At 56.7% G+C, this 44,705-nt stretch carries 49 protein-coding genes and 3 tRNA genes (1 of these 52 cut by a window edge); 23 read left to right on the top strand and 29 right to left on the bottom strand.

The features are described 5' to 3' along the window. Nucleotides 1–184: 184 nt before the first annotated feature. Complete coding sequence (locus QQF33_RS08575; protein ID WP_285150414.1) at nucleotides 185–1,084, bottom strand: LysR family transcriptional regulator; 900 nt, start codon at nucleotides 1,082–1,084, stop codon at nucleotides 185–187. A gap of 106 nt (nucleotides 1,085–1,190) precedes the next feature. On the opposite strand from QQF33_RS08575, the gene QQF33_RS08570 reads away from it, so the two are divergent. Next, on the top strand, nucleotides 1,191–2,192 hold the full coding sequence (locus QQF33_RS08570) for a zinc-binding alcohol dehydrogenase family protein (protein ID WP_285157682.1): 1,002 nt from the start codon (nucleotides 1,191–1,193) through the stop codon (nucleotides 2,190–2,192). A gap of 61 nt (nucleotides 2,193–2,253) precedes the next feature. Here the strand turns inward: QQF33_RS08570 and nadR are convergent, their stop codons facing one another. From nadR to serB, 3 genes are read right to left on the bottom strand one after another with little or no spacing between them, the layout of a single operon-like run. After that, complete coding sequence (nadR, locus tag QQF33_RS08565) at nucleotides 2,254–3,486, bottom strand: multifunctional transcriptional regulator/nicotinamide-nucleotide adenylyltransferase/ribosylnicotinamide kinase NadR (RefSeq protein WP_285157681.1); 1,233 nt, start codon at nucleotides 3,484–3,486, stop codon at nucleotides 2,254–2,256. A gap of 35 nt (nucleotides 3,487–3,521) precedes the next feature. Further along, nucleotides 3,522–4,904 (bottom strand): DNA repair protein RadA, encoded by a 1,383-nt coding sequence (gene radA / locus QQF33_RS08560; protein ID WP_282493471.1) that lies wholly within the window; start codon nucleotides 4,902–4,904, stop codon nucleotides 3,522–3,524. Nucleotides 4,905–4,917: 13 nt separating this feature from the next. Continuing rightward, nucleotides 4,918–5,886 carry a phosphoserine phosphatase gene (gene serB / locus QQF33_RS08555; protein ID WP_282493470.1) on the bottom strand — a complete coding sequence of 323 codons (969 nt, stop codon included), beginning with the start codon at nucleotides 5,884–5,886 and terminating at the stop codon, nucleotides 4,918–4,920. 117 nt (nucleotides 5,887–6,003) lie between these two features. Here serB and QQF33_RS08550 point away from each other — a divergent pair, with 117 nt between their 5' ends. Then, nucleotides 6,004–6,648, top strand: a complete 645-nt coding sequence (locus tag QQF33_RS08550; RefSeq protein ID WP_103947144.1) for a YtjB family periplasmic protein — start codon at nucleotides 6,004–6,006, stop codon at nucleotides 6,646–6,648. Nucleotides 6,649–6,687: 39 nt separating this feature from the next. Beyond that, the gene (lplA, locus tag QQF33_RS08545) at nucleotides 6,688–7,704 is read left to right on the top strand and encodes a lipoate--protein ligase LplA (protein WP_285157680.1); all 1,017 of its coding nucleotides are present in this window, start codon (nucleotides 6,688–6,690) and stop codon (nucleotides 7,702–7,704) included. 148 nt (nucleotides 7,705–7,852) lie between these two features. Here the strand turns inward: lplA and deoD are convergent, their stop codons facing one another. The 4 genes from deoD to deoC all read right to left on the bottom strand — a co-directional run bounded on the left by deoD (nucleotide 7,853) and on the right by deoC (nucleotide 12,199). Then, nucleotides 7,853–8,575, bottom strand: a complete 723-nt coding sequence (gene deoD / locus QQF33_RS08540) for a purine-nucleoside phosphorylase (protein WP_095280675.1) — start codon at nucleotides 8,573–8,575, stop codon at nucleotides 7,853–7,855. 103 nt (nucleotides 8,576–8,678) lie between these two features. Beyond that, nucleotides 8,679–9,902, bottom strand: coding sequence for a phosphopentomutase (gene deoB / locus QQF33_RS08535; RefSeq protein ID WP_282493467.1), 1,224 nt, complete (start codon nucleotides 9,900–9,902; stop codon nucleotides 8,679–8,681). A gap of 60 nt (nucleotides 9,903–9,962) precedes the next feature. Further along, complete coding sequence (gene deoA, locus QQF33_RS08530; RefSeq protein ID WP_285157679.1) at nucleotides 9,963–11,285, bottom strand: thymidine phosphorylase; 1,323 nt, start codon at nucleotides 11,283–11,285, stop codon at nucleotides 9,963–9,965. Between the two features lie 134 nt (nucleotides 11,286–11,419). Then, nucleotides 11,420–12,199, bottom strand: a complete 780-nt coding sequence (gene deoC, locus QQF33_RS08525) for a deoxyribose-phosphate aldolase (protein ID WP_285153718.1) — start codon at nucleotides 12,197–12,199, stop codon at nucleotides 11,420–11,422. Nucleotides 12,200–12,460: 261 nt separating this feature from the next. On the opposite strand from deoC, the gene QQF33_RS08520 reads away from it, so the two are divergent. Together QQF33_RS08520 and QQF33_RS08515 are read left to right on the top strand one after the other, a co-directional pair. Next, nucleotides 12,461–14,008, top strand: coding sequence for a YjjI family glycine radical enzyme (locus tag QQF33_RS08520; protein ID WP_285150409.1), 1,548 nt, complete (start codon nucleotides 12,461–12,463; stop codon nucleotides 14,006–14,008). Next, nucleotides 13,983–14,843 (top strand): YjjW family glycine radical enzyme activase, encoded by an 861-nt coding sequence (locus QQF33_RS08515; protein ID WP_285157678.1) that lies wholly within the window; start codon nucleotides 13,983–13,985, stop codon nucleotides 14,841–14,843. Before QQF33_RS08520 ends, QQF33_RS08515 begins: the two co-directional genes overlap by 26 nt. On the opposite strand, the gene QQF33_RS08510 is transcribed toward QQF33_RS08515, so the two are convergent. The 8 genes from QQF33_RS08510 to QQF33_RS08475 form a co-directional block, all read right to left on the bottom strand. Further along, nucleotides 14,838–15,620: a TatD family hydrolase gene (locus tag QQF33_RS08510; protein ID WP_285157677.1), complete on the bottom strand. Its 783-nt coding sequence runs from the start codon at nucleotides 15,618–15,620 to the stop codon at nucleotides 14,838–14,840. The genes QQF33_RS08515 and QQF33_RS08510 overlap by 6 nt on opposite strands. Continuing rightward, nucleotides 15,617–16,669, bottom strand: a complete 1,053-nt coding sequence (locus QQF33_RS08505; RefSeq protein WP_282493461.1) for a patatin-like phospholipase family protein — start codon at nucleotides 16,667–16,669, stop codon at nucleotides 15,617–15,619. Before QQF33_RS08505 ends, QQF33_RS08510 begins: the two co-directional genes overlap by 4 nt. A 143-nt stretch (nucleotides 16,670–16,812) precedes the next feature. After that, nucleotides 16,813–16,974, bottom strand: a complete 162-nt coding sequence (locus tag QQF33_RS08500; RefSeq protein WP_002887716.1) for a DUF1328 domain-containing protein — start codon at nucleotides 16,972–16,974, stop codon at nucleotides 16,813–16,815. Between the two features lie 83 nt (nucleotides 16,975–17,057). Then, nucleotides 17,058–17,663, bottom strand: coding sequence for a molecular chaperone OsmY (osmY, locus tag QQF33_RS08495; protein WP_282493460.1), 606 nt, complete (start codon nucleotides 17,661–17,663; stop codon nucleotides 17,058–17,060). Between the two features lie 304 nt (nucleotides 17,664–17,967). Beyond that, nucleotides 17,968–19,557, bottom strand: a complete 1,590-nt coding sequence (gene prfC, locus QQF33_RS08490) for a peptide chain release factor 3 (protein ID WP_285157676.1) — start codon at nucleotides 19,555–19,557, stop codon at nucleotides 17,968–17,970. A 91-nt stretch (nucleotides 19,558–19,648) separates the two neighbouring features. Then, nucleotides 19,649–20,326, bottom strand: coding sequence for a pyrimidine 5'-nucleotidase (gene yjjG / locus QQF33_RS08485; protein ID WP_282493458.1), 678 nt, complete (start codon nucleotides 20,324–20,326; stop codon nucleotides 19,649–19,651). Nucleotides 20,327–20,343: 17 nt separating this feature from the next. Next, complete coding sequence (rimI, locus tag QQF33_RS08480) at nucleotides 20,344–20,787, bottom strand: ribosomal protein S18-alanine N-acetyltransferase (protein ID WP_282493457.1); 444 nt, start codon at nucleotides 20,785–20,787, stop codon at nucleotides 20,344–20,346. Beyond that, nucleotides 20,756–21,169 carry a DNA polymerase III subunit psi gene (locus QQF33_RS08475; protein ID WP_282493456.1) on the bottom strand — a complete coding sequence of 138 codons (414 nt, stop codon included), beginning with the start codon at nucleotides 21,167–21,169 and terminating at the stop codon, nucleotides 20,756–20,758. Before QQF33_RS08475 ends, rimI begins: the two co-directional genes overlap by 32 nt. A 102-nt stretch (nucleotides 21,170–21,271) precedes the next feature. Here QQF33_RS08475 and rsmC point away from each other — a divergent pair, with 102 nt between their 5' ends. The 4 genes from rsmC (at nucleotide 21,272) to QQF33_RS08455 (ending at nucleotide 22,779) form a co-directional block, all read left to right on the top strand. Then, nucleotides 21,272–22,300: a 16S rRNA (guanine(1207)-N(2))-methyltransferase RsmC gene (gene rsmC, locus QQF33_RS08470; RefSeq protein ID WP_282493455.1), complete on the top strand. Its 1,029-nt coding sequence runs from the start codon at nucleotides 21,272–21,274 to the stop codon at nucleotides 22,298–22,300. A gap of 156 nt (nucleotides 22,301–22,456) precedes the next feature. Continuing rightward, nucleotides 22,457–22,543: transfer RNA gene (locus tag QQF33_RS08465), tRNA-Leu, on the top strand. Nucleotides 22,544–22,572: 29 nt separating this feature from the next. Beyond that, nucleotides 22,573–22,659, top strand: a tRNA-Leu gene (locus QQF33_RS08460). A gap of 33 nt (nucleotides 22,660–22,692) precedes the next feature. Beyond that, nucleotides 22,693–22,779, top strand: a tRNA-Leu gene (locus tag QQF33_RS08455). Nucleotides 22,780–22,820: 41 nt separating this feature from the next. Here QQF33_RS08455 and QQF33_RS08450 read toward each other — a convergent pair. Further along, nucleotides 22,821–23,090 (bottom strand): DUF1435 domain-containing protein, encoded by a 270-nt coding sequence (locus tag QQF33_RS08450; protein ID WP_285157675.1) that lies wholly within the window; start codon nucleotides 23,088–23,090, stop codon nucleotides 22,821–22,823. Between the two features lie 216 nt (nucleotides 23,091–23,306). Between QQF33_RS08450 and QQF33_RS08445 the strand changes: the two genes are divergently transcribed. Together QQF33_RS08445 and fhuF are read left to right on the top strand one after the other, a co-directional pair. Next, nucleotides 23,307–24,371 (top strand): GGDEF domain-containing protein, encoded by a 1,065-nt coding sequence (locus tag QQF33_RS08445; RefSeq protein ID WP_282493454.1) that lies wholly within the window; start codon nucleotides 23,307–23,309, stop codon nucleotides 24,369–24,371. 98 nt (nucleotides 24,372–24,469) lie between these two features. Then, nucleotides 24,470–25,258 (top strand): siderophore-iron reductase FhuF, encoded by a 789-nt coding sequence (gene fhuF / locus QQF33_RS08440; RefSeq protein WP_285157674.1) that lies wholly within the window; start codon nucleotides 24,470–24,472, stop codon nucleotides 25,256–25,258. Between the two features lie 76 nt (nucleotides 25,259–25,334). On the opposite strand, the gene QQF33_RS08435 is transcribed toward fhuF, so the two are convergent. Beyond that, nucleotides 25,335–26,678, bottom strand: a complete 1,344-nt coding sequence (locus QQF33_RS08435; protein ID WP_100777747.1) for a PTS sugar transporter subunit IIC — start codon at nucleotides 26,676–26,678, stop codon at nucleotides 25,335–25,337. Between the two features lie 328 nt (nucleotides 26,679–27,006). On the opposite strand from QQF33_RS08435, the gene QQF33_RS08430 reads away from it, so the two are divergent. Next, a complete protein-coding gene (locus QQF33_RS08430; protein ID WP_282493452.1) occupies nucleotides 27,007–27,465 on the top strand; it encodes a YbaK/EbsC family protein in 459 nt (152 codons plus the stop codon). A gap of 34 nt (nucleotides 27,466–27,499) precedes the next feature. Here QQF33_RS08430 and bglJ read toward each other — a convergent pair whose 3' ends face one another. Next, on the bottom strand, nucleotides 27,500–28,120 hold the full coding sequence (bglJ, locus tag QQF33_RS08425; protein WP_285145179.1) for a DNA-binding transcriptional activator BglJ: 621 nt from the start codon (nucleotides 28,118–28,120) through the stop codon (nucleotides 27,500–27,502). A gap of 11 nt (nucleotides 28,121–28,131) precedes the next feature. After that, entirely contained in the window at nucleotides 28,132–28,854 is a 723-nt protein-coding gene (locus tag QQF33_RS08420) for a helix-turn-helix transcriptional regulator (RefSeq protein WP_282493451.1), read from the bottom strand. Nucleotides 28,855–29,247: 393 nt separating this feature from the next. Here QQF33_RS08420 and QQF33_RS08415 point away from each other — a divergent pair, with 393 nt between their 5' ends. The 5 genes from QQF33_RS08415 to QQF33_RS08395 all read left to right on the top strand — a co-directional run bounded on the left by QQF33_RS08415 (nucleotide 29,248) and on the right by QQF33_RS08395 (nucleotide 32,202). Continuing rightward, nucleotides 29,248–30,024 (top strand): threonine/serine exporter family protein, encoded by a 777-nt coding sequence (locus QQF33_RS08415; protein WP_282493450.1) that lies wholly within the window; start codon nucleotides 29,248–29,250, stop codon nucleotides 30,022–30,024. Next, entirely contained in the window at nucleotides 30,015–30,488 is a 474-nt protein-coding gene (locus QQF33_RS08410) for a threonine/serine exporter (RefSeq protein WP_282493449.1), read from the top strand. The genes QQF33_RS08415 and QQF33_RS08410 overlap by 10 nt, the downstream gene beginning before the upstream one ends. Before the next feature lie 65 nt (nucleotides 30,489–30,553). After that, nucleotides 30,554–31,195: a TetR family transcriptional regulator gene (locus tag QQF33_RS08405; RefSeq protein ID WP_285157673.1), complete on the top strand. Its 642-nt coding sequence runs from the start codon at nucleotides 30,554–30,556 to the stop codon at nucleotides 31,193–31,195. Between the two features lie 41 nt (nucleotides 31,196–31,236). Beyond that, a complete protein-coding gene (locus tag QQF33_RS08400; protein WP_103949857.1) occupies nucleotides 31,237–31,689 on the top strand; it encodes a MarR family winged helix-turn-helix transcriptional regulator in 453 nt (150 codons plus the stop codon). Nucleotides 31,690–31,773: 84 nt separating this feature from the next. Continuing rightward, nucleotides 31,774–32,202, top strand: coding sequence for an organic hydroperoxide resistance protein (locus tag QQF33_RS08395; protein WP_100777755.1), 429 nt, complete (start codon nucleotides 31,774–31,776; stop codon nucleotides 32,200–32,202). 80 nt (nucleotides 32,203–32,282) lie between these two features. Here the strand turns inward: QQF33_RS08395 and QQF33_RS08390 are convergent, their stop codons facing one another. The 3 genes from QQF33_RS08390 to QQF33_RS08380 form a co-directional block, all read right to left on the bottom strand. Beyond that, nucleotides 32,283–32,978 (bottom strand): ArsR/SmtB family transcription factor, encoded by a 696-nt coding sequence (locus QQF33_RS08390; protein ID WP_285150401.1) that lies wholly within the window; start codon nucleotides 32,976–32,978, stop codon nucleotides 32,283–32,285. A 35-nt stretch (nucleotides 32,979–33,013) separates the two neighbouring features. Next, nucleotides 33,014–33,340: an antibiotic biosynthesis monooxygenase family protein gene (locus QQF33_RS08385; protein WP_285150400.1), complete on the bottom strand. Its 327-nt coding sequence runs from the start codon at nucleotides 33,338–33,340 to the stop codon at nucleotides 33,014–33,016. A gap of 206 nt (nucleotides 33,341–33,546) precedes the next feature. After that, nucleotides 33,547–34,026, bottom strand: coding sequence for a carboxymuconolactone decarboxylase family protein (locus QQF33_RS08380; protein WP_285150399.1), 480 nt, complete (start codon nucleotides 34,024–34,026; stop codon nucleotides 33,547–33,549). A 101-nt stretch (nucleotides 34,027–34,127) separates the two neighbouring features. Between QQF33_RS08380 and pdxR the strand changes: the two genes are divergently transcribed. Together pdxR and QQF33_RS08370 are read left to right on the top strand one after the other, a co-directional pair. Beyond that, nucleotides 34,128–35,519, top strand: coding sequence for a MocR-like pyridoxine biosynthesis transcription factor PdxR (gene pdxR, locus QQF33_RS08375; protein ID WP_285150398.1), 1,392 nt, complete (start codon nucleotides 34,128–34,130; stop codon nucleotides 35,517–35,519). 106 nt (nucleotides 35,520–35,625) lie between these two features. Continuing rightward, entirely contained in the window at nucleotides 35,626–35,880 is a 255-nt protein-coding gene (locus tag QQF33_RS08370) for a DUF4282 domain-containing protein (RefSeq protein WP_282493417.1), read from the top strand. 44 nt (nucleotides 35,881–35,924) lie between these two features. On the opposite strand, the gene QQF33_RS08365 is transcribed toward QQF33_RS08370, so the two are convergent. After that, nucleotides 35,925–36,095, bottom strand: a complete 171-nt coding sequence (locus tag QQF33_RS08365; RefSeq protein WP_282493416.1) for a DUF1127 domain-containing protein — start codon at nucleotides 36,093–36,095, stop codon at nucleotides 35,925–35,927. Between the two features lie 176 nt (nucleotides 36,096–36,271). Here QQF33_RS08365 and QQF33_RS08360 point away from each other — a divergent pair, with 176 nt between their 5' ends. Then, complete coding sequence (locus tag QQF33_RS08360; protein WP_285150397.1) at nucleotides 36,272–37,687, top strand: aminotransferase-like domain-containing protein; 1,416 nt, start codon at nucleotides 36,272–36,274, stop codon at nucleotides 37,685–37,687. Between the two features lie 107 nt (nucleotides 37,688–37,794). Here QQF33_RS08360 and foxA read toward each other — a convergent pair whose 3' ends face one another. The 3 genes from foxA to QQF33_RS08345 form a co-directional block, all read right to left on the bottom strand. Beyond that, nucleotides 37,795–39,903, bottom strand: a complete 2,109-nt coding sequence (gene foxA, locus QQF33_RS08355) for a ferrioxamine B receptor FoxA (RefSeq protein ID WP_285150417.1) — start codon at nucleotides 39,901–39,903, stop codon at nucleotides 37,795–37,797. Between the two features lie 121 nt (nucleotides 39,904–40,024). Continuing rightward, a complete protein-coding gene (locus tag QQF33_RS08350) occupies nucleotides 40,025–40,999 on the bottom strand; it encodes a helix-turn-helix domain-containing protein (RefSeq protein ID WP_285150416.1) in 975 nt (324 codons plus the stop codon). Nucleotides 41,000–41,085: 86 nt separating this feature from the next. Beyond that, entirely contained in the window at nucleotides 41,086–42,207 is a 1,122-nt protein-coding gene (locus QQF33_RS08345) for a ribosomal protein uL16 3-hydroxylase (RefSeq protein WP_285150396.1), read from the bottom strand. A 201-nt stretch (nucleotides 42,208–42,408) separates the two neighbouring features. Here QQF33_RS08345 and QQF33_RS08340 point away from each other — a divergent pair, with 201 nt between their 5' ends. Next, nucleotides 42,409–42,705: an SH3 domain-containing protein gene (locus QQF33_RS08340; RefSeq protein WP_285150395.1), complete on the top strand. Its 297-nt coding sequence runs from the start codon at nucleotides 42,409–42,411 to the stop codon at nucleotides 42,703–42,705. Nucleotides 42,706–42,733: 28 nt separating this feature from the next. Here QQF33_RS08340 and QQF33_RS08335 read toward each other — a convergent pair whose 3' ends face one another. Continuing rightward, nucleotides 42,734–43,339 (bottom strand): ATP-dependent Clp protease proteolytic subunit, encoded by a 606-nt coding sequence (locus QQF33_RS08335; RefSeq protein ID WP_285157672.1) that lies wholly within the window; start codon nucleotides 43,337–43,339, stop codon nucleotides 42,734–42,736. A 64-nt stretch (nucleotides 43,340–43,403) separates the two neighbouring features. After that, nucleotides 43,404–44,174 (bottom strand): DeoR/GlpR family DNA-binding transcription regulator, encoded by a 771-nt coding sequence (locus tag QQF33_RS08330; RefSeq protein WP_285157671.1) that lies wholly within the window; start codon nucleotides 44,172–44,174, stop codon nucleotides 43,404–43,406. 96 nt (nucleotides 44,175–44,270) lie between these two features. On the opposite strand from QQF33_RS08330, the gene QQF33_RS08325 reads away from it, so the two are divergent. Both QQF33_RS08325 and QQF33_RS08320 read left to right on the top strand, forming a co-directional pair. After that, nucleotides 44,271–44,447: a hypothetical protein gene (locus QQF33_RS08325; protein ID WP_282493408.1), complete on the top strand. Its 177-nt coding sequence runs from the start codon at nucleotides 44,271–44,273 to the stop codon at nucleotides 44,445–44,447. Further along, nucleotides 44,444–44,705 carry the 5' portion of a VOC family protein gene (locus tag QQF33_RS08320; RefSeq protein WP_285150393.1) on the top strand. Its footprint extends 131 nt past the window's final position, so the window shows 262 of its 393 coding nt (coding positions 1–262); the start codon lies at nucleotides 44,444–44,446; its stop codon lies beyond the right edge, outside the window. The genes QQF33_RS08325 and QQF33_RS08320 overlap by 4 nt, the downstream gene beginning before the upstream one ends.

Raw genomic sequence — 44,705 nt, 5'->3', positions numbered from 1 at the left:
TAATCTCTCCCACGGGCTCAGTGGCACCAGGGCCGGGTGATGCTCACCGGTAACCTCCCGATGATCAGTCGGGGATCTTCTCCGCAGAAGCGGAGAAGATCAAGACATAAGGGCCGGGGTGAGGGCATCAGGCCGCACGACCGGTTTTTTGTAGGCCGGGTAAGGCGTAGCCGCCACCCGGCAATCACCCCCCCACGTAAAACCGCTTCACCTCATCAAACTGCATCGCAAACTGGATGTAGCTCATCAGCGCAGGCGAATTCAGCTTCCTGCTCGGATAGACCAGCCACAGTTCGTTTCCTTCCACGCTCCACTCCGGCAGCACCTGCACCAGCGCCCCCTTCTCGATTTTATCTTCCAGCAAAAACGCGGGCAGCAGCGTGATCCCCGCCCCGGCGATGGCACTTTCGCGGGCATACACCAGGTTATCCGTGACGTGCGCATTGTCAGGCAGATGACGATAATCCTCGCCGTGCTGCCGCAGCAGCCACTCCGGCCAGGCTTTGTGGGTGATACAGCGGTGATCCACCAGCTGGCGCGGATGGTCCAGCGGGGCAAAACGCGCCAGATAGTCGGGCGAGGCCAGCATGTAGCGCGGGCAATTGCCAATCATACGGCCAATCAGGGACGAATCCTGCGGTTTACCGGTGCGCAGCGCCACGTCGTAGCCCGACTCCACCAGATCCTGCACATCATCCGAAATACAAACATCGAGTGAGACATCGGGATAACGACGCTGGAACTCCGCGTTCAGATGCGCCAGCAGCGTGGCACCAATTCCCGCCGGGGAAGTGACGCGCAGCCGTCCGCCGGGGTTATCGCGCAGACGCTGAATGGCGTATTCCGCGCGCTCGCTGGCCGCCAGCATCTCGCGGCAGTGCACCAGATAGTGCTCGCCCGCATAGGTTAAATTAAGTTTGCGGGTGGTGCGGTTCAGCAGCCGGATACCAACCTGCTGCTCAAGTTGGCTGACCCGCTGGCTGACGCTCGATTTCGGCAGGCCCGCTTTTTGCGCCGCCGCGGTAAAGCTGCCCATCTCCGCCACCAGCGCAAACAGGGCCATATCCTGAAGCTGTTTAAACATCACTGTTCATCTCACACGAACACTTTGTTATTGATTGTCCATCTTATCACGCAAGTGGCGACTTAATAGACTAGCCTCAACACACGCATTCCATAAGGAGTTCACCATGTCCGTTAAAGCCATTGCCGTTAATCCCGACCAGCCATCCACATTTATTGAGATCACCCAGCCAATGCCGCAGCCCGGCGAGCACGACCTCCTGGTCGAAGTGAAAGCCGTCTCCGTGAACCCGGTCGATACCAAAGTCCATGCCAGCCTGAGTAAAAACGGCCTGCAGTCCCCGCGCATTCTGGGCTGGGACGCCAGCGGGATTGTGAAAGCGGTCGGCGCGAGTGTCACGCAGTTCAAAGCCGGTGACGAAGTGTGGTACGCCGGGGACATCACCCGTCCGGGCAGCAACGCCACGCATCAGCTGATTGACGCACGCATCGTCGGCCACAAACCGCAGAGCCTCGACTGGGCCGCCGCCGCCGCACTGCCATTGACCGCGCTGACGGCATGGGAAGGACTGTTTGAACGCCTGAATATTCAGGACGCCGGATCGGACAAAACGCTGCTGATCATCGGCGGTGCGGGCGGCGTCGGATCGCTGGCGATCCCCTTCGCCAAACACAACAGTAAGATCAAGGTGATCGCCACCGCCTCGCGCGAAGACTCAGCCCAATGGTGCCGGGATCGAGGCGCGGATTTAGTGGTGAATTATCGTGACCTGAAGGGTGAGCTGGCGAAGCACGACATAAAATTCGTGGATTATATTTTCATCCTCAACGACACCGACGGGCACTGGGACGCGGTCAGCGACCTGATCGCGCCGCAGGGGCATATCTGTACCATCGTGGAGAACGATCGTCCGCTGGATCAGAGCAAGCTGAAGTCGAAATCTGCCGCGCTGCACTGGGAATTTATGTATACGCGCAGCATGTACCAGACCGCAGATATGGCGCGCCAGGGTGAGATTCTGAATGAGGTGGCGAAGCTGGTGGATACCGGCGTGGTGGAAAGCTCGCTGAGCGACACCCTGCACGGCTTAAGCGTGGAGAGCATCACCGAGGCACACCGGAAAGTACTGGACGGGCATATGCGCGGGAAGGTGGTGGTGGAATTCTGAGGTCATTGTCCCCTCACCCTAACCCTCTCCCAAAGGGAGAGGGGACCGATCGGAGCGGTCTTTACTCCCGCTCCCCCATCAACTCCTTCACCAGCTCGACGCAGCGCAGAAACCGGCCATCGTAGTCCGACTCCTCGACGTGAACGAACTCGACGTTATTCTCGCGCAGCATATCCACCAGCATGGTCTGGAACTCTTTACGATCGACGGAACTGCCGAGGCTGCGCATTCCGTCGGCGACCCACGGGGTGTTGTTTTCCAGCAGGATCACCAGATCAAAACGGTACTCGTCAATCAGCGCCTGCACGAACGGGTGCTCGCGCCCTTCGTACTTTTTACAGAACGCCTGGGTGGTGACAAAGTCCGTATCGACAAATGCCACTTTGTTGGCGTATTTCACCGCGAAATCAATGTACTGAGCGTGGCCCAGCGCGATTTTGTCGTAATCGGAATACTGAAGCGCCATCTCGTCACCGCCCAGATGTGAGAAGACGTAATCCCGCCCGTATTCCCACGCGCTGCTGGTGTTGAAGATGTTTGCCAGCTTGTTGACCAGCGTCGATTTACCGCTCGATTCGCCGCCCAGAATCGCCACCGTGCGCACGAAGAAGGGCTTCACTTCTGTCGGGATGTATTCCCAGTAGCGGAACGGGTTTTCGCGGATCTGCCCGCCGCTGATGTTCATGAAGGTGCGTTTAGGATCGATCAGCACCGTTTCGGTGCCCAGATGCTCGCGGAACTGCGGCGCATCGGACTCTTCAGAGGTGTAGATCCAGTTCGGAGCGACCCCCTTCTCTTCCATAAAGGCTTTGATGCCGTTGCTCCAGACATCCCAGCCGTGCGGGTACGGCTCCATGCCCTCTTCGTTAAAGGCATGAATGCGAATATTTTTTTGATATTTGAAGGTCTGGAGCAGCCAGCGTAGACGGTCCGAGACGGTCGGCTGCTGGGACATGGCGCTGTCCTCAAACAGCGCACGGTCACGCGTGTCGTCGTAGCCCATGATGATGTGCAGCTCATCTACCTGACTACAGGCGCGCTGAATCAGATAGATATGGCCGGTGTGCAGCGGGTAGAACTTGCCAAACACCACGCCGATGTTCTTTTGCATGCGCGGGAATTCGAGGCCCAGAAAGCGGTGCAAAGCTTCCAGCTTTTGCGCGCTCGGGCTTTTGATTTTGGCATTCAGAAGCTGGCTTAAATAGCCCTTGGTCATTCCGCTGGCTTCCGCCACCTGCTGCAACGTGCAGCCCTTCTGGCGGATCGCGGTTTTCAGGTAGTCAAATGTTGACATAAATTACGGTGCCTCCTGCAAAATCGAATAGGTAATTATATGTCGTCAAAAACATTTAACGCATCGGAGAGTTTTTTGACGGGGAAAATTTTCATCCCTTCCGGCACTTTTTTCGGCACGTTGGCAGCAGGCACAATCGCGCGACGGAAACCGTGTTTCGCCGCTTCGGAGATACGCTCCTGTCCGCTCGGGACCGGGCGAATTTCCCCTGCCAGCCCCACTTCGCCAAAGACCACCAGATCCTGCGGCAACGGTCGGTTGCGCAGGCTGGAAACCATCGCCAGCAGCAAGGCCAGGTCGGCACTGGTTTCGGTCACTTTCACGCCGCCGACCACGTTGACGAACACGTCCTGATCCGCCATCTGTAGCCCGCCGTGGCGGTGCAGTACCGCCAGCAGAATCGCTAAACGGTTCTGCTCAAGACCAACGGCCACGCGACGCGGGTTGCCCATCATCGACTGATCCACCAGCGCCTGAATCTCGACCAGCAGCGGGCGCGTCCCTTCCCAGAGCACCATTACCGAACTGCCCGGCGTCTCTTCTTCGCCACGGCTAAGGAAAATCGCCGACGGATTGCTGACTTCACGCAGCCCCTGTTCGGTCATGGCGAAAACGCCCAGCTCATTCACCGCACCAAAACGGTTTTTGTGACTGCGCAGGGTGCGGAAGCGGGAATCGGCGTCGCCGTCGAGCATCACCGAGCAGTCGATGCAGTGCTCCAGCACTTTCGGACCGGCCAGCGAGCCGTCTTTGGTGACGTGGCCGACCATCACGATCGCCACGCCGCGCGTTTTGGCGAAGCGCGTCAGATAGGCTGCGGTTTCGCGCACCTGCGCCACGCTGCCCGGCGAGGACTGAATGTCCGCCATGTGCATCACCTGGATGGAGTCGATAACCATCAGCTTCGGCTGCTCTTCATCGGCGATCATGCAGATCTGTTCGATGCTGGTTTCCGACAGCATATTCAGATTGCCGGTCGGCAGACCGAGACGGTGCGCGCGCATCGCCACCTGTTGCAGCGACTCTTCCCCGGTGACATACAGGGTTTTCATCTGCTCAGAGAGCTTGCACAGGGTTTGCAGCAGCAGCGTCGATTTACCGGCACCGGGGTTACCGCCGATCAGGATTGCGCTGCCCGGCACCACGCCGCCGCCCAGGACGCGGTCAAACTCTTTAAAACCGGTGGAGAAGCGCGGCACTTCATCGAGGCTGATCTCAGAAAGTTTTTGCACTTTCGAGACGCCGGCGTTACCCGCATAGCCTGTCAGACGCTCGTTGCGGGCCACGGTTGGCGAAGCGGCCACGCGCACTTCGGTGATGGTGTTCCAGGCATGACAGGCGCTGCACTGCCCCTGCCAGCGCGGATAATCCGCACCACATTCATTACAGACAAATGCGCGTTTTGGAGCTTTCGCCACGGTTTACCTCTGATTATTTCTGATTCACGCTGCCGGACAGGATGCAGAACACGCCCATCAGATCAGCATGACGAATGGTGACTTCTGTCTTTTCGTTTACTTTTGGCTTGGCATGATAGGCGATGCCCAGACCCGCCACTTTAATCATCGGCAGATCGTTCGCGCCATCGCCGATGGCAACGGTCTGCGCGACAGGGATTTCGAATTTTTCCGCCAGGCGCGTGAGGGTGTTGGCTTTGTACTGCGCATCCACGATATCGCCGATCACTTCCCCGGTCAGTTTACCGTCGCGGATCTCCAGCTCGTTGGCGACCACCGTGGTCAAACGCAGTTTGTCACGCAGGTAGTCCGCAAAGAAGGTGAACCCGCCGGAAGCAATCGCCACTTTCCAGCCAAGCGTTTCGAGCTTCAGCACCAGTTGAGTGAGGCCTGGCATTAACGGCAGTTCGTCGCGCACCTGGCGCAGAATGTTGGCATCGGCCCCTTTCAGGGTGGCGACGCGCTGTTTCAGGCTGGCGGCAAAATCGAGTTCGCCGCGCATCGCACGCTCGGTCACTTCCGCCACCATCTCGCCGCTGCCGGCCAGTTTGGCGATTTCGTCGATGCACTCAATCTGGATGGCGGTCGAATCCATATCCATCACCAGCAGCCCTGGCGTTTTCAGATGCGGGATTTTCCCCAGCGGAGCCACATCCAGCCCGGCTTCATGTGCCAGACGGGTGGCGCGCTGCGTCAGCGAACCGGCCAGACGCAGCACCTGATAATCTTCCACGCACCAGGCCGCCACGATCACCATCGCCGCGCCGAGCTTGGTTTGGTATTGGGTCAGGCGCTGCTTATCCAGGCCACGGCCATACAGCAGCCAGCCGCTACGCCCCGCATGGTAGTCCAGAGGCATGACCTCGTCGCCACTTAATGAGAGCGGCAATCCTGGCCATAAAGAGACGTCATCGGTCAGGTCGCACCAGGTAATGTTCGGCATTGAAGCTCCTGTAAATTGGTTCGCGCCGGAAGGTTCCAGGGGGAAAATAACGCATGAGGCTACCCTGTAACCATCACTTCTGGCAACATTAAGCCGTAAATTTTCAGCAGGTGGAATATGGCTCGCGCAAAACTGAAATTCCGGCTACATCGTGCAGTGATTGTCCTGTCCTGCCTCGCGCTTCTGGTGGCGCTGATGCAAGGGGCATCCTGGTTTAGCCAGAATCATCAACGACAACGTAATCCACAGCTCGAAGAGCTGGCGCGAACCCTCGCCCGCCAGGTCACCCTGAGCGTCGCCCCTGCGATGCGCACCGAGACGCCGGACGATAAACGCATCGCGCAAATTCTGCGTCAGATTACGGAAAACAGCCGCATTCTGGACGCGGGCGTGTACGACGAACAGGGCGATCTCATTGCCCGAGCCGGTGAGCACGTTGACGTCCGCGACCGGCTGGCGCTGGACGGCAAAAAGGCCGGCGGCTATTTCAATCAGCAAATCGTCGAGCCGATTCAGGGCAAAAATGGCCCGCTCGGCTATCTGCGTCTCACCCTCGACACCCACACCCTACCGACCGAAGCCAAACAGGTGGATAACACCACCAACATTCTGCGTCTGATGTTACTCCTTTCGCTGGCGATTGGCGTGGTGTTAACGCGCACGCTGTTGCAGGGCAAACGCACGCGCTGGCAGCAGTCGCCCTTCCTGCTGACGGCCAGCAAATCGGTGCCGGAAGAGGAAGAGAGCGAGAAGAAAGAATAGTGGTAAAATGGGCGGACGATTCGGAAAAGGAAATCTGCCATGACGACGCTCCGCCTGCTTATCTCTGACTCTTACGATCCCTGGTTCAACCTCGCGGTGGAAGAGTGCATCTTCCGCCAGATGCCTGCCACCCAGCGCGTCCTGTTCCTCTGGCGCAATGCCGATACGGTGGTCATTGGCCGCGCGCAGAACCCGTGGAAAGAGTGCAACACGCGGCGCATGGAAGAGGACAACGTCCGCCTGGCCCGTCGCAGCAGCGGCGGCGGCGCGGTGTTCCACGACCTCGGGAATACCTGCTTTACCTTTATGGCCGGGAAACCGGAGTACGATAAAACCATCTCCACGGCGATTGTGCTGAACGCCCTGAATGCCCTCGGCGTGACGGCGGAAGCCTCCGGGCGCAACGACCTGGTGGTCAAAACGCCGGAAGGCGACCGGAAAGTCTCCGGCTCGGCCTATCGCGAAACCAAAGATCGCGGTTTCCACCACGGCACTCTGCTGCTCAACGCCGATTTAAGCCGTCTGGCAAACTATCTCAATCCCGATAAGAAAAAGCTGCAGGCCAAGGGGATTACCTCGGTGCGCGGCCGCGTGGCGAATCTGGTTGAGCTGTTGCCCGGCGTGACCCACGAACAGATCTGCGCGGCGATCCAGGAGGCGTTCTTTGACCATTACGGCGAGCGCGTCGAGGCGGAAGTGATCTCCCCGGACCACACCCCGGACCTACCGAATTTTGCCGAGACCTTTGCGCGTCAGAGCAGCTGGGAGTGGAACTTCGGTCAGGCTCCGGCGTTCTCGCATCTGCTGGATGAGCGTTTCACCTGGGGTGGCGTGGAGCTGCATTTCGACGTCGAGCGCGGAGTTATCACGCGCACGCAGGTGTTTACCGATAGTCTGAACCCGGCCCCGCTGGAAGCGCTGGCAGCCCGTTTGCAGGGATGTTTGTATCGTGCGGAGTGCTTGCAGCAGGCGTGTGATGCGCTGATAGCAGAATTCCCGGAGCAGGAAAAAGAGTTGCGTGAGTTGTCAGAGTGGGTGGCGAAAGCGGTGCGGTGAGGTGAGATGAGTGCGGTCTGGTGCCCTCACCCCGGCCCTCTCCCACGGGGAGAGGGAGAAAACATAAAAAACGGCAACCTTGGGTTGCCGTTTTGCGTTCACCTTGTAGGCCGGGTAAGGCGAAGCCGCCACCCGGCACAAAACAAACTTACTCTTTATCGCCCAGCAGAACAGATTCCAGCGCGATTTTGATCATGTCGTTGAAGGTGGTCTGACGCTCAGCGGCAGTGGTCTGCTCGTGAGTACGGATGTGGTCAGACACGGTGCAGATGGTCAGCGCTTTCGCACCAAACTCAGCCGCGACGCCGTAGATGCCTGCCGCTTCCATTTCCACGCCCAGGATGCCGTATTTTTCCATCACATCGAACATTTCGCCGCCGTCCGGAGAGTAGAACAGGTCAGCAGAGAAGATGTTACCAACGCGCGCGTCAACGCCCAGCGCTTTGGCTGCGTCTACCGCGTTACGTACCATGCCGAAGTCAGCGATTGCCGCGAAGTCATGATCCTTGAAACGCATACGGTTTACTTTGGAATCGGTGCAAGCACCCATACCGATGACCACGTCACGCAATTTCACGTCCATACGCACGGCACCGCAAGAGCCCACGCGGATGATTTTCTTCACGCCGAAATCGGTGATCAGCTCTTTGGTGTAGATGGAGCAGGACGGGATACCCATACCGTGGCCCATTACGGAGATTTTGCGGCCTTTGTAAGTCCCGGTGAAGCCCAGCATGCCGCGCACGTTGTTCACTTCACGCACGTCTTCGAGGAAGGTTTCAGCAATGTGCTTCGCGCGCAGCGGGTCGCCAGGCATTAATACTACGTCCGCGAAATCGCCCATTTCTGCATTAATGTGTGGGGTAGCCATCTTCAGATCCTTTTAAAAGTGTTGTTTTGTCGGGTGGCGGCTGCGCCTGACCCGACCTACAAAATCGTAGGCCCGGCAAGCGTAGCGCCGCCGGGCATGCGCATCACAGCATGTTTTTGCCGTAGTCCATTGGCGAAGTACCGAAGTAGCTCGCAATGGTCTGGCCGATATCCGCGAAGGTTTCGCGGTGGCCGAGCGATCCTGGTTTCACTTTCGGGCCGTACACCAGCACAGGGATGTGCTCACGGGTGTGGTCGGTACCGGTCCAGGTTGGGTCGCAGCCGTGGTCAGCGGTCAGGATGATGATGTCATCTTCCCCCACCAGCTCCAGCAGCTCCGGCAGACGGCGGTCGAACAGTTCCAGACCGGCAGCGTAACCGGCGACGTCGCGACGGTGGCCCCAGGAGGAGTCGAAGTCCACGAAGTTGGTGAAGACGATAGTCTTGTCACCCGCTTCTTTCATCTCTTTGATGGTCGCGTCGAACAGCGCGTCCAGACCGGTAGCTTTCACTTTTTTGGTGATGCCGCAGTTGGCGTAGATATCCGCGATTTTACCGACGGAAACCACTTCACCCGCTTTCTCATCAACCAGTTTCTGCAGCACGGTCGGGGCTGGCGGTTCAACGGCCAGATCGTGACGGTTGCCGGTACGCTGGAAGTTGCCCGGCTTGTCGCCGATAAACGGACGTGCGATGACGCGGCCAATGTTGTAGCCGCCTTCGGTCAGCTCTTCGCGCGCGATTTCGCACAGCTCGTACAGACGGTCCAGACCGAACGTCTCTTCGTGGCAGGCAATCTGGAACACGGAGTCAGCGGAGGTGTAGAAAATCGGCTTGCCGGTTTTCATGTGCTCTTCGCCGAGCTGATCCAGAATCACGGTACCGGAAGAGTGGCAGTTACCGAGGTAACCCGGCAGATTGCCGCGCTCAACCAGCTTATCCAGCAGTTTCTGCGGGAAGCTGTTTTCGTGATCGGAGAAGTAGCCCCAGTCGAACAGAACCGGGACACCGGCGATTTCCCAGTGACCAGACGGGGTGTCTTTACCGGAAGAGAGCTCGTGCGCCCAGCCGTATGCGCCGATCACTTCTGCGTTGCCGTCCATGCCGGCAGCCACTTTACCTGTCGAACCTTCATGCGCTTTCACCAGACCCAGACGGGTCAGGTTTGGCAGGGTCAGCGGGCCCTGACGGCCATTGTTCGCTTCGCCTTTCGCACAAGCTTCTGCGATATGGCCCATGGTGTCGGAACCGACATCACCAAAGCGGTCTGCATCTTCTGTAGCGCCGATGCCGAATGAGTCCAGCACCATAATAAATGCACGTTTCATATGTTCTCCGTACTTATGTGCTTCAAAAATTCATAAAAAACCGATCAGATCAGTATACCGCTATTCGGTGATACGACGATAGACGGTTGGTGTGGTTTCGGGAGCTGTGTCGTCAAGTTTAATGGCCGCTTTCACCGCTTTCGCCGCTTCCTGCCAGCTGGCTTCGTCTTTGGCGTGGATCACCGCCAGCGGACGCTGTCCGTCGACGCTGTCGCCAAGACGCGCCATATCGGTAAAGCCGACGCTGTAATCAATGGTGTCCGATGCCTGACGACGTCCGCCGCCCATCGAGACGACAGCCATACCCAGCGCGCGAGTGTCCATCGCGGAAACAAACCCTTCCGCATCGGCGTACACCGCTTTGCTCAGCGTCGCGGTTGGCAGGTATTTCGCGTAGTTTTCGACGAAATCAGTTGGGCCTTTTTGCGCCGCAACCATGCGGCCAAAGATCTCCGCCGCTTTACCGTTATCCAGCACCGCCTGCAGTTTCGCGCGCGCGTCGGCGTCGTCTTTGGCAAGCTTGCCGGAGATCAGCATCTCCACGCACAGGGCCATGGTGACGTCGAGCAGACGCGGGTTGCGGTATTCGCCGGTCAGGAACTGCACGGCTTCGCGCACTTCGACGGCGTTACCGGCGCTGGAGGCCAGGACCTGGTTCATATCGGTCAGCAGCGCGGTGGTGCGCACGCCTGCGCCGTTGGAGACGCCAACGATCGCTTCGGCCAGTGCCGCAGAGAGTTCGTAGGTCGGCATAAACGCGCCGCTACCCACTTTCACGTCCATCACCAGCGCATCCAGACCTTCGGCCAGCTTTTTAGCGAGGATCGAGGCGGTGATCAGCGGAATGGAATCGACGGTCGCGGTGATGTCGCGGGTGGCGTAAAAGCGTTTATCCGCCGGAGCAAGAGAGCTGGTCTGGCCGATAATCGCCACACCAACGTCTTTAATAATGTCGCGGAAGCGCTGGTCATCCGGGAAGATATCGAAGCCCGGAATGGCTTCCAGTTTGTCGAGCGTACCGCCCGTATGGCCCAGACCACGGCCAGAGATCATTGGGATATAACCGCCGCAGGCTGCGACCATTGGGCCGAGCATCAGGGAAGTCACATCGCCTACGCCGCCGGTGGAGTGTTTGTCCACAATCGGGCCGTTGAGGTTAAGGCTTTTCCAGTCCAGGACGGTCCCTGAATCCCGCATCGCCATGGTCAGCGATACACGTTCCGGCATCGCCATATCGTGGAAGAAAATGGTCATCGCCAGGGCGGCAATCTGCCCTTCAGAGATGGTGTTGTCGCGAATACCGTTGATAAAGAAGCGGATTTCTTCGTCGCTTAATGCATGACCATCACGTTTTTTACGAATAATTTCTTGTGCGAGAAACACGGTAACCCCCAGGGGAAAGAGTAGAAGGCCGTTGTAGGCCGAGTGAGCAACGCGCCACCCGGCTGTCGTATTGATGCCGGATAGCGGCTGCGCCTTATCCAGCCTACGCCGCTACAGATCCGGCAATAAAAGACTTAGTAGCTGCTTGCGCTCTTGCCATCGCCGTGACCCAGCGCTTTCAGCAGGCTTGCCAGCAGGCTGGATGCGCCGAAGCGGTAGTGACGGGAATCCGCCCAGTCGGCGCCAAACAGTTCGTCAGCGATCGCCAGGAACTGCTGTGCGTCTTCTGCAGTACGCACGCCGCCCGCCGGTTTGAAACCAACGGTTTTGGAAACGCCCATATCGCGGATCACTTCCATCATGATGCGCGCGCTTTCTGGCGTCGCATTGACCGGCACTTTACCGGTAGAGGTTTTGATGAAATCCGCACCGGCTTTGATAGAGATTTCAGACGCTTTACGAATCAGGGCTTCTTCTTTCAGCTCGCCGGTTTCGATGATCACTTTCAGCAGCACGTTGGCCGCTGCACAGGCATCTTTACAGGCTTTCACCAGGTCAAAACCCACCTGCTCATTACCGGCGATCAGCGCGCGGTACGGGAAGACCACGTCCACTTCATCTGCACCGTAGGCAATCGCTGCGCGGGTTTCGGCCAGCGCGATGTCGATGTCGTCGTTACCGTGCGGGAAGTTGGTCACCGTCGCGATACGCACGTCAGGGGTCCCCTGGGCGTTCAGCGTTTTACGGGCAATCGGGATGAAACGTGGGTAGATGCAGATAGCAGCGGTATTGCCTACCGGCGTTTTCGCCTGATGGCACAATGCGATCACTTTTTCATTGGTGTCGTCATCGTTCAGGGTGGTCAGGTCCATCAGTTTCAACGCGCGCAGGCTGCTTGCGGTTAAATCGGTCATAACATTCTCCAACGGCTTCGCCGTATAAATTTTCACCGTGCGGGTCTGTGAGTATTCTAACATTCACCCGCATTCACACTTCGACATTCATCACAGTTAATGAAAACTGCGTACAAATTTGCATTACTGTAATGAGATCAACTTCAAACTTTACTCTTCAAACTGCTGGCTAAAACAGCATTCACCCGCGTCGGATCAAATGCCTTCGCACGATGAGTTTCTACAATCTGCCCATCATCCGCAGAATAAAAGGAAGCGAACATGTCCACCTCCGGTCTCGATGCCATGCAACAACGTTGCCAGCAAATTGTGACAAGCCCGGTACTGACGCCTGAGCAGAAACGCCATTTTCTGGCGCTGGAAGCGGAAAACAATCTGCCCTACCCCACGCTTTCAGCCGCGGCGCGCGCCGCACTGGACGAGGGGTTTATTTGCGACATGTTTGAAGGTCATGCGCCTTACAAACCGCGCTACGTTCTGCCGGACTACGCCAAATTCCTGGCGAACGGCTCAGAGTGGTTAGAGCTGGAAGGGGCGAAAGATCTCGATGACGCCCTGTCGCTACTGACTATCCTCTACCACCATGTTCCATCCGTCACATCGATGCCGGTGTTTCTCGGCCATCTCGACGCACTGCTGCAACCCTATGTTAGAATTCTAACACAAGACGAAATCGATAGCCGAATAAAACGTTTCTGGCGTTACCTCGACCGCACCCTGCCCGACGCCTTTATGCACGCCAACATCGGCCCTGCCGATACCCCCGTCACGCGCGCTATTTTACGCGCAGATGCAGAGCTGAAGCAGGTTGCACCGAATCTCACTTTCATCTACGACCCGGAAATCACGCCGGACGATTTGCTGTTAAGCGTCGCAAAAAATATTTGCGAGTGCAGTAAACCGCATATTTCTAATGGTCCGGTGAATGATAAAATTTTCACAAAAGGTCGTTATGGCGTGGTGAGTTGTTACAACTCCCTGCCGCTGGCTGGCGGTGGCAGCACCCTGGTTCGCCTCAATCTCAAGGCCATCGCCGAGAGCAGCGAATCGGTGGAAGATTTCTTTACCCGCACGCTACCGCACTACTGCCAGCAGCAGATCGCCATCATTGATGCGCGCTGTGATTTCCTTTATCAGGGATCTGGCTTCTTTGAGAATAGCTTCCTGGTGAAAGAGGGGCTGATTGATGCGGATCGTTTTGTGCCGATGTTTGGCATGTACGGTCTGGCCGAAGCGGTGAATACCCTGTGCGAGAAAGCCGGGCTGGACGGGCGTTACGGCAAAGACGATCGGGCCAATGCGCTGGGGTATCGCATCAGCGAACAGCTGGCAGCGTTTGTTGAAAACACGCCGGTGAAACACGGCTGGAAACAGCGCGCGATGCTGCATGCCCAGTCGGGTATCAGCTCGGATTCCGGCACCACGCCGGGAGCGCGTCTGCCGTACGGCGACGAGCCAGACCCGATCAGTCATCTGCTGGCCGTCGCGCCGCATCACAAACATTATCATTCGGGCATCAGCGACATCCTGACCCTGGACGAAACCATCAAGCGTAACCCGCAGGCGGTGGTTCAGCTCTGTCTCGGGGCGTTTAACGCCGGGATGCGCGAGTTCACCGCCAACGTCGCCGGGAACGATCTGGTGCGCGTCACCGGGTATATGGTGCGTCTGTCGGATCTTGAGAAATACCGCGCCGAGGGCTCTCGCACCAACACCACGTGGCTCGGGGAAGAGGCCGCACGCAATACCCGTATCCTTGAACGTCAGCCGCGCGTGATCAGCCATGAACAGCAGATGCGCTTTAGTTAGTCAGGTTATCCCCTTCTCCTGCGTGGACGGACCGGGCAGCCGCCTGGCGCTGTTCCTGCAGGGGTGTAATCTGCGCTGCAAAACCTGCCACAACCCGTGGACCATTGGTCGCTGCAATGACTGCGGCGACTGCGTGGTGCACTGTCCGAACGATGCCCTGACCCTTCAGGCCGGGCGGGTGTGGTGGCAGGAGAGCGACTGTCAGAAGTGCGATACCTGCCTGCACGTCTGCCCGCAGCAGTCCACGCCGATGGCGCACCGCTTTAGCGTGGAGGAGATCCTCGGGCAGATCCGTAAGGTCGCGCCGTTTATCGAAGGGATCACCGTCAGCGGTGGGGAAGCCACCACCCAGCTGCCGTTTCTGGTGGCGCTGTTCAGTGCCGTCAAGGCGGATGAAAAGCTCAAGCATCTCACCTGTCTGGTGGACAGTAACGGTCTGCTGAGTGAAACCGGCTGGCAAAAACTGCTGCCGGTGTTGGATGGCGCGATGCTGGATCTGAAAGCGTGGAATAACGAACATCACCGGTTCCTGACCGGGCGCGAAAACCCGCAGATCAAAAACAGCATTCGCTGGCTGGCGCACCATAAGCGGCTGACGGAGCTGCGCCTGCTGGTGATCCCCGATCGTTGCGATTATTTCGAACATCTCGGGCCGTTGAGCGCCTTTATTCACGCTCTGGGGGATGTTCCGGTACGCATCAACGCCTTTCACGCCCACGGGGTTTATGGCGAAGCGGCCAGCTGGCGCAGCGCAACAGTGGAGGATGTCGAACCTCTGGCCCTCGCGCTGGAAAAACGCCGGATCACCGTGATTCGCCCGGCGCTCTATCTATAGGGTAATGCCAAACAGATCGTGGGTGTTTTGCAGCAGCGCATCAGCGATCGCTTCAGCGGTTTCCTCACGCAATTCACATAAAGTCGTAAAGACGCGCGCCGCCTGCTCCGGGCGGTTGGGCTGGCCCTGAAAACCGTTCAGCGGCATATCCGGCGCGTCGGTTTCCAGCAGCAGGGATGAAAGGGGTAATTGCGCCATCACGTCACGGGTTTTGCTGGCGCGCGGATAGGTAATCGTCCCGCCGACGCCGATTTTGTAGCCCAGTTCAATGAAACGCTGCGCCTGCTGCAGGCTGCCGGAAAAACCGTGCACCACGCCCGTTCGCGGCAGATCGGCGCGTTTGAGATGCATCGCCAGTTTGTCGTGGGTGCGCCTCGAGTGGAGGATCACCGGCAGATCGTGGCGTTTCGCCAGTTTAAGCTGCGCGTCCAGCAGCGCCTGCTGGCGATCGAAATGCGGATCCTCGCGATAAAGATCGAGCCCGATCTCGCCTATCGCCACCAGCTTTTCTCCGGCAGTGCGAATGCAATTTTCAAGCTGATCCAGATGCGCATCCTGATGCTTTTCAATCACAATCGGATGCAGGCCCAGCGCGGCGTAGAGCGCGGAATGCGTTCGGGCCAGATCGAGCACCCGGTCGAAATTCGCCGCTTCGATGGCGGGCACGATAATCGCCTGCACACCTGCCCTGGCCGCCTGCTGAATACTTTGCGCTTCATGGCCGGTAAACGGCGGGAAATCGAAGTGGCAGTGGGTGTCGACAAAGCGGAAAGTCACGCCAGATCCTCATTGTCAAAGGTCGTGTCGTTGGCCTGCGGGGCATTCACCAGCGGCATTGTCAGGGCGTCGTTGGCCACAATCGCCGGTGGCGTGATGATGCGCTTATGCCGGTGGATCGGCGGACGCTCGGCCAGCAGTTTGCCGACGGTCGCGAGGAAATAGCGCGCGCACAAACGCCCGGTTTTGTAGTCATCACGCAGCGCAGGTATACGGCTGCCCAACGCCATGCTGTTGAGGGGTTTCGGCGGATAAATTTCGAAGATTTTCAGCTTGCCCGGCGGCTTTTCAATAAAGCGCTGCATCGCGCTGTAGCTGGTTTCATGCAAATTGGCGATGTTGACCAACGGCTGCAGACTGCTGTCCCCCAGCCATTTTTCCATCCGCTTAAACCACTGCGGGGTGTAGTACATCTGCGACGGCACGGTGCGGATCACCACGATGGTTTGTGCTCCGCGCCGCGCGGCTTCCTGAACCGGCACCGCATCGCTGATCCCGCCGTCCAGATAGTTGATCCCATCGAGCGCCGCGGCGGTGCGGTAGAAACCGGGGATCGCGCTGGAGGCGCGCAGAATATCCAGCCAGTTCTCTTTTTGCGGCGAGAAGTAGCCCGGCGTGTAGTCATCGCCCCGGCTGGCGCACATCCAGAACTCTTTGCCCGTATCGAACAGGCGAGACGCGGTGTCCATTGCCAGCGGCATCTGGCTGGCGGTGGAGTCGAGCAGCCAGTCGAGATCGATAAGATTTCCGCCGCGCACAAAGCGCAGAGGATTGAAGAAATCGCGTGAGGTGGTGTAGCGCATAATGACTTTGCGCGCATAGCCGGGCTGGTTACAGACGTAGGCGGAGAGGTTTTGCGCCCCGGCGGAGGTGCCGAAAAACAGATCGAAAGGGTTAAACTGCGCGCGCATGAACTCATCCAGCACCCCTGCGGTGAAGATGCCGCGCTGCCCACCGCCTTCGCACACCAGTGCGAGTCGTCCGACGCGAAAAGGTTTTAACGCCAACGGCGCAATATTGCCGAGCGTAACGGGAATTCTCTGGCCCACTGCTGCACCTGTTTTTCGTTTTTATATGATTACACAGTAGCGCAAACTTGCCCCATGACTCAAACCAGAAAAAGCCAGTCGCGAGGACTGGCTTTGAGTGTGGTGTTGTCGGCGTTGCTTTCCGACAGGCTGATTACGCTTAGCTAGGGACGACGGCGTCCGGTAAACAGGCTGACCAGGAACAGGATGATACCGACGACGAAGACAATTTTCGCCGCACCGGCCGCTGTACCCGCCAGACCACCAAAGCCCAGAGCGGCGGCAATTAACGCGATAACCAGAAATATAATGCCCCAACGAAACATAAAACTCTCCTTAACCATAGTTAATGTCAGCCGCTATATGTGAGCGCTCAGGTGCTCACAAGCGTTTTGTCCAAAAGTCGTTCTTATTTCGCTTTCAGATCGTTTTTGACGCTTTTAACGCCATCGACGGCTTTAGCGATAGTTTCAGCGCGTTCAACCTGCGCCTGGGAATCAACCGTACCGGACAGCTGAACCACACCATCAGTGGTTTCCACCTTCACTTTACGTGACGGCACAATGTCATCAGCTAATAGTTTAGCTTTGATTTCACTGGTGGTTGCTGTGTCACCCGCATAACCTTTCACGGACGCGTCTTTGGCATCACGCACATGCAGTTTGTCACTGACGGAAGCGACGCCTTCAACGCCTTTCGCTACGGTAACGGCCTGCTCTGCCTGCGCCTGGCTCTCAACGAAGCCGCTCAGGGTGACCACTTTCTTATCAGTTTTTACGGAAATGTCGGTGCTCTTGATGTTTTCATCATCCACCAGAGCCGCTTTCACTTTTGCTGTGATAGAGCTGTCATCCATGAAATTACCGACTTTATTCATAGAGCTATCGATTTTTTGCCCTGCGCTATCCGCGGTGGATTGCACGCTGTTTTCAGCAAGTGCAGAACCACTGACCAGAAGGCCACTCAGCGTAACGGCTAACAGAGTTTTAGAAATCTTCAGGCTTGTCATATTCATCGATGTATTCCTGTAGTTTGCTCGGAAGTTGAGCGTCAAACATCCCTTCATACTAGTTTTTAATTTTGCGAATAAACACAGGGTCGGGATGAGAGACTCATGAACACGCATTGAACAGAACTATCATCCGCGCCCGGTGTTAAACACTGAGTTAAATATAGATCACATTGACAAAGCCGCTTTCAGAATCGGGGAAAAAACGAGCAATTACGCTGAAAACGCGTTGAATTAAGAACATTCCGCAAGGGATTAATAAAGCAGGAGTTTAAGAAGAGCACGGCAGACGCCGTGCTCTGAGAGGGGATTAGTGCTCGCGAGTTTTACGGAACTGCACGTCAGGATAACGTTCCTGCGTCAGGTTCAGGTTGACCATGGTTGGGGCGATGTAGGTCAGGTTATCGCCGCCATCCAGCGCCAGCTGGATTTCGTTCTTACGTTTGAACTCTTCGAATTTCTTCACGTCAGAACACTCGACCCAGCGCGCGGTTGCCACGTTGACGGATTCGTAAATCGCTTCCACGTTGTATTCGCTTTTCAGACGCGCAACCACCACGTCAAACTGCAGCACACCCACCGCGCCGACGATCAGATCGTTGTTGGCGATTGGGCGGAAGACCTGCACCGCGCCCTCTTCGGAGAGCTGGACCAGACCTTTCAGCAGCTGTTTCTGCTTGAGCGGATCTTTCAGGCGAATACGACGGAACAGTTCCGGCGCGAAGTTCGGGATACCCGTGAACTTCATCATTTCACCCTGGGTGAAGGTGTCGCCGATCTGGATGGTGCCGTGGTTGTGCAGACCGATGATGTCGCCCGGATACGCTTCTTCCACGTGCGAACGGTCGCCCGCCATGAAGGTCAGCGCGTCGGAAATGACCACGTCTTTCCCGATGCGCACCTGGCGCAGCTTCATGCCTTTCTCGTACTTACCGGAAACCACACGCAGGAAGGCCACGCGGTCGCGGTGTTTCGGGTCCATGTTGGCCTGAATCTTAAAGACGAAACCGGTGAATTTATCTTCTGCGGCTTCCACCAGACGGGTGTCGGTTTTACGCGGCATCGGCTGCGGCGCCCACTCGACCAGACCGTCGAGCATATGGTCCACACCAAAGTTACCGAGTGCAGTACCGAAGAACACCGGCGTGATTTCCCCGGCCAGGAACAGCTCTTTGTCGAATTCGTGAGAGGCGCCTTTGACCAGCTCCAGCTCATCGCGCAGCTGATTGGCCAGCTCTTCGCCAACGGCAACGTCCAGATCCGGGTTGTCCAGACCTTTCACGATGCGTACTTCCTGGATGGTGTGACCTTTACCGGTCTGGTACAGGTACACTTCATCTTTATAGAGGTGGTAAACGCCCTTGAACAGCTTACCGCAGCCGATCGGCCAGGTGATTGGCGCACAGGCGATTTTCAGCTCGCGCTCCACTTCATCCATCACTTCCATCGGATCGCGGATGTCGCGGTCGAGTTTGTTCATGAAGGTCAGGATCGGCGTATCGCGCAGACGGGTGACTTCCATCAGCTTACGGGTCCTGTCTTCAACGCCCTTCGCGGCGTCGATGACCATCAGACAGCAGTCAACCGCCGTCAGGGTACGGTAGGTATCTTCGGAGAAGTCTTCGTGGCCCGGGGTGTCGAGCAGGTTCACCAGGCAGTCGTGATACGGGAACTGCATCACGGAGGTGGTAATGGAGATACCACGCTGCTTTTCCATCTCCATCCAGTCGGATTTCGCGTGCTGGCTGGAGCCACGGCCTTTTACCGTACCGGCGGTCTGAATCGCCTGTCCGAATAACAGCACCTTTTCGGTGATGGTCGTTTTACCGGCATCCGGGTGAGAAATAATGGCAAAAGTACGGCGCTTCGCCACCTCTTGCAGATAAGGAGACAACGTCATAATCAAATCTTCTTATATAAGCGCGGCCAGAGGCCACGCATCATGGAATACGAAATTGCGGCTATTTTACCCATCAATGGGGGGCAGGCAATCATTGTTTACACAGGAGTTGCTCCAGTTCGTTCAATGACGATACGGTCCAGGTCGGTTCGATACCTTCCGGCAGCGCGCGATCGTGCGCGTTCAGCCAGCAGGTCGCCAGACCGGACTTCATCCCGCCCAGAATATCGGACTCGGCGGTGTCCCCGACCATCAGCACGCGCTCGCGAGCGGGATGACCGGCTTTTTCCAGCGCATAGTCAAAAATACGCGGATCGGGTTTGGGCACGCCCACCTGCTCGGAGATCACCAGCGCATCGAAATGATCGCGCAGGCCCGTGCGTTCCAGGCGGATCTGCTGCAGAGCGGTAAAGCCGTTGGTGATGATGCCAAGCTTCACGTTGCCTTTAAGCGCGTTCAGCAGGGAAATCGCCCCTGGCAATGGCGCGCAAATCTCGGCCATCGCGTTGAGAAACGCCTCATTCAGCGCGCCGGGAGAGACGTTCAGACGCTCAGACCAGCCCTGAAAACGCTGATGCTGGAGCTGTAACGCCGAGATGGCACCGTTCTGGTAATCCACCCAAAGCGGCTTATTCACCGCCTGATAGTCCTGAAAATCTTCTGCGGTAAAGGTGACGCTGTAGTCTAAAAACATCCGCTGTAGGCCGCCAAACGAATCGAACGTAAACAGCGTTTCGTCGGCGTCAAAGAAAATCCAGTCCCATTTCATCGTTACAACCTTATTCGTTATCCAAGCGGTAGCGCCATGATGATGGCGTCTTCGCGTCCCTCGGCAGTCGGGTAGTAGTTACGGCGAATTGTCGCCTCGTTAAAACCTAAGCTTTCGTAGAGTGCGATGGCGGCGGTATTGGAGGCGCGAACCTCCAGCCACAGGGTGAAGACGTCACGCGTCTCCAGCTCGCGAATCAAAAATTCCAGCAGTTCTCTGCCTAATCCCCGGCGTTGATACGCGGGATCGACGGCGATGTTAAACAGCGTCGCTTCGTCCAGCACGACCTGGGTAATGGCAAACGCGGCCATTTCACCCTCGACATCCAGACGGAAATTTAAATAGCGCTCACCCTGATTGCTGGCAAATGTTTTTTCGCTCCACGGAAAAGCGTGGGCGCGCGTTTCAATCGCGAACGCTGATGCGAGATCAGTCGTCGTGAGGGAAGAAATCGTGTTCATATTCGCAGATTTGTTGCCATAGCGCGCTTCGCGCCTTTGGGTTTGCTTTCAATTCTTCCAGTGCGGCCGTGCGAAGTTGACCGCCCTCAAGGGGAGTCTCCTCCGTTACGCCCAGCCGCCAGCTGTTGCAGCGGCTCTCCGGCGGCAGCATCGCCACGCGATCGGGCGTCAGCTGTAACACCTGATCTGCGCTCACTTTTAAGGTGCGCAGAACGTCGCTGACCAGCGTGTCAGTGAGTGCAGGAAGTTCTTCGGCCACCATGACCAGACGAACGTGTGCCGGAATAGAGATGGCGATTTCGCCCTGCAACGCCGTCGGGCGACGCAGAGACCACTGGGTAATACCCAGCTGCTGTAACTGCCAGTCACGTCGGGATGTCATAGGGAAAACTCCTGTCTGTCAGGCGCGCAAATATAGCAAATTCGTCGTATATCCGCCAACAAACTACTATAATCCCCGGCTGAGTTTATTGAGGAACAATTCATGTCTGCATTTACCCCGGCAAGTGAAGTCTTGCTGCGTCACAGTGATGATTTCGAAGAAAGCCGTATTCTGTTTGCCGGAGATATGCAGGACGATCTGCCTGCCCGTTTCGAATGCGCCGCAAGCCGCGCCCATACCCAGCAATTCCACCACTGGCAGGTCTTGAGCCGTCAGATGGAAGATCGCGCACGTTTCAGCCTGGTCGCAGAGCAGAGCGATATCGCCGATTGCGATACGCTGATCTACTACTGGCCGAAGAACAAACCTGAAGCCCAGTTCCAGCTAATGAACCTGCTGTCGATGATGCCGGTGGGCAGTGATGTTTTCGTCGTCGGCGAAAACCGCAGCGGCGTGCGTAGCGCAGAGCAGATGCTGGCGGAATACGCGGCGCTGAACAAAATCGACAGCGCGCGCCGCTGTGGTTTGTATCACGGTCGTCTGGAAAAACAGCCGGAATTTGATGCCGAAAAAGCCTGGGGCGAATATCAGCTCGAAGGGTTAACCATCAAGACCTTACCTGGCGTCTTTAGCCGCGACGGTCTGGATCTGGGTAGCCAGCTGCTGCTCTCCACTTTCACTCCGCACACCAAAGGGAAAGTGCTGGATGTCGGCTGCGGCGCAGGCGTGTTGTCTGCCGTGCTCGCCAGCCACTCACCGAAAGTGCGCCTGACCCTGTGCGACGTGAGCGCGCCAGCCGTGGAAGCGAGTCGTGCAACCCTGGCGGCCAATGAATTCGAAGGCGAAGTCTTTGCCAGCAACGTCTTCTCTGAAGTGACGGGCCGTTTCGATATCATTATCTCCAACCCGCCGTTCCACGACGGCATGGAAACCAGCCTCGAAGCGGCACAGACGCTGATCCGTGGCGCAGTACGTCACCTCAACAGCGGCGGTGAGCTGCGCATCGTGGCCAACGCCTTCCTGCCTTATCCAAAACTGCTGGATGAGATTTTTGGCTTCCACGAAGTGCTGGCCCAGACCGGTCGTTTTAAAGTCTACCGCACGGTGATGACCCGTCAGGCGAAGAAGTAATTTCCCGTCCGCCCGGCTGTGAATCACGGTCCGGGCGATACAAATGCCCATTTTTGCAGCAATCAAAACATCCTGGGCAATTATCTGTTGACGGAAAGCTGAAAACATCTAGAATGCGCCTCCGTGGTTGCGATACTTTTTAAGTATTGATGGTATGCGACGGTGGCGGAATTGGTAGACGCGCTAGCTTCAGGTGTTAGTGTCTTTACGGACGTGAGGGTTCAAGTCCCTCCCCTCGCACCACAAACCATGTTTGATATTGTTCTCCCCGGGCGACGGTGGCGGAATTGGTAGACGCGCTAGCTTCAGGTGTTAGTGTCTTTACGGACGTGGGGGTTCAAGTCCCCCCCCTCGCACCAACGAGGCGATATCAAAAAGAATAAGATAACAGTGCGAAGGTGGCGGAATTGGTAGACGCGCTAGCTTCAGGTGTTAGTGTTCTTACGGACGTGGGGGTTCAAGTCCCCCTCTTCGCACCACTTATCTTATCTCCTCCCTGATTTCTCTCTGCTTCTCCCTGTTATTTCAAACTCATCATTATCACCAGCATTCCACTGATTAACGCAACGCATGATGGCAGCAAGACGAAATGTCGTAGCTGTTTGTGCCAGATCATTCCTGATGTGACCAAAAGACCCGAGACAATAATCGCTTTCCAGACATCCAATGAGAGATCGGCGAATGTCAGCCCGGCAATAACGATCCCCGGCAGCAGCACACCCCATCCACTTCCCAGCGCCTTGCTCAACATGTTTTTCTCTCTCAATGAGATAATGATAACCAATATCATATGATAGGTTTTCTCATTTGTCAGCACTGGCCAACACAATCCGTCAACCTTTACCTTTCCCGTAATGACAGGAAATGTGTAAGGTGATAAATTGCACACCTGTTAACTATTTATAATAATTTTCTGATAATTTAGCCCCTGATAATTTCGCAGTTTTTGACTCACATCGGCAGCCATTAGTTTGATTTAATTCAGCATTACTAAAAAAATACCGACATGACAGCACAATCCTGGCGTTCATTACGTCACAAGAAATATCAGTTATCTTTACGTTTATTTTTGTTCCTGAACACCGTGTCAGCGCTTTTCACTGTGCTGAATCCGCTGTACACCGTGCATACGCTCACCCTGCCCGTCGCACTCATTTTCACACTCAGCCTGTCGCTACTCATCTGGCACTGGAAAAACAAAACCCGACAGATCAATATTCCGCTGATTTCACTCATCTTTGGTGGCATCTGGGCCTGGCATATTGCCTGGAAATTTATGCATATCACGCAGGATCCGTTCACCTTTCTTCTGGTGGCGTTGTTGAGCGTGTTGTTTATTGGCTCGCTGGCATTTGCGAGTGATATCAAAGCCTTTACCATTCATTCTCTGCCGACGTTTCTCGTTTGTCTGTGGTTTAGCCCTCCTGAACACTGGCCGCGCATCGTCTACTCTCTCGCCCTGCCGATGATTGGGATTGCGATCCATCACGTCATTCAAAAACGTAACGACCGCTTTGCCCAGGACCTGCTCTATCGGCTGCTTGAGGAGCGAGAAACGCTGAACGATCTGAGTATGATGGACCCGCTGACCGGTCTGTATAACCGCCGCGGCCTGCAGAACCGCCTGGAGAACCTCCCGACGCTGGAACAGGGCGAGCACTTCGTCCTGCTGCTCGATATCGACCATTTCAAAGCCTACAACGATCACTACGGCCATATGATGGGCGACCAGGCGCTGATTCGGGTCTCCGCCGGGATCCGCGACGCGGTACGTTCCCGGGATATCGTCGCCCGCTTTGGCGGGGAAGAGTTTATGGTGCTGCTGACCAGCGTCACGCTCGATCAGGCGCGCCAGACCGCAGAGCGCATTCGCCAGAAGGTTTACGACCTGAAAATCCCCCATATGTTTAATGAGAGCGTGGCGACGAACGTCACCATCAGTATCGGCATCGCGATTTATGAGTCAGAAGATATCGAAGGGGCGCTCGAAAAAGCCGATAAAGCGCTGTACGAAGCCAAGCACATGGGACGCAACAATATCCTCTTTAGCCCTGAGCTGCAGGCAGGATAAGCCCCGCATCTCGCTTTGCCGACAAAAGGCTTGCGATCGGTTTACTCTATAGCTAGGATTGGCAATCATTATCATTTAGATTCCTATCCTGGTTCCCTATGGCCACACGTTCCGCGCAAATCGTTGATCCTATCCTCTGGCGAGCCCCGCTCTCAGCCGGGCGTACGACGCTTGCGGATTCCGTACGGGAAACCATCGCCGAACATCGCGCCTACCTGCTGGATTTCATCAAGCTGGATGAAGCGCATCCGCACCAGGCCATGACGCTGGCGCAGTGGCGTCGCCCGGCCGAAATGCAGTCTTTGCTGGCGGTCTACTCCGATCATATCTATCGCAACCAGCCAAATCTCGCGCGTGAAAACAAACCGTTGCTCTCCCTGTGGGCGCAGTGGTACATCGGCCTGATGGTGCCGCCGCTGATGATTGCCCTGTTAACTCAGGATGCCGCGCTGGATCTTTCCCCGGAACATTTCTTTGTCGAATTTCATGAGACCGGCCGTGCCGCCTGTTTCTGGATTGACGTGCATGAAGACAGGAATGCCACGGTGCTGTCCGCGCAGGAGCGGATGGAAACGCTGGTGACGCAGGCACTCATTCCGGTGGTGAATGCACTGGAGGAGACCGGTGAGATTAACGGCAAGCTTATCTGGAGTAATACCGGGTATTTGATTCACTGGTATCTGACGGAGATGAAAGCGGTGCTGGGTGATGAGACCGTCGACGCTCTGCGCCAGTCCTGCTTCTTTGCCAAACAGCTCTCAAATGGTCAGGATAACCCGCTGTTCCGCACCGTGGTACCGCGCGACGGGCTGCTGGTGCGTCGCACCTGCTGTCAGCGCTATCGCCTGCCGGATGTGCAGCAGTGTGGGGATTGTACGCTGAAATAACTGGAGTCCCCTCTCCCACGGGGAGAGGGCGCAAACACTAAAAACGGCAACTTGCGTTGCCGTTTTGCTTTTTTGTTTAAGCCACCTGCTGACTATCCTCTTCCGCACGCTGTGCTTCTTCAGCTTCCTGCTCCAGAAGCTGCTTCTCGTACACTTTGAAGAACGGGTAGTAGATGATCGCCGAGACCAGCGCCAGCAGAATCACCAGCACCGCCGCACGGAAGTCCCAGCCCAGCGCCCACGCAGCCCCAACCGGAGCCGGAGCGGTCCACGGCACCACTGAAATCACGCGTCCAATCAGATCCAGCTTCATGGCAGCCCATGCGAGCACGGCGTTGACCATCGGTGCCAACAGGAACGGGATGAAGAACACCGGGTTCATCACGATCGGCGTACCAAAGATCACCGGTTCGTTAATGTTGAAGAAGCTTGGAACCACGCTCAGACGGCCAATGGAACGCAGGTGCGCGGAACGGCTGCGCAGATAGCAGATCACCAGTCCCATCGTGGCGCCAGAGCCACCGATGACGATGAAGAAAGTCCAGAACGCTTCCATAAAGATATGCGGCAGCGGCGCGCCCTGCGCCAGTGCAGTCTGGTTCATCCCAAGGTTGGTCAGCCAGAACATCTGCAGCATGCCTGAGACAATCGCCGCACCGTGGATCCCGGCAAACCACAGCAGGTGGCCGATCAGCACCGCCAGCAGGATAGCAGGCAGAGAATCTGCCGCAGAGACCAGCGGTTTGAAGATGGACATGATCGCCTGAGGGATCAGCATGTCGAACTGGGACTGAATAAACAGGCTCAGCGGATAGAGCGTCAGCACCACGACCAGCACCGGAATCAGCAGATCAAAGGAGTTTTTGATCATCGGTGGAACCTGGTCCGGGAGACGAATACCAATGTTGTGCGCCTTCAGGAAACGCATCATTTCCACGCAGTAGACCGCCACCAGAATCGCGGTAAAGATCCCCGTTCCGCCCAGGCTATCGACCGGCATTGCCCCTTTGGTTTTCGGTGCAGCCACCAGCAAAAACGCCATCAGTGACAGCATCGCGCACATGAACGGGTCGAGCTGATGCGACTTCACGTAATGCTTGCCCAGGTTGTAGGCAATCGCCGCGCAGATGTAGATCGACATGATACCCATGGTCATATCGAAAGGTGTGAGGATCTGACCTTCAAACTGTTTCGCCATATCCAGCCACGCGCGGGCAAAGCCCCAGGTGGTGTCCGGCGAGAAAGGCGGATAAGCAAAGACAAGCAAGAATGATCCGACAATCATAAATGGCATCGCGGAAATAAATCCGTCGCGAATCGCCATCACGTGACGCTGGGATGAGATGCGCCCGGCGACGGGACTGACATAGTTTTCAACGAATCGGAAAATAAGATTAAACGCAGCATGGTTGGCAGACATTGTGGCTCTCCTGTCAGACGTTCAGTTTGGACGCAAACGCGCCACACGGTGTTCCACATATCAGTGTCACCACCTTGCCAGTTCGTTTACCAGCGGTACAGCTCGGACTGATTGGTTTCATAATCGACTCTTATTATGGGATACAGGGGAAGTTACATCGTCAGTATTAATCTCTCCCGTGCACTCTGCAACCGGTTACTGTAACCGGTTTCCGTGAATGTGAAGGCGATCCAGAAATCGGGTGAACAGGATATTTGTTACCTAAGAGATATTTACAGAGCATAATTTCTTATGACAGATTACGCAGGATATTTGTCAGGAGATAACAATGAGTTTGCAGTCTGTACGACAATTTTTTGCTGACAATGCCCCGGATATTGATGTCATTGAGCTTAGCCAAAGCACCGCAACGGTTGCGCTGGCCGCGGCCGCTCATCACGTCGAGCCGGGACAGATAGCGAAAACCTTATCACTGAAGGTCAAAAATGAAGTGGTACTGGTTGTCGCCAAAGGCGATGCACGCCTGGACAACAAAAAACTGAAAAGCGTGTTTGGCGCGAAAGCGCGGATGTTATGCAGTGATGAAGTGGTGACACTCACCGGACACCCTGTCGGCGGAGTCTGTCCCTTTGGCCTGGAGAATCCTCTGGCCGTGTACTGCGACATTTCATTAAAACAATATGAGGAAGTGCTGCCTGCCGCGGGCTCCATCCACAGCGCCGTACGCATCGCGCCAGAAAGAATGGCAGAGCTGACGTCGGCGAAATGGGTAGATGTCTGCATTTGATCGTTGCGCCAGATCCCTCTGGCGCAGAGACAGGCTATGACGCAGCCCGTAGCTGCGGCTCGCGCATCGGCAGATGCCCCAGAATGTCCGCCGCATCCAGAAGACCGACGTCAGAATTCACCCCAAGTTTGATCATCGCATTATATTTGTGAGCGCGAACGGTTTTGATATTACGCGCAAGCTGCTCCGCGATTTCAGGTATCGAAAAGCCCGCCGCCAGATACCGCAAAATGGCCCGCTCTGTTGGGCTGAGCATTCTGCAATGGCTCCCGTGCCAGTGGACAAACTCGTTGTTATTGACGCTACCCGTTTCACTGAGCAGGGTGGCAAGCTGATTTTGCAGCTCCGCCAGCGATGCCGATTTACTGATAATCCCGTGCAGACGAGAAGGCGACAGCTGACCAATCAGCCTTGCCTCTGCGTCGTCTGCCGCCAGGATAATACGCTGTATCTCACTGTGTGAATAAGCCAGTTCACGCAGAGAAATCAGACAGTTTCTTCGTTCTTCTCGCGCATCTGAGAGCGAATAGATCACTGAGAAAAAAGGGGTTTGTGAAAGAGCCGTTTTAAAACTCGCGAAATCTTTAAACAGATGAAGTTGATATTGGCTTAATGGCGCGAGTGCAAAAAGGTGTTCAAGCCCTGCGGCGCTCATTGAGCATTGGTCTACGACAGCAATATCTCTTCCTGAGGCATTTGTTTCCATTCCTTTTGCTCTCCATAGGCTGAGATTAAATTCAGCTCTCTCATTCCCTGCGTGCTGTTGATCCAGGCGTACATTTCCGCATTACCGTGCAGTGATAACCGACGCATTGCGCTATTCTTTTGGGCACTGACGGTTTTATTGCTTTTTTTCAATAACGTCGCGATTTGGTTAATTCCCCAGCCTTTCCCCAGAAGACGTAACACTTTACGCTCCGAGAGGGTCAGCATTATCGAGGCTTTATACTCTTCGCCACCGTTTCGCGGGTCAGGTGATAACAATGCCTGGCTTATCCGGTCTGAATATTCACTGCCCGCCCGGATGGCATTGACGACGCCTTCAATCGGCTCCATATCCGAAAGCAGCGTGCTTTCAGGGCGCACCAGGAACTCAACGGCAAGGGGGTACAGGGCGCGCGAGACCAAAAATATCCAGTGGATATCCCGATATTGGCTCAATAATAAATAATAGTGTTCAAGTGCGCCCCGCGGGTCGACGTAATCCCCTGAAATATCCGCAACCACCACAGAGGCGCGATTTAGCTGCTGTAACGTCAGCTCATCCTGAGAGCGGCTAGAGACCACATCATATTCAGGAAAATGATTAGTCATCACGCCAACGAGACCGGTTTGCATTACCGGAATTTTACTTATAACGATCCCAAACTTTCCTTTTACAGGTGACATAGACCCTCCGAATCCATTCTTGATTTAATTTTATGGCATTTAATACGAATACATAGCGCTAAAGCAGGTGTCATCCCGACGCTGAATTAATTAGTACAGGTTATATTAACAGGAACAATTATAATCCAGAAAACACTAAAGCAGCGAATAATATAGTACAAAAAACAGCATAACATAATACTGAATGCGTAAAATATTAATGAGAATAAACTAAATTAATAAATTATATATTTAATAGATTGGCATTCATAAAATAAATAAAAACGCCGTGGGATCCCCTCGCCCCAACTGATTGCACAAATGTTGATCTGACCCAGAGCCAGACGGGCCGCGGTTTGTGCTAAAAGTAAACATTCAGGGGCAATCTGGCAGTTCTCATTTTCAGGGCAACAAATGCAGGCAGATCAGTCGTCACAACGCGCCGCCACGCGACTATGCATCCAGTGCGGCCTTTTTTTATTGCAACACGGTGCGGAAAGCGCCCTCGTTGAAGAGCTGTCCACACGCCTGGGCCTGGCGCTGGGGATGGACAGCGTCGAGAGTTCGATCTCCTCAAACGCGATCGTGCTGACCACCATTAAAGATGGGCAATGCCTGACGTCCACCCGTAAAAATCAGGATCGCGGCATCAATATGCACGTGGTGACGGAAGTGCAGCACATCGTAATCATGGCTGAACATAAGCTTCTGGACCAGGCCTCCGTGGAGAAACGATTTAACCAAATCAAGCCGCTGCGCTATCCGCGCTGGCTGGTAGTGGTCATGGTCGGGCTCTCCTGCGCCTGTTTTTGCAAACTGAATAACGGCGGATGGGACGGTGCCGTGGTGACCTTTTTCGCCAGCGCCGTTGCCATGTATGTGCGCCAGTTGCTGACGCAGCGCCACATGCATCCGCAGATCAATTTTTGCATCGCCGCGTTTGTCGCCACGACGGTTTCCGGCCTGCTGCTGCGCCTGCCCGTTTTCGTCAACACACCGACCGTCGCCATGGCGGCCAGCGTCCTGCTGCTGGTCCCCGGCTTCCCGCTGATAAACGCCGTCGCTGACATGTTCAAAGGGCACATCAACACCGGCCTGGCGCGCTGGGCGATTGCCAGTTTACTCACCCTCGCCACCTGTATCGGCGTGGTGATGGCGATGACACTCTGGGGGCTGCGCGGATGGGCATAATCGAGTTTTTACTGGCACTGGCGCAAGACATGGCGCTGGCCGCCATTCCCGCCGTCGGTTTTGCGATGGTCTTCAACGTACCCCATCGCGCCCTGCCCTGGTGTGCGCTGCTCGGCGCGATCGGCCACGGCTCGCGGATGGTGATGATGACCGCCGGGTTTAACATCGAATGGTCAACATTCATGGCGTCAATGCTCGTCGGTAGTATCGGCATTCAGTGGTCGCGCTGGTATCTGGCGCACCCGAAAGTCTTTACCGTGGCAGCGGTGATCCCGATGTTCCCTGGAATATCCGCCTACACCGCGATGATCTCGGCGGTGAAGATCAGCCACTTCGGCTACAGCGAGCCGCAGATGATCCTGCTGCTGAGCAATTTCCTCAAAGCCTCGTCCATCGTCGGCGCGCTCTCTATCGGCCTGTCGATCCCCGGTTTGTGGCTCTACAGAAAGCGTCCGCGCGTTTGAATTTGTGTTATCCCGCTGCCATGGCGATAATCCCTGCATTCTGTTTGGCGATGTAAGGAGTGGCAGTGGCTAACCCTGGCAGCGAATTCCCCGACCACCATGATGATTTCAGCCTGAAGGACAAGATTTTTCAGAGCGCGATTACTCTGTTCGCCGAATACGGTTTGAACGGCGCGCGCATGGAGCAGATTGCCGAGAAAGCTGGCACCACCAAACGCATGGTGGTTTATCACTATAAAAACAAAGAGAACCTCTATCTCCAGACGCTGGAGTACGTCTACACCCAGATCCGCGCCAGCGAAAAGCAGCTTAGCCTGTCAGGGCTTCCGCCCGTCGAAGCGCTGGTCCATCTGGTGGAAGCGACCTTTGACTATCACGCCGATCACCCGGATTACATTCGCATCATCTGCATGGAGAACATGCAGCGTGGCCGCTTTATGCAGCAATCCAGCTACCTGCGTCAGGTTAACCGCAGCGCGCTCGAACTGCTGGAAGCAATTCTGCAGCGCGGCAAAGAGAAGCAGCTGTTTAACCAGACCGTCGATGCGCGCGATCTGCACCGCCTGATCAGCAGCTTTAGCTTCCATTACGTCGCCAACAGCTACACTTTCACCCTGCTGTTTGAAGACGGTGCCGATGAGCAAGCCCAGCGCCAGCACTATCGCAAAATGGCGGTGCAGGTAGCCCTTCGCTACACCTGCCCTTAAAATCGCTTGCAATTAAATCGTGCACTACCTATATTCACTTCATGAACGCGAAAACGAACGACACCACCGCTGCGCTGATGCTGGATAACCAGCTCTGTTTTGCCCTCTACTCGGCAAACCTGGCGCTCAATAAGCTGTACCGGCAACTGCTGGCGCCGCTTAACCTGACCTACCCGCAGTATCTGGTGATGCTGATTCTGTGGGAGCAGGATGACATCACGGTGTCGGAGATTGGCGAGCGTCTGTTCCTGGATTCCGCCACGCTCACCCCGCTGCTGAAACGCATGGAAAGTGCCGGTTTGCTTGTCCGTCAGCGCTCGCGCCAGGATGAGCGCCAGGTCGCTGTCACGCTGACCGACGACGGTCGCGCGCTCCAGCAGCAGGCAAAAAGTATCCCTGAGGCCGTCGGCTGCGCCGCGCAGTGCGATGCGGATTCCATGCTCGCGCTCAAGCAGCAGCTCGAGCAACTGCGTCAGCAGCTCCATCGCGCCTGAGGCTATAGTTAATTAGATTCTGTTCACCCATATATATCGTGCACTATTTAATAGTACACATAACCGTAAGATGAGGAACCTGCCATGTCTTTAGAAAAAGTTGTTTATACCGCCAAAGCCAAAGCCACCGGAGGCCGTGATGGCCGTGCGACCTCTTCCGATGGCGTCCTGGACGTCAAACTGGGCGTACCGAAAGAGATGGGCGGCATGGGCGGCGAAGTGACTAACCCAGAGCAGCTGTTCGCAGCGGGTTACTCTGCCTGCTTCCTGGGCGCGATGAAGTTCGTCTCTGCCCGTGACAAAATCGCCCTGCCAAAAGACGCGTTTATCGAAGGCGAAGTGGGTATCGGTCCATTGCCGACCGGTTTTGGTATCGAAGCCAAACTGAACATCCACGTGCCAGGCATGGACGAAGCGGAAGCCAAAAAACTGGTCGACGCGGCGCACATCGTTTGCCCGTACTCCAACGCCACCCGCGGCAATATTGATGTGACCCTCAACATCATCGCGTAATTATTGCCTGCTGGCGCTGCACTTATCCGGCCTACGTTTTGGGTTTTGTAGGCCCGGTCAGCGCAGCGCCACCGGGCAGGCTAGCGGCTAAAATGCTGATGAATGGCACTTTTCCCGACAGGCGTCACCACCACCTCCCGGTACCCCGCTACCCGCTGGATCCAGCCTTTCGTTTCCAGAAAAATCAGCAGCGCCGCACCCGCCTCACCGCCCATATGAAAGCGGCGCTCGCTCCAGTCCAGACAGGCGCAGCACGCTTTGCGGCGGGAGTGAGTATTGAGTGCAATACCGAGTTTCAGGAACTGTTCGCGCCCGAGCACGGTCAGCGCGGAACCGTCCGGCTCCAGCCAGTTTTCCGCCAGCATAAAATCGTAAATCTGCACCGCGATCGTGCCCGCCAGATGGTCGTAGCAAGTCCGCGCTTCACGCATGGTTTTCGGTGCTGTGGTTTCCGGCGGCATGATGCGATTCCAGGACAACCCCATGATCTGCTCCACCAGCTCGGCGACATCATGCCCGGCAAGGCGATAATAGCGATGACGCCCCTGAGACAGACAAACGATGAGCTTGCCCTCCACCAGACGCGCCAGATGCCCGCTGGCGGTTGACGGCGCCACGTCCGCCGCCGCGCTCAGTTCCGTTGCGGTCCAGGCGCGACCGTCCATCAGGGCGCAAAGCATTTTAACCCGTGACGGATCGGCCATCGCCGCCGCAATCGCCGCGACGGCACACTCCAGCGCGTCGTTGTTTTCAGTCGGTAAACTTTTCTTCTGCACAGGCTGCCCACGTATGATTGACCTTTGCCACCAGCTTAGCATGAGCCCTGCTCCGGCTTATCACCCGAGCCATATTCCCGGACCAGCTGCACCACGCGAATGCGGTAATGGGCGAAAATCGACGCCCGCCCCTCGGCCTGCGCCGCCTTGTGAAAAACGTTTTGCTTCCAGGCGCGAATGGCCTCTTCATCCCGCCACCAGGACAGTGACAGAATTTTGCCCTCGGTGGTCAGGCTCTGAAAACGCTCGATATCGATAAAACCGTCGATATCTGCCAGCAGCGGTTTTAGCTCCGCCGCCAGCTCCAGATAGCGCGCCTGATGCGCCGGTTCGGCCCGGGCTTCAAAAAGGACTGCGATCATTGTTGGCTCTCCGTTGTGATATTCGAAGAGCATGCAGGGGAATCAGGAGGGATGCTTCGGTGAGGAGCGAAATGTCGGTATTGCCGGATGGCGCTGCGCTTATCCGGCCTACAAAATCGTTAGACCCGGTCATACACAACGCCATCCGGCATTGCCCTTGTAGGCCCGGTAAGCGCAGCGCCACCGGGCATCTAAGCGATGAAGAACTATTCCAGGTTAGCCTTGTTCAACCCGTAAGCCACGTCCATCGCGCCAGGTTCCATGCGCGAGGTGATCCCCAGGCGGTTCCAGGCGTTGATCGCCACGATGGCGAAGTTCAGCTCGGAAATCTCGGTGTCGGAGAAGTGCTCGGACACGTTGCGGTACAGCTCGTCGCTGATCCCTTCCACGGTGATGTGCGTCAGGGCTTCGGTGAAGGCCAGCGCGGCTTTCTCGCGGGCGCTGAAAAGCGGAGATTCGCGCCAGACCGTCAGGTGATACAGGCGCAGCTCGCGCTCACCGGCGATTTTCGCCTCTTTCGAGTGCATATCCAGGCAGAACGTACAGCCGTTCAGCTGGGAAACGCGGATGTCGATCAGGTGCTTAAGGGCCGGTTCGATGGAGGTTTTGCCGACTGCCATGCTCAGATCGGACAGGGCTTTGGCCAGGGCAGGTGTGGCTTTATGGTGGTTAACGCGAGTGCTCATTGTCTTTCCTCTTATTGTGCGGCATATCAAATGCGATGGGGCAAATCTACGCCGATCATGACATAGTAAAAAGATACAAAACCGGTGAAACGAGGTAGGACATGAAATCGGGCTATCACGACATTTATACCCGCTATCGCGACAACATTACGCGCGGCGTGCTGAAGCCCGGCGACAAAGTGCCTGCCATTCGCGTGCTGGCTGAAGAGCTGAAAGTGGCACGCAAAACCGTCGAAACCGCCTATGCGATCCTGATCGGCGAAGGCTATCTAGTCAGCCAGGGCGCGCGCGGCACGCGGGTGAATCCGGATCTGAATCTCCCGGCGAAACCATCCGTCCCCGCCGAGCAGGCGACCGGCACGCTGCCGGAATCCCTGATCACCCAGCGCGAACGCGCCGGTTTTCTGCGCGCGGGCATTCCGGCGCTGGACAGTTTTCCCTATAAAAAGTGGCTGCTGCTGGCGGGTCAGGCGACGCGATCCATGCGTCAGGAGGAGATGCTGAACCCGCCGGTGATGGGCTGGGCTCCCCTGCGTCAGGCGATTGCCAGCTATCTGAATATCTCGCGCGGCTTGTCCTGCACGGCGGAGCAGGTGCTGATCACCAGCGGGTACAGCGGCAGCCTGCGGCTGATCCTCGACACGCTGGCGAGCCGCAGCGACAAAGTGGTGTTTGAAGATCCGGGCTATTTTATGGGCCAGCAGCTGCTGAAACGGATCGTCCCGCGCCTGCACACCGTCCCGGTGGATCGTTCCGGTATGGATACGGACTATCTGCTGCGCCATCACCGCGACGCCCGTTTCGCCATCGTCACGCCGTCGCACCAGAGCCCGCTGGCGGTCACCCTTTCGCTGCCGCGCAAACAGCAGTTGCTCGACTGGGCGACGCAGAATGACGCGTGGATCATTGAGGACGACTACGACGGCGAATTTCACTTCACCCGCAAAGTGCTGCCCTCGTTAAAAAGTCTCGATCGCCACGATCGGGTGATCTTTATGGGCACCTTCAGCAAAACCGTGATGCCGTCCCTGCGTATGGGCTACCTGGTGATGCCCGCCAGCACCGTCGAGGCCTTTACCGACTGCGCGGATATCGTCGCCAGCGGCCAGCCGGTGCTGACGCAAAAAATCCTCACCGCCTTTATTAACGACGGCCACTTTTTCCGCCATCTCAAAAAGATGCGCGCGCTGTATCAGCAGCGCCGCGACTGGATGATTGCCGCCCTGCGGGAAGTTTACGGCGAGCGGTTTTTCACCGAGCAAAACGACGGCGGAATGCACATCGTGGCGTTCCTGACCAAAGGCAGCTGCGACCGCGAAATCGCCCGCTGCTGGCAGGCGCAGCAGTTGCAGGTCAACGCGCTCTCCGAGTGGTATCGCGGCTCCGGCAAACGCTACGGGCTGGTGATGGGGTACAACAATGTGCGGAGCTTCGAAGAGGCGCTGGAACTGCTGCGACGCCCGCAGGCCGAGACGCTGAGCCTGCTGAAATAGCAAGTCTAGAGCGAGACTTTTTGGTAGGTGTACGGGGCGGAACAACTCTGGTTATACTCCGCGAGCTTATTTCGTCGGATTCCGACATTTTTCTAAGGACAAGAAAATGAAGTCAATTTTAGGGTTTGATTATCTGTTAACGCCGCGTGTGCTGGTCTTTTTCTACTGGATCGCCATGCTGTGTATTCTGGTTAGCGGCATCTACACCATGTTCACCGAACATCTGATTGCCGGTTTCTTTGGCATGTTCTTCGGCCTGATCGGCTGTCGCGTGATGTTCGAGCTGATCATGGTGGCGTTTAAAAATAACGAATATCTGCGCCGCATCGCGGAAAACACCAGCATCACGAAAGTCGAGTAATGTTCAGGCATTTATCTGCCGCCGTGCAGATAAATGCCTGTTGTTCAGATATTGCATGCATCATTGCGCGTTAACCCGACATCCCGCAGCTGTTCATCGCTCATGCCCTGCAGTAAGCGCCGCGTCTGCTCGCGACGACGCCATTTCACAAACGCCTGCCAGACAAAAACGAAGCCGATAAAAGGCCGGAACGGGCGGTTTTCGTTGAATTCCATGATCTTCTCCTCATGCTGTTTGAGGCTCTATCATCGTCGGAATTGGGCTTTACAATACAGATTCAAAAACAACTTTTCTTTAACATACAGATCCGCTAAAAATGAATCTGCATGGCGATTTCCGCCGCGATCTGTACTGGTTTAACAATCTGTATGGTGATAATCGAGGATACAGCATGACGCGTTACCAACATCTGGCCAATCTGCTGGCGCAGCGCATTGAACAAGGGCTGTATCGCAGCGGCGAGCGTTTGCCGTCGGTGCGCGCGCTGAGCCAGGAGCACGGCGTCAGTATCAGCACCATTCAGCAGGCCTATCAGATCCTCGAAAATCTTCAGCTGATCACCCCCCAGCCGCGCTCCGGCTATTTTGTCTCTCAGAAAAAAGCCCTGCCGCCGGTTCCGGCGATGACCCGCCCGGTTCAGCGCCCGGTCGACGTGACCCAGTGGGACGAAGTGATGATGCTGCTTGATGCACGCGGCGATCGGGAGATGATCTCCTTTGGCGGCGGCTCGCCGGATCTGACCCAGCCGAGCCTGAAACCCCTGTGGCGCGAAATGAGCCGCATTGCGCAGCACAACCCGGCGGAGATGCTGAGCTACGACGTGCTGGAAGGACGCAAAGAGCTGCGCGAGCAGATTGCGCGGCTGATGCTCGACGGCGGTTCGACCGTCGCGGCGGAGGAGATTGTCATCACCAACGGCTGTCACGGGGCGCTGTCGCTGGCGCTGCTGTCTGTGTGCAAACCGGGGGATATCGTGGCGGTGGAGTCGCCGTCGTTCCACGGCACTATGCAGATGCTGCGCGGGTTTGATATTAAAGCGATCGAGATCCCGACCGATCCTGAAACCGGGATCAGCATTGAAGCCCTCGAACTGGCGCTGGAGCAGTGGCCGATCAAGGCCGTGATCCTGGTGCCGAACTGCAACAATCCGCTCGGTTTTATTATGCCGGAAGCGCGCAAACGACAGGTGCTGGCCCTGGCGCAGCGGCACGATATTGTGATCGTCGAGGATGATATTTACGGCGAGCTGGCGGCGGACTATCCGCGTCCGCGCACCATTCACTCGTTCGATATTGACGGGCGGGTGTTGCTGTGCAGTTCGTTTACCAAAACCGTCGCGCCGGGGCTGCGCGTCGGCTGGATTGTGCCGGGCCGCTATTACGACCGGGTGATGCACATGAAATACGCGGCGGGCGGGTTTAACGTTCCGGCCACGCAGATGGCGGTCGCGGCGTTTATCCGCGACGGGCATTATCACCGGCATCTGCGGCGTATGCGCCAGATTTATCAGCAAAATATGGAGCGTTATACCTGCTGGGTGCGGCAGTATTTCCCGTGTGAGATCTGCGTAACGCGACCTAAAGGGAGTTTTTTGCTGTGGGTGGAGTTGCCGGAACAGGTGGATATGGTGTGCGTCAGTAAACAGCTGTGTGCGCTGAAAATTCAGGCGGCGGCGGGGTCGTTGTTTTCCGCCTCGGGGAAGTATCGTAACTGCCTGCGGATCAACGTCGCCCTGCCGCCCACCGAGAAAAACCGCGAGGCGTTGAAGAAAATGGGCGAGGCGATTTATATCGCCATGGAGGAGTAGGTTTGCCGGGTGGCGGCTGCGCCTTACCCGGCCTACAAATACCGAATCCTCGGAGCGTAGGCCCGGTAAGCGCAGCGCCACCGGGCGTCAGGCCGCACGGACTCACATCAGAACTTCCAGGACACGCTCCCCACGATGCTGCGCTCCGCCCCAAAGTAGCAATAAGAGAGCGAGTTACACGCCGCCACGTAGCTTTCGTCCGTCAGGTTATTGACGTTCAACTGCGCGCTCAGCCCCTTCACACCCAGCTTCGACAGATCGTATCCCACCGCTAAATCCACCAGCGTATAAGACGGCAGCGTGTGCGTGTTCTGGCGATCGCTGGTCACGCCGTTCACGTAACGCACGCCGGAACCGAGCGTCAGACCGTCCAGCGGACCGGTTTTGACGTCGTAGCTCAGCCAGGTGCTGGCCATGTTACGCGGGGCGTAGACCGCGCGTTTGCCCTCTTCTTCCGGGCTGCTCTTCTTGTAGCGAATATCCGTATAGGTATACGCCGCCTGCACGCGCAGGCTGTCGGTCAGCTGGCCAATCGCTTCCAGCTCCACGCCTTCCGATTCAATCTCACCGATGGAACGATACGGATCCGTCGGCTCCTCTTTGGTGGCGATGTTTTTCTGATTGATGCGGAACACCGACGCGCTGAACTGGCTGTTCATCCCTTCCGGCTCAACCTTCACGCCCGCTTCCCACTGCTTGCCCTTCATCGGGTCGAGGATCTGGCCGTTCTCATCGGCAAAACTGGTCGGCGTGAACGCGGTGGAGTAGCTGATGTACGGCGCGATACCGTTGTCGAACAGATACAGCAGCGCCGCACGGCTGCTGAAGTTGTTCTTATCCAGATCGCTGCGGCTGCTGTTGAGCTTGTCGATGTTAGACACACTCACCTGGTCGTAACGCCCGCCCAGGGTCAGACGCCAGCGGTCAAGCGACATCTGATCCTGCAGGTAGTAGCCGGTCTGTCGCAGCTTGTGCTTCTCTTTGCTGTACATGGTGATGGAGTTCGGCTTCGCGCCGTACACCGGATGGAAGGCGTTGATCGGCGGGAAGTCGCCGTAATAGCCAGTGGTGTTGTTGCTGCGATCCTGATAATCCAGACCGATCAGCACCCGATGGTTCACCGCCCAGGTGTCGAAACTGCCGTCGACCTGGTTATCGAGAGTGATGGCGTTCATCTTCTCGTCAGAGCCGGAATAGCCGCGATTGAGATCCGTTTCGTTCAGCCAGCCCGCGGCATACACCTGATTCAGCTCGACTTTGGTATGCAGGTAGCGCAGCTTCTGGCGCACCGACCAGCCGCTATCGAACATATGCTCGATGTTGTACCCGACCATGTTCTCGCGACGATCATATTTGTCGTAATCGTCCTCGCCTTCAAAGAAGGTATTGGAAATTTTATGGCCGTCGTGAGGAACCACAGTGCCTTCATACGGCAGGCCGGAGTGGCTCCCGCCTTCCGGATCGCGATGCAGATAGGCCATCAGATCGAGGCGCGTGTTGTCGGTGATGCGCCAGGTCAGGCTCGGCATCAGCGCGTAACGCTCTTCTTTCAGCGGGCCGAACTGGGAATCGGCGTAGCGAGTCATCCCGCTCAGACGGGCGGCCACGCGGTCGTTGTCATCCAGCGGCCCGGTGACATCGAACATCGCCCCGCGCTGGTCGTTATTCCCGGCGAAGAGTTTGATTTCACCGCCCGCATCAAAGGAAGGTTTGCGCGAGGTGAGCGCCACAATCCCGCCTGGCGATGAACGGCCGTACAACACCGATGCCGGGCCGCGCACCACTTCAATATTTTCCAGGAACCAGGGATCGACCACCAGCGAGCTGTGGGAGTTGGTATCCCCCATCATCTTCAGGCCGTCGAGATAGACGTTGTCCAGGCTGCCGTCGGAGAAGCCGCGCAGCACAATGTAGTCAAAGCGATTCGACGCACCGATCTGGTTGCTGTAGACGCCCGGCGTATAGCTCACCGCCTGGCGCACGCTGGTCGCGCCCTGCTCTTCGAACTGCTCGCGCGTCACGATCGACACGGACTGCGGGGTTTCGATATCCGGCGTTTCAAGCTTGGTCGCGCCACTCTGCATTTGCGAGGTGACAACGACGGTGTCGTTTTTCGGCGTATCCTGCGCCAGCAAAGGGAACGCGACGCTGCCGGTAACGCATCCCACCAGCAGTGCCAGCCGTGATTGAGCGAACATGAAAGTCTCCAAAGGTATTTCTAATTGTTAATAAGAATTATTACCTTTTTGAGATCGCAAACAGCTATGCGTAACGCCAGGTGACGTATGCGCAATGACAAACTGTGCGCGAGACATTCGCGCGATGGGGAAAAGTGCGTTAGCCGTGTCGGCGCAGATCGCCGGGGGAGATGCCGTATCGACGGCGAAACGCGGTGGAGAAGTTGGTCGCGTGCTGATAGCCGGACATCCACGCGGCCTGCTGCACGCTGTGCCCTTCCAGCAGATAGCGGCGCGCCAGCTCGAGACGGCAGTCGCGCAGATAATCAAACACGGTTTTGCCGTAGGCGTGGCGGAACTTGGTCCGCAGGCTGCCCGGGCTCATCGCCGCCTGTGTCGCCAGCTGCGCGAGGCTGTATTCCTGTTCTGGCGACTGTTCCAGCATGCGCCGGATACGTTCCAGACGCGCAAACTCCCCGCATGGCGGCAGAGCGCCGCGAGCCGCCTGCGGCTGGCACTGATTCAGACCGTGTCCGAGCAGCTGATACATCAGCCCTTCGAGCAACAGCTTGCGCGACACGGCGTTCAGCCCTTTCTGCTGCGCATGCTGAATGCCGATCAGCACAAACCCCGGCACCGGCCAGACGAACGTCGGCGCATGCAGGCGCTGCCATTCCAGGAGCAGTGTTTCCAGTAAGCTCTCACAATCGGCATGGTTCGGATAGACGCCAAAAGAGAGGGTTTTCAGGGTGCAATCTGCGTCGTGCCGGGCACTCATCGCCTGCTGTTCGCTCAGCTGCGAGCTGAACGCCATCCCCGGCAGCACCCGATACTCCTCGCCGTTCAGCGTCAGCGTGACGCACCCTTCCAGCACCACCAGCATATAAAGCGGGCTGCTGTGGCGAGAGGTGGTTTCATAGGGCTGGAGCACGCGCACGTCGGAGTGCGTCAGGGAAATACCGGAGGAGAGAGTCATCTCTTCGACATCCCCGTGCAGAACCGGGCTGTCGTGACGGGCGTTGTCTGCCAGATGCGGAAAGCGATAATCGATGCCGTAGCGCTCGCCGAAGCCAATAAAATCTTCCACGCAGAACAGGCGTTTGGTTGATAGATCAGGCTGTGCGGCAAGGTTCATGATGGCGTTTGCGTGGACGGATGACGCAGGAACCATAACATTGCGGCGGCGCAAAGGCTACGCCGCCGCCATGTTCATCGAGCGGATTACTCTTCGAAGTACCAGTAGCCCTGGTTGATCAGATCCGTCAGCTCAGCGACAAACGCCGGGTTTTGCAGCGCGTCGCCCAGTTCGTCCTGGCCAAACTCGGTGTAGCGGCACAGCACGTCAGCGGCTTTCGCATCCGCCGTTTCCAGCTGTTCGCTGTTGATGAAGAAGCTGCCGCCGACGTTCAGCACGCGCAGACCGCTCAGACGAGACAGGGTTTCGCCGCCCTGCAGGGCATCGAGCACTTCTTCCGGTTCGTAGGCCGGTTCCGCCGCGGCGATATCCAGCTCGTGACGCGGGGTGCTGACAAAGCTGCCGAACCATTTTTTGAAATCTTCCGGCTGGCTGATCATCTCGATCATCATGCTGCGCAGGCGATCGAGTTCGTACTGCTCCACGCGGCCCGGATGTTCGCGACAGGTCAGATCCGGATCGCTGTAGTGCTCGCCGCCCAGATCGTTTTCCAGCGCGTAGTCAGCGAAGCTGCTGATCAGGTCGCGGCCGTTTGACCCACGGAAACCGACGGAGTAGTTCAGCGCGGTTTCGTGCGTGAAGCCGTCGTGCGGGAATCCAGGCGGAATATAGAGGATATCGCCCGGCTCCAGATCTTCGTCGATGATCGGCGTAAACGGATCAACGTGCAACAGCGCCGGATGCGGGCAGAACTGACGCATCGGCAGCTTATCGCCCACGCGCCAGCGGCGGCTTCCCATGCCCTGAATAATAAACACATCGTACTGATCGATATGCGGGCCAACGCCGCCGCCAGGCACCGAGTAGGAGATCATAAGATCGTCGAGACGCCAGTCCGGCAGCACGCGGAATGGGCGCACCAGCTCAGCGGACGGCATATGCCAGTGGTTCACCGCCTGCGCCAGCAGCGACCAGCCGTTTTCACCCAGACCGTCAAAGTGTTCGAAAGGTCCGTTGCTCGCCTGCCACTCACCGTTGAAATGGCTGACCAGACGGCTGTCGACTTCCGGCTCCATCGCCAGGCCCGCCAGCTCATCAGGCGTGATCGGATCGACAAAATTCGGGAAGGCATTTTTCAGCACAACGGGTTGTTTTTGCCAGTATTTTTCGAGAAATTCTGGCCAGTTGAGATTCAGTTGATACGCCATGGGAAAGCACCAGTGAGAAGGGAAACAGGTGCGATTATGAGAGACGGGCCGGGCGGCTGCTTTGTCGTGGGTCAATTGCCCGCCAATTGCCCCTTCAACCGTTCGCATGACACACCGTGACAGTTTCAGCCTTTATGGTTATCGCCCGATCCTTAGCGGCTTATATCGTTAATTAATAAGCGCGCACTGTCACGAGGCGATATGAGCGACTTCACTGAACTCCCGGTTTCTGGAAACGTGAAAACCACGATGGGTGTTTTCACTCGCAGAGATAATCCGTCGGTATTTTCGCCCGTCGCGAATGAGCTGCCTGCCGGGAGTCGCGTGACGATTCAGGGGGCGGTGGTGGGTGATGCGGTGGAGGGCAATGCGCACTGGTATCGGGTGGGAGAAGATACCTATATCTGGGCGGGGGCTTGTACGCGGCTGGAGCCGTATCCGGAGTTTCCGGAAATCACCAGACCCACCTGGACGGCGATCGTTTTACATGAACGATAGCGCCCGTACCGGGCGCTTTCTGGAACACTTAATCGAGTTTCAGCTCGTCATACTGGGTGATGATCTTGCCGACGATGCCGTAATCCAGCGCCTCGCCAGGAGACATCCAGAAGTTACGGTCGGTGTCTTTTTTCACTTTTTCCAGCGGCTGGCCGGTGGCGTCAGCAATCAGCTTGTTCACGCGATCCAGCATGCGGATGATCTCGCGCGCTTCGATCTCAATATCCGTTGCCTGACCACGCACGCCGCCCAGCGGCTGATGGATCATGAAGCGGGTATTTGGCAGCGCATAGCGGTGCTCTTTTTTCGCCGCCAGGAAGATGGTGATCCCGGCGCTCGCCACCCAGCCGGTGCCGATCACGTGCACGTCCGGGCGGATGAACTTGATAAAGTCGTGGATGGTATCGCCCGCTTCCACGTGGCCGCCCTGGCTGTTGATGTACAGCTTGATCGGATCGTTGCTCACGCTTTGCAGCAGGATCATCTGAGTGATCACTTTCTCGGCCAGCGCCTGGTCAATTTCGCCGGAGATGATGATCGAGCGGGACTCGAGCAATTTCTGCGCAAGTGCGCCCGCGCCGTTTTTCCCTTCTGATTTTTCTGTGTTATCGCGATCTTTCTGTGTGAAGTGCATTGTTGTTATCCTCGGCTTTTAGCGCTCAAAGTCAGAGTGTAGCCTGTTTTGCCAGGCAAAGTCGTCAGGCGCACACAATGCGAACATCCTGGGTCGCGAACGCGCTGAGAACATCCGGGTTCATGCTCGCTTCCACCACCAGCACGTCGATATCACGGGTTTTCGCGACCACGAAGCGCGCCACGCCGGGGATTTTGTCGGTGGTCAGCGCCACGATGGTCTGATTGCTTTGGGCGATCACCGTTTTCTTGAACTCGCAGTCGGCAAAATCAAAGCCGGTCAGCCCCATTTCGGGGTCCATCGCACAGCCGCCGATAAAGGCCTGATCGAAAATAATCCCCTGGATCTGACTGGCCGCCGTCGCCCCGACCGCGCCGCCCGAGGCGCGCTGGATCTGCCCGCCGGTCATGATCACTTCGCACAGAGGATGGCGCAGCAGCTCGGCCGCGATCGCCGGAGAGTTGGTCACGATCGTGACGTTCAAATCCGCTGGCAATGCCTTCGCCAGCGCCAGGTTGGTGGTGCCGGTATCCATAAAAATGCAGCTGCCGGGTTTGATAAAGGTTGCCGCTTTCTGCGCGATCATGTCTTTTTTTGCAGGATTTTTTTGCTCGCGGGCAAGAAAGTTTCCCGCATCCGGCAGCTGAAGCACCGCGCCTCCGTAGACCTTTTTGCACAGTCCTTCTTTGCTAAGCTCATGTAAATCACGGCGAATCGTGTGCTCAGAGACTTTCATTTGCGTCGCTAATTCCGTGCAGACCACCCTGCCGTTCTCCTGAAGGATCTTGCGGATCAGGTCTTGTCGTTGTTCCGGAAAAACAGCATAATCGAGCATAAAGAGTCCTGTTAAAATCCAAATCGAGCATCAATGCGCATAATGTTGCATGACGCTCAGCCTGTCAATCGATGCAACCTGGAAGGGAGCCTGATGATGAAACGCAGTAAACCGTCTCACCCGCTTGTGGCTAACCAGCCTTACGACGGATTCTGGTTCCAGCCCGTCAGCCACACGGAGCGTTCGCAGCAGAAAGTGCACCGCGAAGAGTTACCCGCCCGGTTCCAGGAACATCACTCAACTACGCGCAGCAAACAACGAGGCTTAATATGAACATTGCACATGTCGCAGTCTGGACCCGCAACCTGTCCGCTCAGGTTCAGTTCTGGGAAACGGTTTTTAGTGGTCGCAGCAACGAGAAATACACCAGCAAAAACCGCCCTGGCTTTGAGTCGCACTTTATTACGCTCACCGACGGCCCGACGATTGAGCTGATGACGCTCCCGGAACTGGTCGATGCGCCCGCGCATCCAGAATTCGTCGGCTGGGCGCATATCGCCCTCAACGTCGGCAGCAAAGCCAATGTGGATC

Origin of the sequence: Lelliottia wanjuensis (assembly GCF_030238365.1) — a bacterium.
In the GTDB taxonomy this organism is placed as follows: domain Bacteria; phylum Pseudomonadota; class Gammaproteobacteria; order Enterobacterales; family Enterobacteriaceae; genus Enterobacter; species Enterobacter wanjuensis.
Note: the sequence above shows the minus strand (reverse complement) of the source record. Positions and strands in the feature narration are given on the sequence as shown.

Bases quoted from the DNA above. Each gene is read 5' to 3' on its own strand.
- QQF33_RS08430 (WP_282493452.1), top strand. From the start codon at position 27,007: ATGAGTTTGCAGTCTGTACGACAATTTTTTGCTGACAATGCCCCGGAT.
- lplA (WP_285157680.1), top strand. From the start codon at position 6,688: ATGACGACGCTCCGCCTGCTTATCTCTGACTCTTACGATCCCTGGTTC.
- rsmC (WP_282493455.1), top strand. From the start codon at position 21,272: ATGTCTGCATTTACCCCGGCAAGTGAAGTCTTGCTGCGTCACAGTGAT.
- QQF33_RS08325 (WP_282493408.1), top strand. From the start codon at position 44,271: ATGAAACGCAGTAAACCGTCTCACCCGCTTGTGGCTAACCAGCCTTAC.
- fhuF (WP_285157674.1), top strand. From the start codon at position 24,470: ATGGCCACACGTTCCGCGCAAATCGTTGATCCTATCCTCTGGCGAGCC.
- QQF33_RS08340 (WP_285150395.1), top strand. From the start codon at position 42,409: ATGAGCGACTTCACTGAACTCCCGGTTTCTGGAAACGTGAAAACCACG.
- QQF33_RS08450 (WP_285157675.1), bottom strand. From the start codon at position 23,090: ATGATATTGGTTATCATTATCTCATTGAGAGAGAAAAACATGTTGAGC.
- deoC (WP_285153718.1), bottom strand. From the start codon at position 12,199: ATGACCGATTTAACCGCAAGCAGCCTGCGCGCGTTGAAACTGATGGAC.
- QQF33_RS08400 (WP_103949857.1), top strand. From the start codon at position 31,237: ATGAACGCGAAAACGAACGACACCACCGCTGCGCTGATGCTGGATAAC.
- QQF33_RS08345 (WP_285150396.1), bottom strand. From the start codon at position 42,207: ATGGCGTATCAACTGAATCTCAACTGGCCAGAATTTCTCGAAAAATAC.
- QQF33_RS08365 (WP_282493416.1), bottom strand. From the start codon at position 36,095: ATGGAATTCAACGAAAACCGCCCGTTCCGGCCTTTTATCGGCTTCGTT.
- QQF33_RS08380 (WP_285150399.1), bottom strand. From the start codon at position 34,026: ATGAGCACTCGCGTTAACCACCATAAAGCCACACCTGCCCTGGCCAAA.
- QQF33_RS08395 (WP_100777755.1), top strand. From the start codon at position 31,774: ATGTCTTTAGAAAAAGTTGTTTATACCGCCAAAGCCAAAGCCACCGGA.
- QQF33_RS08350 (WP_285150416.1), bottom strand. From the start codon at position 40,999: ATGAACCTTGCCGCACAGCCTGATCTATCAACCAAACGCCTGTTCTGC.
- QQF33_RS08360 (WP_285150397.1), top strand. From the start codon at position 36,272: ATGACGCGTTACCAACATCTGGCCAATCTGCTGGCGCAGCGCATTGAA.
- QQF33_RS08520 (WP_285150409.1), top strand. From the start codon at position 12,461: ATGTCCACCTCCGGTCTCGATGCCATGCAACAACGTTGCCAGCAAATT.
- QQF33_RS08575 (WP_285150414.1), bottom strand. From the start codon at position 1,084: ATGTTTAAACAGCTTCAGGATATGGCCCTGTTTGCGCTGGTGGCGGAG.
- QQF33_RS08385 (WP_285150400.1), bottom strand. From the start codon at position 33,340: ATGATCGCAGTCCTTTTTGAAGCCCGGGCCGAACCGGCGCATCAGGCG.
- QQF33_RS08420 (WP_282493451.1), bottom strand. From the start codon at position 28,854: ATGTCACCTGTAAAAGGAAAGTTTGGGATCGTTATAAGTAAAATTCCG.
- osmY (WP_282493460.1), bottom strand. From the start codon at position 17,663: ATGAATATGACAAGCCTGAAGATTTCTAAAACTCTGTTAGCCGTTACG.
- QQF33_RS08370 (WP_282493417.1), top strand. From the start codon at position 35,626: ATGAAGTCAATTTTAGGGTTTGATTATCTGTTAACGCCGCGTGTGCTG.
- rimI (WP_282493457.1), bottom strand. From the start codon at position 20,787: ATGAACACGATTTCTTCCCTCACGACGACTGATCTCGCATCAGCGTTC.
- prfC (WP_285157676.1), bottom strand. From the start codon at position 19,557: ATGACGTTGTCTCCTTATCTGCAAGAGGTGGCGAAGCGCCGTACTTTT.
- nadR (WP_285157681.1), bottom strand. From the start codon at position 3,486: ATGTCAACATTTGACTACCTGAAAACCGCGATCCGCCAGAAGGGCTGC.
- QQF33_RS08515 (WP_285157678.1), top strand. From the start codon at position 13,983: ATGAACAGCAGATGCGCTTTAGTTAGTCAGGTTATCCCCTTCTCCTGC.
- QQF33_RS08500 (WP_002887716.1), bottom strand. From the start codon at position 16,974: ATGTTTCGTTGGGGCATTATATTTCTGGTTATCGCGTTAATTGCCGCC.
- deoD (WP_095280675.1), bottom strand. From the start codon at position 8,575: ATGGCTACCCCACACATTAATGCAGAAATGGGCGATTTCGCGGACGTA.
- QQF33_RS08550 (WP_103947144.1), top strand. From the start codon at position 6,004: ATGGCTCGCGCAAAACTGAAATTCCGGCTACATCGTGCAGTGATTGTC.
- QQF33_RS08335 (WP_285157672.1), bottom strand. From the start codon at position 43,339: ATGCACTTCACACAGAAAGATCGCGATAACACAGAAAAATCAGAAGGG.
- pdxR (WP_285150398.1), top strand. From the start codon at position 34,128: ATGAAATCGGGCTATCACGACATTTATACCCGCTATCGCGACAACATT.
- bglJ (WP_285145179.1), bottom strand. From the start codon at position 28,120: ATGAGCGCCGCAGGGCTTGAACACCTTTTTGCACTCGCGCCATTAAGC.
- QQF33_RS08410 (WP_282493449.1), top strand. From the start codon at position 30,015: ATGGGCATAATCGAGTTTTTACTGGCACTGGCGCAAGACATGGCGCTG.
- yjjG (WP_282493458.1), bottom strand. From the start codon at position 20,326: ATGAAATGGGACTGGATTTTCTTTGACGCCGACGAAACGCTGTTTACG.
- deoB (WP_282493467.1), bottom strand. From the start codon at position 9,902: ATGAAACGTGCATTTATTATGGTGCTGGACTCATTCGGCATCGGCGCT.
- serB (WP_282493470.1), bottom strand. From the start codon at position 5,886: ATGCCGAACATTACCTGGTGCGACCTGACCGATGACGTCTCTTTATGG.
- QQF33_RS08415 (WP_282493450.1), top strand. From the start codon at position 29,248: ATGCAGGCAGATCAGTCGTCACAACGCGCCGCCACGCGACTATGCATC.
- QQF33_RS08330 (WP_285157671.1), bottom strand. From the start codon at position 44,174: ATGCTCGATTATGCTGTTTTTCCGGAACAACGACAAGACCTGATCCGC.
- QQF33_RS08445 (WP_282493454.1), top strand. From the start codon at position 23,307: ATGACAGCACAATCCTGGCGTTCATTACGTCACAAGAAATATCAGTTA.
- QQF33_RS08475 (WP_282493456.1), bottom strand. From the start codon at position 21,169: ATGACATCCCGACGTGACTGGCAGTTACAGCAGCTGGGTATTACCCAG.
- QQF33_RS08435 (WP_100777747.1), bottom strand. From the start codon at position 26,678: ATGTCTGCCAACCATGCTGCGTTTAATCTTATTTTCCGATTCGTTGAA.
- QQF33_RS08570 (WP_285157682.1), top strand. From the start codon at position 1,191: ATGTCCGTTAAAGCCATTGCCGTTAATCCCGACCAGCCATCCACATTT.